Here is a 56,960-nt window from a genome sequence, read left to right as displayed (position 1 = left end):
TCGGCCAAGCGCGGCAGCGAGACCACCTTCGAGATCGCCAGCGGCGAGTGCTTCCCGCTGGCCGCCCTGCTCGGCGAACGCGCCACCCGCACCGAACACCTGGCCGGCGAGGACACCTTCTGCCTGCTGCTGGGCAAGGAGGCCTTCGTCCGCCTGTTCAGCCAGTGCGCGCCGTTTCGCGACTTCGCCCTGCGCGGGGTGAGCAGCCTGCTCGACCAGGTCAACCAGCAGGTGCAGCTGCGCGCCGCGGAAAGCCTCGGCGCGCAGTATTCGCTGGACACCTCGCTGCGCGAACTGGCCATGCAGCAGCCGGTCGGCTGCAGTGCTGAAACGCCGCTGCGCGAGGCGGTGCGGCGCATGCACGAGCAGCATGTCGGCAGCATCGTCATCACCGATGAAGGCAACCGCCCGCTGGGCATCTTCACCCTGCGCGACCTGCGCCGGGTGGTCGCCGACGGCAGCTCGCTGGAGCAGCCGATCAGCGCGCTGATGACGCAGAAGCCCTTCCATCTGCCGCCCCAGGCCAGCGCCTTCGACGCCGCCCTGGCGATGACCGAGCGGCATATCGCCCACGTCTGCCTGGTCGAGCACGGCCAGCTGGTCGGCGTGGTCTCCGAGCGCGACCTGTTCTCCCTGCAACGGGTCGACCTGGTGCACCTGGCCCGCACCATCCGCCATGCCGGCAAGGTCGAGACGCTGGCCGCCCTGCGCAGCGACATCCGCCTGCTGGTCGAGCGCATGCTGGCCCACGGCGCCAGCTCGACGCAGATCACCCAGCTGGTCACCCTGCTCAACGACCACACCGTGTGCCGGGTGATCGAGCTGTGCATCGAGGAACTCGGCGACCCCGGCGTGCCGTTCAGCTGGCTGTGCTTCGGCAGCGAAGGGCGCCGCGAGCAGACCCTGCACACCGACCAGGACAACGGCATCCTGTTCGACGCCGAAAGCAGCCAGGAGGCCGAGGCCATCCGCCAGCGCCTGCTGCCCCTGGCCCGGCGCATCAACCAGCAGCTGGCGCAGTGCGGCTTCAGCCTGTGCCCCGGCAACATCATGGCCGGCAACCCCGAGCTGTGCCTGTCGCGCAGCGAGTGGGCGCGGCGCTTCAGCAGCTTCGTGCGCGAGGCCAGCCCGGAGAACCTGCTCGGTTCCAGCATCTACTTCGACCTGCGCGTGGTCTGGGGCGACGAGGAAGGCGGCGAGCAACTGCGCGAGCAGCTGTTCGCCGAGATCCGCGATAACAGCCTGTTCCAGCGCATGCTGGCGGCCAACGCCCTGCAGCACCGGCCGCCGGTGGGGCGCTTCCGCGACTTCGTGGTGGCGCGCAAGGGCGCCGAGAAGGACACCCTCGACCTCAAGACCGAGGGCCTCACGCCCTTCGTCGACGGCGCCCGCCTGCTCGCCCTGGCCCATGGCGTGGCCGACTGCAACACCCTGCGGCGCTTCGCCGAGCTGGTCGAGCACGGGGTGATCGACGCCCTCGACGGCGCCGCCTATGAGGAGGCCTACCACTTCATCCAGCAGACCCGCCTGCAGCTGCACCAGCAGCAGGCGCTGCAGGGCCTGGCGTTTTCCAACCGCCTCGACCCGGACAGCCTCAACCAGCTGGACCGGCGCATCCTGCGCGAGTCCTTTCGCCAGGCCCAGCGCCTGCAAGCCAGCCTGACGCTACGCTACCAGCTATGAGCATCTTCAACTGGATCCGCCGCGACCTCCCGCAACTGAGCGATGCCCAGCGGCAGCGCCTGGCCGCGCTGCCGGCAGCGGCGGCCCTGGACAACAAGCCGCTGCAGCAGCAGCGCCTGGTGGTGCTCGACCTGGAGACCAGCGGCCTCAACCTGCAGCGCGACCAGCTGCTGGCGATCGGCGCGGTGGTGATCGAAGGCGGCGCCATCGACTTCAGCCAGCAGTTCGAATGCACCCTGCACCGCGCCGGGCACAAGGCCAGCGCCAGCACCCTGATCCACGGCATCGCGCCCAGCGCCATCGCCGCCGGGACCGATCCGGTCGAGGCGCTGCTGGCCTTCATGGAGTTCCTCGGCGACAGCCCGCTGCTGGCCTTCCACGCCGGCTTCGACCAGCACATGCTGGCCCGTGCCCTGCGCGAGAGCCTCGGCTACCGCCTGCGCCACACCTTCCTCGATGTCGCCGAGCTGGCACCGCTGCTGTGCCCGCAGCTGACCCTGCGCCGCGCCGGGCTGGACGACTGGCTGGCGCACTTCCACCTGCAGGCCGCCGAACGCCACAACGCCAGCGCCGACGCCCTGGCCACCGCCGAACTGGCGCTGATCCTGTTCAGCAAGGCGCGCCAGCAGCAGCTCGACAGCCTGGCCGCCCTCGACCAGCGCCTGCAGGGCTGGCGCCGCCGCCAGCGCATGCCGGCACTCTAGCGTCCCGCGCCGGGCGCGCCGGCTGGCGGCAAAGCGTTTGCATTGCCCGGCACGAGCTGAGAGGCTCATGACTACCGCCCGCCCAAGGAGCCGACCATGAGTACCATGACCCTGTTCCACTCACCCACCTCGCCCTTCGTGCGCAAGGTCCTGGTGCTGCTGCACGAGACCGGCCAGACCGACCGCGTGGCCCTGCAGCCGGCCCAGCTCAGCCCGCTCAGCCCGGATGCCGGGGTGCTCGAAAGCAACCCGGCCGGCAAGATTCCCGCCCTGCGCCTGGCCGACGGCACGGTGCTGCACGACAGCCGGGTGATCCTCGACTACCTCGACCAGCAGCATGTCGGCGACCCGCTGATTCCGCCCGCCGGCCACGCCCGCTGGCGGCGCCTGACCCTGGCCTCGCTGGCCGATGCGATACTCGATGCCGCCGTGCTGATCCGCTACGAGACCTTCCTGCGCCCGGCGGACAAGCGCTGGGATGCCTGGACTGCCGCGCAGCAGGAGAAGATCGAGCGGGCCCTGGCCAGCTTCGAGCGGGAGGCCATCGCCGAACTGAGCAGCCACTTCGACATCGCCGCCCTCAGCCTGGCCTGCGCCCTCGGCTACCTCGACCTGCGCCAGCCCGAGCTGGGCTGGCGCCAGCGCTACCCGGGGCTGGCCGCCTGGTACGCCGACGTCAGCCAGCGCCCGTCGATGCGGGCGACCGAGCCGGTGGCCTGAGAACCCGGTCACGATCTGCTGCGCGTCGGCTAAACGGCGTTGAAACGACCTCGGAGTGCTCATTTACAGCTCGTAAACTCCGCTTCCTCGGCCGCTTCCGCCACCGTTTATCTCTAGCTCGCGAGATCGTGAACAGGTTCTGAGCGCGGGGGCGCGCCCCGCAGCGAACAACCGGGCGATGCGCCGCGCCAGCAGGTGCCCCTGGCGCGCGTCCTCGCGCAGGCCGACATGGCCGCTCATCGCACGTACCACAGGCGGAAGAAGCCGGCGCCCAGCAGCAGGGCGACCTGGGCCAGGCCCGCGCACAGCTGCAGGAAGGACTGCACCTGGGCATTGGCGGCGGCATCCGGAACTCCGGTCAGTTCGTTCCAGAAGGTCTCCGGCACCAGCGCCAGGGCCAGGCTGGCCATGGGCTTGCCGCTCAGGTCGAGACCGTGGATCAGGTCGAACTGGCCGAAGAACATCAGGCCGATCAGGAGTACCCCGGCCACCACCAGGCCGAGGGCGAAACAGGCGGAAAACTGCAGCATCAGGCGAATCATCTAAGGCTCCTCGGGGCGCGGCCGGGGCCGCGCCCGCAGTGATCAGGCCGGGGTAACGGAAGGGGTCTTGCCGATGCCGTACCAGTCCAGCTTGCGGGTCAGCACCATCACGCTGGCGAGCAGGCCGAAGACCAGCAGCGAACCCATCAGCAGGGCGTAGTCCTCGGCGTTGAGCAGGGCGTAGAGCATCGCGTACAGCGCCGCCAGGCCGGCGGTGAAACCGGCGCCGCGCAGCCAGCTGTGCAGCACGTGGCTGACGTAGAAGCCGATCAGCAGCACGCAGGCCGCGGCGGCCAGGGCGTAGGCCCGGGCGAAGTCCATGTGCTCGGCCAGCGACAGCAGCAACAGGTAGAAGAACGCCAGCGACAGGCCGACCAGGCCGTACTGCACCGGGTGCACGGCCAGGCGCTTGAGCACCTCGAAGAGGAAGAAGCCGGCGAAGGTCAGGGCGATGAACAGCAGGGCGTACTTGATCGCCCGGTCGCTCTTCAGGTACTGGTCCACCGGGTCGACGAAGCTGACGCCGAAATGACGCGCCTGGAAGTCCCGGCATTCGCCTTGGCCGACGCAGTCGGCGAGGGCCTCTTCCAGGTTGGTGGCGAAGAAGCTGGTCTGCCAGCTCGCGCTGAAGCCGTCCTTACGGATCTCGCGCTCGCTCGGCAGGTATTCGCCGACGAAGCTCGGGTGCGGCCAGTCGGCCTTGAGCTCGACCCGGCTCTCGCGCCCGACCGGGGTCACGTCGAGCTGGCCGGTGCCCTGCAGCAGCAGGTCGAAGGCGTATTCCAGGCGCTGCGCCTTGGCCGGGTCGAGGGCCGGCAGCGGCGCATGCACCCCGGCGCCGAGCAGGCTGTCGGCGCTGCCCGGCTGGAAGGCCAGGGTCTGGCCGCCCGCCTGCAGCTTGAGGTCGTTCTTGATGCCGCGGATATCGCTGATGCCGACGGCGAGGAACGGCGCCTCGAAGCGGTAGTCGGCGAAGTCTTCGCTGATGCCGAACTGCGCCGGCAGCTCGAAGTGGCCACTGATGCGATTGTTGCTGTGGTACAGGCGGGCCTGGTAGATGCCGCGGGCACGCAGCTCGGTGGTGACCTCGCCGCCCATGACGAAGCGCTCGGGCAGGAAGTACAGGCGCCCGCGTTCCTCACGTTCCTCCAGGTAGCGCTGGCCGGTCTTGGCGTGGGTCTTCCACTCGCGCAGGGTCTTGCGGTACGGCTGCACCAGCAGCGGGCCGGTCAGTTGCTGGTTGTAGCTGGAACTGCGCGCGATGTCCTGCAGCACCTCGTCGCGCAGGCCCTGACGCTCCTCGATCATGCCGTCGATCATGACGATGGGGATCATCAGCAGGATGATCAGCAGGGCGATCAGCCCCAGCTTGATGGCAAGGCTTCGGTTCATGGCGGGACTCTCCGTGGGGTGAATGTGGAGGAGAGTCTGCGGCGGGTCAGTGGGGCGAAAATGCGGGTTATATGGAGAGCAGATGGAGTTTGTGTGGGGCCGCGGTTCTCCGTAGGGTGCGCCGCGCGCACCATCGGCAACATGCGGGCTTGCCGGTGCGCGCGGCGCACCCTACGGGAGAGGCTGAAGGTGGCGGTCACTCGCCGCGGATGTACTGCTCCAGCTGCTGGATCAGGCTGGCCTGCTCGGCGATGGTCTGCTTGACCAGGTCGCCGATCGACAGCAGGCCGATCAGCTCGCCCTCGGCCAGTACCGGCAGGTGGCGCAGGTGGCGGTCGGTCATCAGCTGCATGCACTGCTGGGTGGTGTGCCGCGGGCCGACGGTGATCACATCGGCGGTCATGATCTCGCGTACCTTGGCGCTGAAGGCCGAGCGCTCCAGCAGCGCCACCTTGCGCGCATAGTCGCGCTCGCTGACGATCCCGGCCAGGCGGCCGTTCTCCAGCACCACCAGGGCGCCGATGCCCTTCTCCGCCATCAGTTGCATGGCGGCGAGCACCGAGTCGTCGGGCGCGACGCTGTAGACGAGGGCATGCGGCTTGGATCTGAGGATTTCGGCAACGGATTTCATGCAGTTCGTGCTCCCTGGGTTTTAGCTAAATGTTGTAGCAGAGCCGGCGCCATTCCACGACCCCCGCCCGCCGCCGACTCGCCGACTCGCCGAACGACCCGGCCGGCTAGGCCGGCGGCAGCAGCAGGCTCACGACCACCCCGCCGTCGACATTGCCGACGTGCAATTGGCCGTCGTGCAGCTGGGCCACTTCCTGCACGAAATTCAGCCCCAGGCCGGTGCTCTTGCGCCCGCTGGCCGGGCGCGGCAACGAGTAGAAACGCTCGGTCAGGCGCGTCAGCGCGTACTCGGGAATGGCAGGACCCTGGTTGTACAGGCGCAGCGCCAGGCGGCCGTCCTGCAGCTCGGCGCTGAACTGCAGCAGGCCGCCGGGCGGGGTGAAGTCGAGGGCGTTCTCCAGCAGGTTGGCGATGGCCTGGCGCAGCAGGAAACGCTCGCCGCTGACCGCCAGCCCGGCGGCGATGCGGTTGTCCGTCTGCAGGCCGGCCGCCTCGATGCGCGCCGCCTGGCCGCGCAGCAGCTCCTCGACCAGCTCGCGCAGGGCCACCGGCACGCGCTCCTCCAGGCCCTGGCGCTGTTCGACCAGGGCCAGGTTGAGCAGGCGCTCGATCAGTTGCTGCAGGCGTGCGCCCTCGCTGGCGATATTGGCCACGAACCGCTGGCGCTGCTCGGCCGGCATCTCGCCTTCGAGCAGCTCGGCGGCGCCGCGGATGGCCGCCAGCGGGCTCTTCAGCTCGTGGGTCAGGGTGTGCACGTACTGTTCGACATAGGCCTTGCCCTCCAGCTCGGTGCGCATCTTCTGCACCGCGCTGGCCAGCTGGGTCAGTTCGCCGCCGCGCAGGGCCGGCAGCTCGGCGCGCTGGCCCTGGCTGACCGCCTGGGCGTAGCGGGTGAGCTTGCGCAGCGAGCCGCTGAGCCACCAGGACAGCAGCCCGCCGATCAGCAGGCCGAGGCCGATCAGGCCGGCGCCGAGCCAGCCGAGGCGGCGCTGGGAGCGCTCGATATAGGGCTGCAGCGACTTGTTCGGCTTGGCCACCGAGACCACGCCGATGATCCGCTGGCCATCCCTGATCGGCGCGGCCACGTACATCACCGAGCTGTCCTCGTCGGCCGGGTCCTCGCGGGTCGAGCGGGCGCCGTACTGGCCGCGCAGGGTCAGGTAGACATCGTTCCAGCGCGAGTAGTCCTGACCCAGGGCCACCCCGCTGGAGTCGAGCAGGACGATGCCGCGGGCGTCGGTGACATAGATGCGGTGGTTCACCGCGCTCTTCTCCACGCCCCAGATCTGCGCCTGCGGCTGGCGCTGGCCGTAGGCCTTGAGCAGCGCGGGCAGGCGGCTCTGCGCCAGGCTGCCGGCCTTGACCTCGTCGCGCAGGATCTCGGCCAGCAGGTTGGCGGTGTCGACCAGGGTTTCCTCGGTGCTCTGCCGTACCCCGGGGCGGATCTCGTCCATCACCGTGCTCAGCACGAACCAGCCGGCCAGGCCGACGAAGAGGAAATACACCAGGAAGATGCGGACGCCGAGCGGCATCAGACCAGCCTCAGGCTGTAGCCCAGGCCGCGATGGGTCTGGATCGGTTCGGCATCGGCGGCCACCTGGCGCAGCTTGGCGCGCAGGCTCTTGATGTGGCTGTCGATATTGCGCTCGTAGCCGGCATCCGCCGCCACGCCGACGCCATCGAGCAGCTGCTCGCGGGAGAACACCCGCTCCGGCTGGCCGAGCAGGGTCTGCAGCAGGCGGAACTCGTGACGGGTCAGGCCGAGCAACTGGCCGTGGTAGTGGATCTGCACCCGCGTCTCATCCAGCAGGAACGGCCCGCGCGGCGCACTGGCCGGCTCGACGGCGCGCGGTGCCATGCGCTTGAGGATGGCCTTGACCCGCGCCGCCACCTCGCGCGGGCTGAACGGCTTGACCACGTAGTCGTCGGCGCCGATCTCCAGGCCGACCACCCGGTCGATCTCGGCGTCGCGCGCGGTGAGGAAGATCACCGGCACCTCGGAGAAGCGCCGCAGGCGCTTGCAGGCCTCGAAGCCGCTGATGTCGGGCAGGCCGACATCGAGGATCAGCAGATCCGCCGGGCTGCGCTGCTGGAACGCCAGGGCTGCCTCGGCCAGTGGCAGCCAGGTGGTCGCATAGCCTTCGGCCTGCAGGGCATAGATGAGGGTATCGGCGATCGCCGCTTCGTCTTCGACTATCAGGATGTGCGACATGGCGTCCGTGCGGGCAAGGGCTGTTGCCGGCAACGGTGCCGCAGCGCCGCGCACAGGTCAATCCGCCACGCGCTTCAGTCGAAATGCGAACCCTTGCGCGCCGGGAGGCCCGACCAGAGTTCCTCGAGGTCCCCGAAGCCCCAGGCCTGAAGAGATATCCCGGCGCAGGCGCCGGGCGACGCACGGCAGGCCGCGGCGGATTTCCCGCGGGGCAGCGCCGGCCACGCCTGATACACTGCGCGGCATTCCTATTTGCAGGTCCCCGCCGTGAACACCGCCTTCGCTTCCTTGCCCCTTTCCGCCGCCACCCTGGCCAACCTCGACGCCCTCGGCTATGCCGAGATGACGCCGATCCAGGCCCAGAGCCTGCCGGTGATCCTCAAGGGCCAGGACCTGATCGCCCAGGCCAAGACCGGCAGCGGCAAGACCGCGGCCTTCGGCATCGGCCTGCTGGCGCCGCTCAACCCGCGCTTCTTCGGCTGCCAGGCGCTGGTGCTGTGCCCGACCCGCGAGCTGGCCGACCAGGTGGCCAAGGAGCTGCGCCGCCTGGCCCGCGCCGGGGGCAACATCAAGATCCTCACCCTCTGCGGCGGCGTGCCGTTCGGCCCGCAGATCGGCTCGCTGGAGCACGGCGCCCACGTCATAGTCGGCACCCCGGGGCGCATCCAGGAGCACCTGAAGAAGGGCACCCTCAAGCTCGATGGCCTCAACACCCTGGTCCTCGACGAAGCCGACCGCATGCTCGACATGGGCTTCTACGACAGCATCGCCGAGATCATCAACCAGACCCCGGCCAAGCGGCAGACCCTGCTGTTTTCCGCCACCTACCCGGCGGGCATCAAGCAGCTCAGCGCGAGCTTCATGCGCGACCCGCAGCAGGTCAAGGTCGAGGCCCTGCACGACGATGCGCAGATCGAACAGCGCTTCTACGAGATCGCCCCGGAGCAGCGCATGGACGCCGTGCTCAGGCTGCTCGCCAGCTACCGTCCGGAATCCTGCGTGGCCTTCTGCTTCACCAAGCAGCAGTGCCAGGAACTGGTCGAACACCTGACGGCCCACGGCATTTCCGCCGCCGCGCTGAATGGCGACCTGGAGCAGCGCGACCGCGACCAGGTGCTGGCGATGTTCGCCAACCGCAGCCTGTCGGTGCTGGTGGCCACCGACGTGGCGGCCCGCGGCCTGGATATCGACGCCCTGGACATGGTGATCAACGTCGAACTGGCGCGTGATGCGGAAATCCATGTCCACCGGGTTGGCCGTACCGGCCGCGCCGGCGCCAAGGGCCTGGCCATGAGCCTGGTGGCCCCGGCCGAAGGCCATCGTGCCCAGGCCATCGAGACCCTGCAGAAGAGCCCGCTGAACTGGCAGCCGCTGGGCAGCCTCAAGGCCAAGGGCGGCGAGCCGCTGCAGCCGCCGATGGTCACCCTGTGCATCGCCGGCGGACGCAAGGACAAGGTGCGTCCCGGCGACATCCTCGGCGCCCTCACCGGCGAGGCCGGCATCCCCGGCGCCCAGGTCGGCAAGATCGCCATCTTCGATTACCAGGCCTATGTCGCCGTGGAGCGCGGCATCGCCAAGCAGGCGCTCAAGCGCCTCGGCGAAGGCAAGATCAAGGGCCGCTCGCTGCGCGTACGCGTGCTTTAGACAGCCTTTACCCGTGCTGGCGCGATCCTAAACAGGCGCTAGGACAATGGGTCGCGTGCCTCGATGGGCGGCGTTGTGCCATCATCGCCAGCTGTCGTCATGGAGGTCGTCGTGCGCAATATCCTGGTAGTCGAAGACAGCCCGCTGGTGCTGAAGATCCTCGAACACCTGTTCCGCCAGGAACCCCAGCTGCAGCCGCTGTTCTGCGCCTCCCTGGCGGAGGCCCAGGTGCTGCTGGAAACCTCGGCGAGCCTGTTCTTCGCCGCCATCGTCGACCTCAACCTGCCGGATGCGCCGGATGGTGAGATCGTCGACCTGGTGCTGCACTACCACCTGCCCTGCATCGTGCTGTCCGGCTCGTACAACGAACAGCGCCGCGACGAGCTGCTGCTCAAGGGCGTGGTCGACTACGTGCTCAAGGAGAGCCAGCACTCCTACGAGTTCGCCTTCCGCCTGCTGCACCGCCTGGAGCGCAACAGCCAGGTGAAGATCCTGGTCGCCGAGGACTCGGAGGCCACCCGCCACTTCATCCGCCGCGTGCTCAGCCCGCACCAGTACCAGATCATCGATGCCGAGGACGGCAACGAGGCGCTGCGCATCCTCCACGAGCAGCCGGACATCGACCTGTTCCTGGTCGACCACAGCATGCCGGGCATCAGCGGCTTCGACCTGGTCAAGCTGCTGCGGCAGAAGATGCGGCGCCACGAGCTGATCATCCTCGGCCTGTCCGCCGACGCCAAAGGCTCGCTCAGCGCCAAGTTCATCAAGCACGGCGCCGACGACTTCCTGCGCAAGCCGTTCTGCCCGGAAGAGCTCAACTGCCGGGTGATGTCGACCCTGGAACGGCGCGACATGCTGCATGCGCTGAAGCAGGCGGCGCTGTTCGACTCGCTGACCGGCCTGTACAACCGCCGCGCCTTCTACGAACAGGGCGAGCAGCTGTTCCTGCAGGCCCAGCGTGGCGGCCAGCCGCTCAGCGTGGCGATGCTCGACCTGGACCTGTTCAAGGCGATCAACGACGAGTACGGCCACGCCAGCGGCGACACCGCCCTGGTCGGCTTCGCCCGCTGCCTGCGCGAGGCCTTGCCCGACACCCTGCTCGGCCGCCTCGGCGGCGAGGAGTTCGCCCTGGTCAGCCACCTCGACGGCCCCGGCCTGGCGGCCGGCCTCGACCAGCTGCGCGGCACCTGCGCCCAGCTCAGATACGCCGCGGGCGCGCCGCCGCTGTCGTTCAGCGCCGGGATCTACCACGGCGCCCCGGACGACCTGGAAAGCCTGCTGCACCAGGCCGACATCCGCCTCTACCAGGCCAAGCGCAGCGGCCGCGGGCGCACCCTGCACAACTGAGTTGCCGGGCCAGCCCCGGTTCCCGCAGCCGGGCAGCGCGCGGCTAAATCCGCGCCTGCGCCGGCGGCCGATCAGCGCCCACAAGCGGCTGCCATTTTTAGCCGAGCGGTCGCTAGAATGGTGCCTCGTCGCCGCCAGCCACCGTCTTTCCCCTGTGACCCCATCCACTGTTCGATCACCCGGCGGGTAGCCGTTCGCCCATGCCTTCATCGCTGAATCTGACCCTGCGCAGCCTGTGGGCGCGCGAAAAGTTCACCTACGGGATCCGCGTGTTCATCGCCCTGGCCGGCTCCATGGCGCTGTGCTGGTACCTGGACCGCATCGCCTTCGTCATCCCGCTGTTCCTCGGCTGCATCGCCAGCGCCCTGGCCGAGAGCGACGACCACTGGCGCGGCCGCCTGCAGGCGCTGCTGGTGACCCTGGCCTGCTTCACCGCCACCGCCACCGCGGTGCAGCTGCTGTTCCCCTACCCCTGGCTGTTCGGCGCCGGCCTGGCCCTGGCGGCCTTCGCCATGACCCTGCTCGGCGGCATCGGCGAGCGCTATGCGGCGGTGGCCTCGGCCACCCTGATCCTGGCGATCTACACGGCCATCGGCCTGGAACACCGCGGCGGCGCCCTGGGCAGCTTCTGGCAGGAGCCGCTGCTGCTGATCGCCGGCGCCGCCTGGTACGGCCTGCTCGGGGTGATCTGGAGCGTGCTGTTCAGCCAGCAGCCGGTGCAGCAGGCGCTGGCGCGGGTGTTCATCGAGCTGGGCGCCTACCTGCGCCTGAAGGCCTCGCTGTTCGAGCCGCTGCGTCAGCTCGACGTGGAGGGGCGGCGCCTGCAGCTGGCGCAGCAAAACGGCCGGGTGGTCAGCGCGCTGAACCAGGCCAAGGAGATCATCCTCAACCGCATGAGCCGCAAGCGCAGCGGGCAGAAGACCAACCGCTACCTCAAGCTGTACTTCATCGCCCAGGACATCCACGAGCGCGCCAGCTCCTCGCACTACCCGTACAACGCCCTGGCCGAGGCCTTCTTCCACAGCGACGTGATGTTCCGCTGCGGCCGCCTGATCAGCCAGCAGGGCAAGGCCTGCCAGGCCCTCGGCACGGCCATCCGCATGCGCCAGCCGTTCGACTACAACGACAACAGCCAGGCCATGGCCGACCTCGACACCTCGATGACCTACCTGCGCGAGCAGAACAACCCGGCCTGGCGCCGCCTGCTGCGCTCGTTGAACGCCCTGGCCGGCAACCTGGCCACCCTGGAGCGCAAGCTGGCCAGCGCCAGCAACCCGGACGCCCTGGCCGACGAGCAGGACAGCAGCCTGCTCGACCGTTCGCCGCAGAGCCTGAAGGACGCCTTCGAGCGCCTGCGCCTGCACTTCTCGCCGACCTCGCTGGTGTTCCGCCATGCCGTGCGCCTGTCGGTGGCCCTGGCCGCCGGCTACGGCCTGCTGCACTGGGTGCACCCGCAGCAGGGCTACTGGATCCTGCTGACCACCCTGTTCGTCTGCCGGCCCAGCTACGGCGCCACCCGCCTGCGCCTGGTGCAGCGGGTCGGCGGCACCGTGCTCGGCCTGGTCGCGGGCTGGGCGCTGATCAGCCTGTTCCCCGAGGCGCTGCTGCAGTCGCTGTTCGCCGTGGTCGCCGGGGTGGTGTTCTTCACCAACCGGGTCGACCGCTACACCCTGGCCACCAGCGCCATGACCCTGGTGGTGGTGCTGTGCTTCAACCAGGTCAGCGACGGTTACGCGCTGATCTGGCCGCGCCTGGTGGATACCCTGCTGGGCACGCTGATCGCCGGCCTGGCGGTGTTCTTCATCCTGCCGGACTGGCAGGGACGCAAGCTCAACCAGGTGCTGGCCAACACCCTGAGCAGCAACGGCCGCTACCTGCTGCAGATCATGCAGCAGTACGAGTCCGGCAAGCGCGACGACCTGAGCTATCGCCTGGCCCGGCGCAACGCGCACAACGCCGACGCGGCGCTGTCGACCACCCTGTCCAACATGCTGATGGAGCCCGGCCACTTCCGGAAGGACGCCGAGACCGGCTTCCGCTTCCTGGTCCTGTCGCACACCCTGCTCAGCTACCTGTCTGGCCTCGGCGCCCACCGCGAAAGCCTGGCCGACGATGCCAGCGACGCCCTGCACGACCGCGCCGTGGCGCATATCAGCGCGACCCTCGAAGACATCGCCGGCTGCCTGCGCGACAACCGCCCGGTGGCGGTGTACAGCGAGACCGACCAGGCCCTGGCCGAGGAACTGGAGCAGTTGCCCGAGGAAATGGACGAAGGCCACCGCCTGGTGCAGGTGCAGCTGGGCCTGATCTGCCGCCAGCTGGCCCCGCTGCGCACCCTGCTCGCCCACCTGCAGCAACGGCAGCCGGAGACGGCACAGGCCAAGACCGCCTGACTTGCAGGCCCTGTAGCCCGGACTTCAGTCCGGGCTACCAGCCGCGCCGACGACCGCCCACAAGCCCGCCGGCGCTTTCCGCTAGAATGCGCGCCTTCTTCGATCAACCGAGGTTCTGCCGTGTCCTTCTTCCCGGTCATCATCATCGGCGCCGGCGCCGCCGGCCTGATGTGCGCCGCCCAAGCGGGCGCGCGCGGGCGCCGGGTGCTGCTGCTCGACCACGCCAACAAGCCGGGCAAGAAGATCCTCATGTCCGGCGGCGGGCGCTGCAACTTCACCAACATGTACAGCGAGCCGGGCAACTTCCTCTCCGCCAACCCGCACTTCTGCAAGTCGGCCCTGGCCCGCTACAGCCAGTGGGACTTCGTCGAACTGGTGGTCAAGCACGACGTGCCCTACCACGAGAAGAAACTCGGCCAGCTGTTCTGCGACCGCAAGGCCAGCGACATCCTCACCCTGCTGCTGACCGAGTGCGACCAGGCCGGCGTCGACCTGCGCCTGGACACCAGCATCCAGCAGATCGACAAGCTTGAGGCCGGCTACCGCCTGCTCACCAGCGCCGGCAGCTTCGACTGCGAGTCGCTGGTGATCGCCACCGGCGGCCTGTCCATCCCCACCCTCGGCGCCACGGGCTTCGGCTACCAGGTGGCGCGCCAGTTCGGCCACCAGCTGCTGCCGACCCGCGCCGGCCTGGTGCCCTTCACCATCACCGAGCCGCAGCTGAAAGAGCTGTGTACGGAGCTGTCCGGCACCTCGGTGGAGGATTGCGTGGTGAGCTGCAACGGGCAGAGCTTCAAGGAGAACATCCTGTTCACCCACCGCGGCCTCAGCGGCCCGGCGATCCTGCAGATCTCCTCCTACTGGCAGCCGGGCGACAGCGTGCAGATCAACCTGCTGCCGCATATCGACCTGCCCGAGTGGCTGGCCGAGCAGCAGCGCGAACGGCCGAATACCGAACTGAAGACCCTGCTCGCCGAGCTGTTCACCAAGAAGATGGCCAACCTGCTGGCTGAACAGTGGTTCGTCTCCAAGCCGCTCAAGCAGTACACCCCGGCCGAGCTCAATGCGGTGGCCGCGCACCTGGCCGAGTGGACGCTGGTCCCGGCCGGCACCGAGGGCTACCGCACCGCCGAAGTCACCCTCGGCGGGGTGGACACCCGCGAGGTGTCGTCGAAGACCATGGAGTCGCTGAAATCGCCGGGGCTGTACTTCATCGGCGAGGTGCTGGACGTCACCGGCCACCTCGGCGGCTTCAACTTCCAGTGGGCCTGGGCCTCGGCCCATGCGGCGGCGCAGTTCGTCTGACAGAGCAAAGCGGACCTTGCGTAGGCTGCATCCTGCGCATCAGGGCCAACCTGCGGGCTTTCCGGAGCGCCCTACGCCAGAGGCGGAAACGCCCCCGCCGAACAAAAGTCCTGAAAAACGTGAGGCAAGGCTGGGCAGCCATATTGGCACTCTGCCACTATTGGCGGATGGCGCCGCGCGGCGCAGCAAACCGAGTCATCCGATGCCTGGCGCCCGTCACTGTCCTTCGCTGCCCCTGCTGATCCTGTTCGCCCTGCTGCTGGGCGTGCTGGCGGCGCCGGCCCGGGCCGCCCTGGTGTTGCACGACGACAGCCCGCCCGAGGACCTGCACGGCCGGGTCGACTACCTCGCCGACCCGGCAGGCCGGCTGCAACTGCCGGCCCTGCTCGCCCGCCCCGAGGTTTTTCGCAGCAGTGCGACGCGTCGCGACCTGGGCTTCGGCTATGTCCACGGCGCCATCTGGCTGCGCCTGCAGGTCGAGTCCGCCGCCAGCCAGGCGCGCGACTGGCGCCTGGAAATCGCCTACCCCTCGCTGGATCGGGTCGACCTCTACGATGTCGGCGCAGACGGCGTGCGCCACAGCCAGGCCGGCGACATGCTGCCCTTCGCCCAGCGCAGCGTCGGCAACCGCAACCCGGTGTTCGACCTGCACCTGCAGCCCGGCGAGCGCCGCACCCTGTACCTGCGCGCCAGCTCCGAGGGCAGCATGACCCTCGGCGCCACCCTCTATTCGCGCACCGCCCACGAGCAGCACAGCCTCCAGGGCTATGTGGTGCAGGCGCTCTACGGCGGCACCCTGCTGGCCCTCGGCTGCTACAACCTGCTGCTGTTCCTGGCCCTGCGCGAGCGCCCGTTCTTCTACTACGTGCTGTTCGTCGGCGTGTTCGCCATCGGCATCCTCGGCCTCAACGGCTTCGGCGCGCAGTTCCTCTGGCCGCAGGCCGGCTGGTGGACCAACCGCGCCCTGCCATTCGGCATCAGCGCCGCGGCCGCCATCGGCATCCTCTTCGCCCGCAGCTTCCTCGACACCCGGCAGTGGCTGCCGCGCGGCGACCGCTGGCTGCGCCTGGCCTTCGTCATCGTCGCCGGCTGCGCCCTGGCCACCCTGCTGCTGCCGGTGCAGCTGGCCCTGCAGACCATGTCGGTTTCCGGCATCGCCATGTGCCTGAGCCTGCTCGCCACCGCCTTCGTCTGCCTGAAGAACCGCGTGCCCGGCGCCGGCATCTTCGCCCTGGCCTGGAGCATGCTGCTCGGCGGCGCGCTGCTGCTGGCGCTGCGCAACTTCGCCCTGATCCCGTCGAACTTCTTCACCATCTACGCCATGCAGATCGGCTCGTCGCTGGAGATGATCCTGCTGTCCTTCGCCCTCGCCGCGCGCTTCAACGAGCTCAAGCGGCAGAAGGAACAGGCCCTGCAGCAGCACGAGAAACAGCTGGAGCAGCGCGTGGCCGAACGCACCGAGGCCCTGGAAGACGCCAACCAGCGCCTGCGCGGCCTGGCCATGAAGGACCCGCTCACCGGCCTGGCCAACCGCACCGCCCTGCAGGCCCAGCTGGAGCTGGCCATCCGCCGCTCGCACCGGCGCCAGGAGCTGCTGGCGGTGATGCTGATCGACCTCGACGGCTTCAAGCCGATCAACGACCAGCACGGCCATGCCCTCGGCGACCAGGTGCTCGCCGAGATCGCCCGCCGCCTGCAGAAATGCGCGCGCGAAACCGACCTGCCGGCGCGCCTGGGCGGCGACGAGTTCGTTCTGGTCTGCGAGACCGTCAGCTCGCCCGAGCAGGCCGAACAGGTGGCGCTGCGGATTCTCGAACAGCTGCGCCGGCCCATCGAGCTGGAGCAGCTGAGCGTGCAGGTCGGCGCCAGCATCGGCATCGTCCTCAGCTGCGGCGAGGACAGCGGCACCCTGCTGATCCGCCGCGCCGACGCCGCCATGTATGTGGCCAAGGCCGCCGGGCGCAACCGCGTGCAGCTGCACGAGAGCAGCCCGGCCTGACGGCTAGTCCGGCATTTCCTGCCCCGGCAGCCAGCGCTGGTAGATCGCCGCGAAAGTGCCATCGGCCTTCATCTGGTCGAGGGCGCCCTGCCACTCGGCGATCAGCGCATCATCGGTGCTCGGGGAGAAGGCGATGTAGGCGTAGGTACGCAGGAAGCTGTAGAGCAGCTCGACATCCTCCGGCTTGAGTTCGCCGAGGGCCAGCAGGCTTTCCAGGGTCACATTGTCGGCCACCACCAGCGGCACGCGGCGGTGGCGCAGCATGGTCATCATCTGCTTCGGCCCCATCACCCCGTACAGGTTGGGCAGCCCCCTGGCCTGCAGCGTCTGGTAGCTGTACCACTGGCGGGGCGCGGCGATGATGCCGGCCTGGCGCGCGTCCTCCAGGCTGGCGATGTGTAGGCCGGACCCCTTGAGCGCATAGAAACTGGTGACCCCGACGATGATCGGCCCGACCCACTTGAACAGGTGCTCGCGCTCGGCGGTGCGCATGGTCACGAACAGCCCGCTATTGGCCTCGACCTGCGCGACCTGGTAGCCCCGCGCCCAGGGCACGATGCTGATTCGCGCCTGCTGGCCGGTACGCCGCAGGATCTCCTCCACCACCTCGACGCCCAGGCCGGTCGGCTGGCCGTCGCGGCTGAAGTTCAGCGGCGGGTATTCCTCGGTGTACAGCTGCAGCGGGGCGGCCGCCACGGCACCGGCGAAGCACAGGGCCAGCCCGCACAGCAGGCGGCGCCAAGGAAAATGGGCCATCGGGACAACCTCGCGACAGGTCTTCGCAGTTTAGCCGAACTCGCAGGCGCAAGACCCCGACCCGCGCGGCCTGTTAACCTGCACGCCCGCTCACAGCCCTGCCGATCATGGACAAGACCCTGCTGCAACAACAGGTGTGCGCGCACCTGGAGGCCGACCTGGCCCTGGCCATCCGCGCCGCGCAGACCGCCCACGAGGCGGCCACGCACGAGGAGAACATCGCCGAGAACAAGTACGACACCCTCGGCCTGGAGGCCGCGTACCTGGCCGCCGGGCAGGCGCGCCGGGTCGAGGAGATCCGCCAGGCGCTGAAGGCCTGGCAGGCCCTGGCGATGCGCGATTACGACGAGGCGCAGGGCATCGGGCTCGGCGCCCTGGTATCCCTGCGCAGCGCCGAGGGCCGCCAGCAATGCCTGCTGCTCGGCCCGGACGGGGCCGGCCTGAAGCTGCCGGGGGCCGAGGGCGAGATCATGCTGATCACCCCGCGCGCGCCGCTCGGTCAGCAACTGCTCGGCCTGGGCGTGGGCGACGAGGTCGGCAGCGGCGCGCAGCGCTGGACCATCGTGCGCGTACGCTGAGGCCGCCAACTCAGGCCGCCAGCGGCTCGTCGAGCAGGTAGGCGTCGAAGCCCAGCTGGTTGAGCAGGTGCACCGCCAGCTCGCTGCGGATGCCGCCTTCCGGGGTCACCACGTAGCTGGTGTTGCGGTCCAGGCTGTCGGCGTGGGTGCGCAGGTTGGCCACCGGCAGGTTGAGGCTCTCCGGCTGGTGGCCAAGGCGGTATTCCAGGGCCAGGCGCACATCCAGCAGCAGGTACTTGCGGCTGCCCTGCTGGCTCAGGCGCGCCAGCTCGTCGCGGTTGATCTGCGGGATCAGCGTCGGCCGCACCAGTTCGACGAAATCCTCGCGGTGCAGGCGCGCCAGTTCGCCGGCCTCGAGCATGGTCACGCTGGCCGAGCGCACCGCGCCACTGATCAGCGCCTCCTCGCCGAAGAAGTCGCCTTCGCCCAGGGTCAGCGCCGGCTGCTCGCTGTAGGCAGAAGGCAGGGTGATGCTCGCCCGGCCGCGCTTGATCACATAGAAATGCTCGCCGGGCTCGCCGTAGCTGACCACGCGCTGGCCGGCCTCGACCTCGACATAGTCGAAGCGCGCCAGCAGCGCATGCAGGTGCGACGGTGCCAGGCGGCCGAACAGCGGCGTGCGCAGCAGGCGGGCCAGCCAGTCCTCGTCGGCCTGCTCCTCGACCATGCCGCCGAGGCTGCTGACCTGGTAGGCCGCCTCCTGGCTCCAGCCGAGCAGCCGTTCGAGCAGCTGGTGCTCCACGGCGAACAGGCTGACATCGGTCAGCGCCCTGACCGTGGCCGGGTTGGGCTGGCTGCCGTTGAGCGGCATGTGCGCCTGCGGCGAGCCACCCTCGAAGGTTTGCCGGGCCGGGCCGGCGTCCACCGCCACCTTGCCGCTCAGCAGGTAGTACTGCGCCAGCGAGCGCTCGCCCTTGTGCAGCAGCAGGGTGCCGGCCGGGCGCTGCAGGTATTGCAGGCTGGCATGCAGCTGCTGGCGGTAGTGGGGGGTGAGGAAATCCATCGGGCTGTAGCTGCCCAGTTGTTCGAAGCTGAGCGGGACGCTGCTCATGGTCTTGCCTCCGGGCAAAACGCGACCCTGCGTGACGGGATTTCCCTTGCAGCTGCATGTCTTCACCTTAGCCTGCGCCGGCCGCGGCGGCACGCGCGCTGGTCGGGCAGTTCCAGGCGCTCTTGTCGGCAAATAGAAAAGCCATCCGCTTCAACAAGTTGCGCACAATCGCCGGGGATGGATCTGTGGATAACAGGGGGATGACCTGCTGCAGGCCAGGGCGGTCGCGGCCTGCGCCGCACTGTTCAGTTTTTGTCCGATGTGCTCGGCAGATCGCGCCAGGTCAGGTACACCCGCAGGTCGAACTCCAGCTGGTGATAGCCCGGCAGCATGTACTCGCAGAGCTTGTAGAAGGCCTTGTTGTGCTCGTATTCCTTCAGGTGCGCCAGCTCGTGCACCACGATCATCTGCAGGAACTCCGGCGCCGCCTCCTTGAACAGCGCGGCCACGCGAATCTCCTTCTTCGCCTTGAGCTTGCCGCCCTGCACCCGGGAGACCGCCGTGTGCAGGCCGAGGGCGCGGTGGGTCAGGTCGAGACGATTGTCGTAGAGCACCTTGTCGATCGCCGGCGCGCTGCGCAGGTGCTGCTGCTTGAGGTCGAGGACGTATCCGTACAGCGCCTTGTCGCTCTGGATCTGGTGGTGCTGCGGGTAGCGCTGGCTCAGGTAATCGCCCAGGCGCCCGGCGGCGATCATCTGCTGCACCTGATCCTGCAGTTGCTGGGGATAAGCCTTGAGGTACTTGAGCGGAGTCATGGGGCGCACTGCGGGGGAACCAGGCGCCAGTTTAACTCGCGACGCCGCCGCCATGAGCCCAGGACTGCGCGCGAGACGCCAGAAAAACTGCGCAACTCGTTGCGCAGCCTGCACACCGGCAGTGAGCGACCGCATAAAAACCGCTGGCAACGCTGGCCGCACGAAGCGCAGTGCGGCACTGTCGGCAACCCTACACATGCCGATAAGGAGATTGGCCATGTCCGGCAAACCCGCCGCCCGCGTATCCGACACCGACGCCTGCCCCCTCCCCGGCCACGGGCCAAACCCGGTGGTGGTCGGTTCGCCCAATGTACTGATCAACAACCTGCCCGCGGCCAGGGTCGGCGATGCAACCGCCTGCGGCGACACCATCACCGTTGGCATCCCGACCATCCTGATCAACGGCATGCCGATCGCCCACCTGGGCAGCGCCACCGCACACGGTGGCGTGATCATCTCCGGCTCCGGCAATGTGCTGGTCGGTAGCTCCGGCGGCGGGGCGCCGATGAGCCCGGTGGGGGCGCTACAGATTGGTGGAGCGATAGCCGCCGTGGCGGTAACGGCAAGTGCGCTACTCGCCGACGACTCGGGGAACATTCAGTTCGATGAACAGCTGCGACTGCAGGCGCCAAATGGCCAGCCTTATTCGCTGCTGCCTTACACCCTGACTCTTGAAAACGGCAGCCAGATTAACGGCACCACCGATGCTGAAGGAAAGACCCAGCGCATTCAAACCACCAGCCCCCAGACCATTACGCAGATAGCCCTGAAACCACCGAGCGATGCTGCTCCCTGCTGTGCCAAGCACACTGGGCAGCAGAGCAGCACCGGACGGGTCGTCGAACTCCAGGGCGTGAAGACCAATCCACAACAACTCGGCAGTTCCGTGCATAGCGTGACCCTGGATGGCGAGTCACGCCCACTGACCAGCGGTGAAATCGCCATGGCTCGCTCGATTTTCAAAGACGCCATCGACTACACCAAGGTCAAGGTGCATCGCGATGAATACCTGCCGTTCGGACTGCAGCCGAACAACACCGCGATGACGCCCAACGGTGAGCTTTACTTCAACCCGGCCTATTTCCAGGAAGACTTCTCCAGCGCCAAGCAGGATGAGTACAAGCACTGGTTCATGCACGAGATGGTTCATGTCTGGCAGCACCAGCTGGGTTATTGGGTCAAGCTGCATGGCATGCTGCTGCACCCTGGCAGTCTCTGGGGGCTGCTGGGCGACCCGTACCATTACACCCTGGATGCCACGAAAAAGTTGCATGACTACAACATGGAACAGCAGGGCGACATCATCGCCGACCACTATGCCCTCTCCAACGGCCTCAGCGCGTTATCGAATAGCGGGCGCCAAGTGCGTGACCGTAGCCTGTACAACCTGGTACTAGCCGACTTTCTCAAGGATCCCAGCAATGCCAACGCCCTCCCCTAAATGGCTGATGCTGGTCAGCCTGAGCCTGTTCAGTCTCAACAGCCAGGCCATGTCGCGCCTTTTCGATGGCGACGCCAACGTCTGGATCGCCAATGATCGGCTGTGTTTCGGTGGGACCGAGTTCAAGTCAGTGGGGCTGTTCTTCAACCGCACGCTCAAGGTCGATGCAGGGCAGGTCGTGGTGCATGCCATCCAGGTGACCGGGGCTGGTCCCGGCTCGTACTGGGCAATTAGTGCGACAGACCCGGAGCACGCACTGCCGATCACCAGCAACACCTGCATTGCCTATGGCGAGCGCATTGCGCACTTCAACCCAAGCCAGGCAGCCAAGCCCCTGACGGATGGCCTGTACAGCGTGATGCTGGGCGGATCCGATCTGAAGAGCGGCAATCGCGCCACGTTCTACCAGAACTTCTGCCTGCAACACAGCGACAGCGGGCGCAGGGTGACGGCGGCCCATTACGACAAGAGTAGCCAGCAATGGGTCTGCTCGCCGTGATACCCGGGCCCCGTCACTTCCCCGCAGGTTTGGACAAGTCACCTGGCTGGCCGGCCAGATAGTCACGATAGACCTGCAGCAGCTGCGCAGCGCTGTAGCGACAGCGTGGCACCTGGCACTCGGCATTGAAGTCGAAGCGCCCGCTCATGGGTTCGGCCAGGCGGATGTAGATGGCCGGCCACTCGCCCCGTGGCGCATCTGCCGGGGTGAACAGCAGGCGCTCTTGGCGTTGCACCAGAGCACCGCCGGCGGCGGCATAGTCGAAGACGAATAGCAGGGTGCGCGAGGTCTTGGTGGTGCACTCGACCTGGCTCAGGCACTGCTGCGGGTCGCTCGCCAACGGCGTGGTGGCTGGCACGGGAGCGACAGCCGTGGGCTGCTGCGCACAACCGAGCAGCACGCTGCAGGCCATGGCCATAGCGGGCAAACGCATGAATTTCCTCCTGCTGGCTGCGTAGGGTGCGCCGTGCGCACCACGAGGCAGCGTGCAATCCCCAGGTGCGCACGGCGCACCCTTGCGGCATTTGTCCGGGCCGGATACGCAAGAGCCCCGCATGGCGGGGCTCCTGGTGACAGCGCGGTAACTTAGAACCTGGTTCTTAGTTCACTTTGGCAGTCAGTTCACCCTTGGCATAACGCTGGAACATGCCTTCCAGGGAGATCGGCTTGATCTTCGAGGCATTGCCGGCGGTGCCGAAGGCTTCGTAGCGGGCGATGCAGATGTCGCGCATGGCGGTGACGGTGGCGCCGAAGAACTTGCGCGGGTCGAACTCGCTCGGGTTGGTGGCCATCAGGCGACGCATGGCACCGGTGGAGGCCAGACGCAGGTCGGTGTCGATGTTGACCTTGCGCACGCCGTACTTGATGCCTTCGACGATTTCCTCGACCGGCACGCCGTAGGTTTCCTTGATGTCGCCGCCGTACTGGTTGATGATCGCCAGCCACTCCTGCGGTACCGAGCTCGAGCCGTGCATCACCAGGTGGGTGTTGGGGATGCGCTTGTGGATTTCCTTGATGCGGTCGATGGCGAGGATGTCCCCGGTCGGCGGCTTGGTGAACTTGTAGGCGCCGTGGCTGGTGCCGATGGCGATGGCCAGGGCATCGACCTGGGTGCGCTTGACGAAGTCAGCGGCTTCTTCCGGATCGGTCAGCATCTGGCTGTGATCCAGCACGCCTTCGGCGCCGACGCCGTCTTCTTCACCGGCCATGCCGGTTTCCAGGCTGCCCAGGCAACCCAGCTCACCTTCCACCGACACGCCGCAGGCGTGGGCGAAGGCCACGGTCTGCTGGGTGACGCGGACGTTGTAGTCGTAGTCGGCCGGGGTCTTGCCGTCTTCCTTCAGCGAGCCGTCCATCATCACCGAGCTGAAGCCCAGTTGGATCGAGCGCTGGCAGACATCCGGGCTGGTGCCGTGGTCCTGGTGCATGCACACCGGGATATGCGGGAATTCTTCGATGGCGGCCAGGATCAGGTGGCGCAGGAACGGCGCGCCGGCGTATTTGCGGGCGCCGGCGGAAGCCTGGACGATCACCGGGGAATCGGTCTTGTCGGCCGCTTCCATGATCGCGCGCATCTGCTCGAGGTTGTTGACGTTGAAGGCCGGCACGCCGTAGCCGAATTCGGCGGCGTGGTCGAGCATCTGGCGCATGCTGATGAGTGCCATGGTGTTCTTTCTCCCGGTGGGGTTAATCGTGCAAGCCTGCCGCAGGGGCAGGCGCTATTCAAGTATTCGGGGCCACTCAGGCCTTGGCGCGTTGTTCCAGCACTTCCACGGCCGGCAATACCTTGCCTTCGACGAACTCGAGGAAGGCGCCACCACCGGTGGAGATATATCTGATCTGCTCGCCCACGCCGTATTTGTCGATGGCGGCCAGGGTGTCGCCACCGCCGGCGATGGAGAATGCCGGGCTTTCGGCGATGGCCTGGGCCAGCACCTTGGTGCCGTTGCCGAACTGGTCGAATTCGAATACGCCGACCGGGCCGTTCCACAGGATGGTCTTCGACGACTTCAGCAGCTCGGCGAACTGCGCAGCAGTTTGCGGGCCAATGTCGAGGATCATGTCGTCCTCGGCCACGTCGGCCACCAGCTTGATGGTCGCTGCGGCGTCTTCGGCGAAGGCCTTGGCCACCACCACGTCGACCGGCAGCGGCACGCTGACCTTGGCCGCGATGGCCTTGGCGGTGTCGATCAGGTCGGCTTCGTACAGCGACTTGCCGACCGGGAAACCGGCGGCGGCGAGGAAGGTGTTGGCGATGCCGCCGCCGACGATCAGCTGGTCGCAAATCTGGCTCAGGCTGTTCAGTACGTCGAGTTTGGTCGACACCTTGGAGCCGGCGACGATGGCCGCCATCGGTTTGGCCGGGTTACCCAGGGCCTTGCCCAGAGCATCCAGCTCGGCCGCCAGCAGCGGGCCGGCGCAGGCGACCTTGGCGAACTTGGCCACGCCGTGGGTCGAACCCTCGGCGCGGTGGGCGGTACCGAAGGCGTCCATGACGAACACGTCGCACAGGGCGGCGTACTGCTGGGCCAGCTCGTCGCTGTTCTTCTTCTCGCCCTTGTTGAAGCGCACGTTCTCGAACAGCACGACCTGGCCCGGCTGCACGTCGACGCCGCCCAGGTAGTCGGCCACCAGCGGCACGTCACGGCCCAGGGCCTTGGACAGGTAGGCGGCGACCGGCGCCAGGCTGTTCTCCTCGGTGAACTCGCCCTCGGTCGGACGGCCCAGGTGCGAGCAGACCATGACCGCCGCGCCCTTCTCCAGGGCCAGCTTGATGGTCGGCAGGGAGGCGAGGATGCGCGCGTCGCTCTTCACCACGCCGTCCTTCACCGGGACGTTGAGGTCTTCGCGGATCAGCACGCGCTTACCGGCGAGGTCGAGGTCGGTCATCTTCAGAACGGTCATAGGATCAGTCCTTCTCGGGAGCAGGAGTAGTCAGGGAAAGAAAGTGTTCGGCCACATCGAGCATGCGGTTAGCAAAGCCCCACTCGTTGTCGAACCAGGCCAGCAGGTTGACCAGACGCGGGCCGGACACCCGGGTCTGGCTGCCGTCGACAATCGCCGAATGAGCGTCATGGTTGAAGTCGCAGCTGGCGTGGGGTAGCTCGGTGTAGGCCAGCAGCCCTTGCAGCGGGCCACTGCTGGCGGCTTCGCGCAGCACCCGGTTGATCTCTTCGGCACTGGTGTCGCGGGCGGTCTGCAGGGTGATGTCCAGGCAGGACACATTGACCGTCGGCACACGAATGGCCTTGGCCTGGATGCGCCCGGTCAGCTCCGGCAGCAGGCGTTCGATACCACGGGCCAGGCCGGTCGACACCGGAATCACCGACTGGAAGGCCGAGCGCGTGCGGCGCAGGTCTTCGTGGTGGTAGGCATCGATCACCGGCTGGTCGTTCATCGCCGAGTGGATGGTGGTGATGGAGACGTACTCGATCCCCACCGTCTCATTCAGCAGCTTGAGCAGCGGCACCCCGCAGTTGGTGGTGCAGGAGGCGTTCGACACCAGCTGCTCGGCGCCGGTCAGGCAGGCCTGGTTGACGCCGAACACCACGGTGGCGTCGATATCCGCCTCGCTGGCCATCGGCTGGGAGAACAGCACCCGCGGTGCGCCGGCTGCGAGGAAGCGCTCGCCGTCGGCGCGGCTGTGGTAGACGCCGGAGCACTCCAGCACCAGGTCGATATCCAGCGCGGCCCAATCGATGGCCTCGGGCTCGCTCTGGCGTAGCACCTTCACGCAGTCGCCATTGATGTGCAGGCAATCGCCGTCGACCTGCACCTGGCCGGGGAAGCGGCCGTGGGTGGAGTCGAAGCGGGTCAGGTATTCGATGCTGGCCTGGTCGGCCAGGTCGTTCAGCGCGACTATCTCGAAACCGGCCGCGGCGCCGCGCTCGTGCAAGGCGCGCAGCACGCAACGACCGATGCGGCCGTAGCCGTTGAGGGCAACTTTGTAGGGGCGTCTGGCCATGGCGATCTCGGGCAGGATGCGGTGGCTGGCGCCAGCCACCGCAGCACGGCCTCAGGCGTCCAGCAGTTCGGCGGCGGTTTCCAGGATATTGTCGACGGTGAAGCCGAACTCCTCGAACAGCGCCGGTGCCGGGGCGGACTCACCGAAGGTGGTCATGCCGATGATGCGGCCTTCCAGGCCCACGTACTTGTACCAGTAGTCCGCGTGCGAGGCCTCGATGGCAATGCGCGCGCCGACCTGCAGCGGCAGCACGGCCTGCTTGTAGGCGGCGTCCTGCTGGTCGAACACGCTGGTCGACGGCATGGACACCACGCGCACCTTCTTGCCCTGCTCGGTCAGCTTGTCGTAGGCCTGCACGGCCAGACCGACTTCCGAACCGGTGGCGATCAGGATCAGTTCCGGCTCGCCGGCGCAGTCCTTGAGCACGTAGGCACCACGGGCCACGTCGGCCAGTTGCTGGGCATCACGGGCCTGGTGCGGCAGGTTCTGCCGGCTGAAGATCAGCGCGGACGGGCCGTCGGCGCGCTCGATGGCGTACTTCCAGGCCACCGCGGATTCCACCGCGTCGGCCGGGCGCCAGGTGTCCAGGTTCGGCGTGCCGCGCAGGCTGGCCAGCTGCTCGATCGGCTGGTGGGTCGGGCCGTCTTCACCGAGACCGATGGAGTCGTGGGTGAACACGTACAGCACGCGCTGCTTCATCAGCGCGGACATGCGCACGGCGTTACGCGCGTATTCCATGAAGATCAGGAAGGTCGCGCCGTACGGGATGAAACCACCGTGCAGGGCCACGCCGTTCATGATCGCGCTCATGCCGAACTCACGCACACCGTAGAACATGTAGTTGCCGGAAGCGTCTTCGGCAGACACGCCCTGGCAGCCTTTCCACAGGGTCAGGTTGGAGCCGGCCAGGTCGGCCGAGCCACCGAGGAATTCCGGCAGCAGCGGGCCGAAGGCGTTCAGCGCGTTCTGGCTGGCCTTGCGGCTGGCGATGGTTTCGCCCTTCTCGGCGACGTCCTTGATGTAGGCGGCGGCCTTCTCGGCGAAGTCGGCCGGCAGCTCACCGGCAACCCGGCGCTTGAACTCGGCAGCCAGCTCGGGATGGGCGGCGGCGTAGGCGGCGAACTTGTCGTTCCACGCGGCTTCGCGGGCGGCACCGGCTTCCTTGGCGTCCCATTCGGCGTAGATGTCAGCCGGAATTTCGAACGGGCCGTGAGTCCAACCGAGCTGCGCGCGGGTGGCAGCGATCTCGTCGCTGCCCAGCGGTGCGCCGTGGCACTCTTCCTTGCCGCCCTTGTTCGGCGAACCGAAGCCGATCACGGTCTTGCAGCAGATCAGGGTCGGCCGGTCAGTGGACTTGCGCGCGGTCTCGATGGCGATCTTGATTTCTTCGGCGTCATGCCCGTCGACATTGCGGATCACCTGCCAGCCGTAGGCTTCGAAGCGCGCCGGGGTGTCATCGGTGAACCAGCCGTGCACTTCGCCATCGATGGAGATGCCGTTGTCGTCGTAGAAGGCGATCAGCTTGCCCAGGCCCAGGGTGCCGGCCAGCGAGCAGACTTCATGGCTGATGCCTTCCATCATGCAGCCGTCGCCGAGGAAGGCGTAGGTGAAGTGGTCGACGATGGCGTGGCCGTCGCGGTTGAACTGCGCGCCCAGGACTTTCTCGGCGAGGGCGAAACCGACGGCGTTGGCGATGCCCTGGCCGAGCGGGCCGGTGGTGGTCTCGACACCCGGGGTGTAGCCGTATTCCGGGTGGCCCGGGGTGCGGCTGTGCAGCTGGCGGAACTGCTTGAGGTCGTCGATACCCAGGTCGTAGCCGGTCAGGTGCAGCAGCGAGTAGATGAGCATCGAGCCGTGGCCGTTGGACAACACGAAGCGGTCACGGTCGGCCCAGTTCGGGTTGCTCGGGTTGTGCTGCAGATAGTCGCGCCACAGCACTTCGGCGATGTCCGCCATGCCCATGGGGGCACCCGGGTGGCCGCTGTTGGCTTTCTGCACAGCATCCATGCTGAGGGCACGAATGGCATTGGCACGCTCACGACGGCTGGACATCGCTGAATCTCCTGGGAAGGACTGTTGCTAAATGAATGAGGCGGAAAAAGGCGCGCATTTTCGCCCAGCCGGGCGCTGCGGGGCAATGAAAGATCGACGAAAGCTGCCGGCAGACCCGCACACACATCAATATCAAAAAGTTTTGATATTGATGTTGCTGGATGAAAAGTGACCGACTAGACTGCCGCCCCTATGAATATGCGCGTGCCCCAGCTCCGTTTCGAGCCAGCCGATGAGCTCGCCGCCCTGTGCAAGGCCGGCGGCGATCCGCTGCGCCTGAACGTGCTGCGCGCACTGACCAACGACTCGTTCGGCGTGCTGGAGCTGGCGCAGATCTTCGCCATCGGCCAGTCGGGCATGAGCCACCACCTCAAGGTGCTGGCCCAGGCCGGCCTGGTGGCCAGCCGTCGCGAAGGCAATGCGATCTTCTACCGCCGCGCCCTGCCCCACGGCGAACTGCTCGGCGGCACCCTGCACGCGGCACTGCTGGTGGAAGTCGACGAGTTGCAACTGCCCGCCGAGGTGCAGGCGCGCATCGCCGCCGTGCACGCCCAGCGTGCCGCCGCCAGCCGCGACTTCTTCGCCAAGACGGCGGACAAGTTCCAGGCCCAGCAGGACCTGATCGCCGGCCTGCCGCAGTACCGCGACAGCGTGCTGGCCCTGCTCGATGCCCTGGGCTTCAGCGCTGGCGCCACGGCGCTGGAAGTCGGCCCCGGCGACGGCGGCTTCCTGCCCGAACTGGCGCGGCGCTTCCATCACGTGACTGCGCTGGACAACAGTGCGGCGATGCTCGAGCTGGCGCGCCAGCGCTGCGCGCAAGAACAACTGGGCAATGTCGAGCTGCAGCTCGCCGATGCCCTCAACGACGACATCGGCGCCGCCGACTGCGTGGTGGTGAACATGGTCCTGCACCATTTCGCCGCCCCGGCCGAGGCACTGAAGCAGCTGGCGCGCCTGGTCAAACCGGCCGGCAGCCTGCTGATCACCGAGTTGTGCAGCCATGACCAGAGTTGGGCCAGGACGGCCTGCGGCGATCTCTGGCTCGGCTTCGACCAGGAAGATCTGGCCCGCTGGGCCGATGCCGCGGGGCTCACGCCCGGCGAGAGCCTCTATGTGGGCCTCAAGAACGGCTTTCAGATTCAGGTACGGCACTTCGCCAAGCCGGATGCGAAGCAAACCCGCCAAACCAGGTATGAATAGGATTTTGAAATGAGCGAATACGCCCTGTTTACCTCCGAGTCCGTGTCCGAAGGCCATCCGGACAAGATCGCCGACCAGATTTCCGATGCCGTCCTCGACGCCATCATCGCCCAGGACAAACACGCCCGCGTGGCCGTGGAAACCCTGGTCAAGACCGGCGTGGCCATCGTCGCCGGCGAAGTCACCACCAGCGCCTGGGTCGACCTGGAACAGATCGTCCGCGACGTGATCTGCGACATCGGCTACACCAACTCCGACGTCGGCTTCGACGGCGCCACCTGCGGCGTGCTGAACATCATCGGCAAGCAGTCCCCGGACATCAACCAGGGTGTCGACCGCGCCAAGCCGGAAGACCAGGGTGCCGGCGACCAGGGCCTGATGTTCGGCTACGCCAGCAACGAAACCGACGTGCTGATGCCGGCGCCGATCCGCCTGTCCCACGCCCTGGTCGAGCGCCAGGCCGAAGCGCGCAAGTCCGGCCTGCTGCCGTGGCTGCGCCCGGACGCCAAGAGCCAGGTCACCTGCCAGTACGAGAACGGCAAGGTAGTCGGTATCGACGCCGTGGTGCTGTCCACCCAGCACAACCCGGAGGTCAGCCTGAGCGACCTGCGCGAGGCGGTGATGGAGCTGATCATCAAGCACACCCTGCCGGCCGAGCTGCTGCACAAGGGCACCCAGTTCCACATCAACCCGACCGGCAACTTCGTGATCGGCGGCCCGGTGGGCGACTGCGGCCTGACCGGGCGCAAGATCATCGTCGACAGCTATGGCGGCATGGCCCGCCACGGTGGCGGCGCGTTCTCCGGCAAGGACCCATCCAAGGTTGACCGTTCGGCGGCCTACGCCGGTCGCTACGTGGCGAAGAACATAGTCGCTGCAGGTCTGGCCGACCGCTGCGAGATCCAGGTGTCCTATGCCATCGGCGTGGCCCAGCCGACCTCGATCTCGATCAACACCTTCGGCACCCACAAGATCGCCGAAGACAAGATCATCCAGCTGGTGCGCGAAGTGTTCGACCTGCGTCCGTACGCCATCACCAAGATGCTCGACCTGCTCCACCCGATGTACCGCGCCACCGCGGCCTACGGCCACTTCGGCCGCACCCCGGAGGAAGTGACCGTGGCTGGCGACAGCTTCACCACCTTCACCTGGGAAAAGACCGACAAGGTCGCCGACCTGCGCGCTGCCGCCGGCCTGTAAGCCCTGCCGCAATGCCAAAAGCCCCGCCTAGTGCGGGGCTTTTTGTTGGGCGACGCGGGACGATGCCTTGCCGTAGGGTGCGCCGTGCGCACCAGAGAGCAGCGCGAACTACCCGGTGCGCACGGCGCCCCCTACGAGGGCTCAGCGCTATACCGCATCGCGCGGCAGCAACAGCCCCAGCGGCAGACAGATGCGCGCCTCCAGGCCGCCGCCGGAGCGGTTGCGCAGCTCGACGCTGCCGCCGTGCAGGGCGGCGATGCGCTTGACGATGGCCAGGCCGAGGCCGCTGCCCTTGCCGCCACGGGCGCGGTCGCCACGGATAAACGGATTGAACAGTTCGCCGCGCTCGGCCGGGTCGATGCCCGGGCCGCGGTCCAGCACGCTGAGCACAACATAAGGCGCACTGTGGTCGCCGGAGACATAGGCGGCCACTTCGACGCCATGGCCGCCATAGCGCAGGGCGTTCTCCAGCAGGTTGGCCAGCAGGCGCTTGATCGAGATGCGCCGCAGCGGGAACGGCGGCACCGCCTCCAGGCACAGGCGCACCCGCTCCTGCTGCTGGTTGTAGGGCGCCACCACCTCACAGATCAGTTCGCCGAGGTCGGTCGTTTCCAGCTTTTCGTCACGGCCGTCGCGGATAAAGGCGAGGAACTGGTCGAGGATCGCGTCCATGTCCTCGATGTCGCGGACCATGTCCTCGGTCAGCTCCGAGTCGCTGTCGAGCAGCTCCAGCGACAGCCGCAGGCGGGTCAGCGGCGTGCGCAGGTCATGGGAGACCCCGGCCAGCATCAGCTCGCGCTCGCGGGCGGCCTGTTCGACGTCCTCGGCCATCTGGTTGAAGGCGCGGTAGACCTCGGTCATCTCGCTCGGCGTGTCACTGACCGGCAGGCGCACGCTGCGCCCCTGGCCGAGCTGGCGGGCGGCAAACACCAGGCGCTTGAGCGGCGCGCTGAGCTGGCGCACGAAAATCCACGCCGCCGCCGTGGACAGCAGGCCGATGCCGAGGAACCAGCCGAGCACGCTCCAGATTTTCTGCCCGCGCAGCGGGTGCGGGTACAGCGGCACCTTGGTCCAGCCGTCACCCAGACTCGGCGCGCGCACCCACAGCGCCGGTGGGCTCTTGACCCGTACCCGCACCTCGGTGTCCGGACCCAGCTCGGCCTGCATCTGGCGCAGGAAGATTTCCGAGTAGGGCCAGTGCTGCTCGGTCGGCGGCACCTGCTCGGCGGCCACCTGCTCCAGGGTCGCCGCCGCGGCGATATGCCCGCGGTCCGCCGGGTCGGCCGCCCAGTAGGCACGCAGGGTCAGCGCCGCGCCATGACTGTACTGGCGGTCGACCAGCACATCCTCGTTCATCATCAGGTAGACCAGGGTCAGCGCCTTGGAAAACAGCACGACCACCAGCACCAGCCAGAGGGTGCGGGCGAAGAAGCTTTGCGGGAACCAGAGCGGGGTTTTCATCAGGGCGACGCGATACCTGTGGGAGCCAGCTTGCTGGCGATGGGGTGAGCGGGATCGCCAGCAAGCTGACTCCTACAGCACCCCGAACGAGCGTGACACCGAGTTACTTGCTGCCATCCGGTACGAACACGTAGCCCACGCCCCACACCGTCTGGATATAGCGCGGCTTGGACGGGTCCGGCTCGATCAGCCGGCGCAGGCGCGAGATCTGCACGTCGATGGAGCGCTCCAGGGCGTCCCACTCGCGGCCGCGGGCCAGGTTCATCAGCTTGTCGCGGGTCAGCGGCTCGCGGGCGTGCTGGACCAGGGCCTTGAGCACGGCGAACTCGCCGGTGGTGAGCATGTGCACCTCCTCGCCCCTCTTCAGCTCGCGGGTGGCCAGGGACAGCTCGTACTCGCCGAAGCTGACGCTGGCGTCCTCGCTGCCCGGCGCGCCCGGAACCACGGGCGCCTGGCGGCGCAGCACGGCCTTGATCCGCGCCAGCAGCTCGCGCGGGTTGAACGGCTTGGCCAGATAGTCGTCGGCGCCCTGCTCCAGGCCCTGGATGCGGCTGGCTTCGTCGCCCTTGGCGGTGAGCATGATGATCGGCAGCTGGTTGTTCGCCTCGCGCAGGCGGCGGCAGGCGGACAGGCCGTCCTCGCCGGGCAGCATGAGGTCGAGTACCAGCAGCTGGAACAGCTCGCGGGCCAGCAGGCGATCCATCTGCTCGACGTTCTCCACCGCGCGCACGCGGTAGCCCTGCTCGCTGAGGAAGCGCTCCAGCAGGCGGCGCAGGCCGGGATCGTCGTCGACGATGAGGATCTTTTCGCCTTCCGGCGCAGCAGCAGTGCTCATGGCAACTCCCCAGTAAACAGTGGCGGCATTATGGCGCAAGCGCGGCGCGCGCCGCTCCAGCCATTGTTAGCAGATTTTTCCCGAGCGGCTGCCCATGCCGGCAAAACTCGGTGGTTATAATGCGCCGCTTTGCGGTCGGCTCGGCCGGCCGCCGTTACCGCGCAGTCTTGTCAGGTAGGTGTATGGACAGCATTAACAAGCGTATCGCCGCAGAGCTCGGCGTTCTCCCGCAACAGGTCGCCGCCGCCGTGGCGCTGCTCGACGAAGGCTCCACCGTGCCCTTCATCGCCCGCTACCGCAAAGAGGTGACCGGCAGCCTGGACGACACCCAGCTGCGCAACCTGGAAGAACGCCTGCGCTACCTGCGCGAACTGGACGAGCGGCGCACGGCGATCCTCGCCAGCATCGAGGAGCAGGGCAAGCTGACCCCCGAACTGGCCCGCGAGATCAACCTGGCCGACACCAAGACGCGCCTGGAAGACCTCTACCTGCCGTACAAGCAGAAGCGCCGCACCAAGGGCCAGATCGCCCTGGAAGCCGGCCTCGGCGAACTGGCTGACGGCCTGTTCAACGACCCGACGCTGAACCCCGAAGAACAGGCCGCGCGCTTCGTCGATGCCGAAAAAGGCTTCGCCGACGTCAAGGCCGTGCTCGAAGGCGCCAAGTACATCCTCATGGAGCGCTTCGCCGAGGACGCCACCCTGCTCGAGCGCCTGCGCGCCTTCCTCAAGGACAACGCCACCCTCAGCGCCCGCGTGGTCGCCGGCAAGGAGGCCGAAGGCGCCAAGTTCAGCGACTACTTCGAGCACGACGAGCCGCTCAAAAGCATGCCGTCGCACCGCGCCCTGGCGATCTTCCGCGGGCGTAACGAGGGCATCCTCGGCGCCAGCCTCAAGGTCGGCGACGAGGCACCGGGCAGCATGCACCCGTGCGAGGCGATGATCGGCGAGCGCTTCGGTATCGCTGCTTCTGGAAGCGAGGGGCGCGGCCGTGCCGCCGACAAATGGCTGGGCGAGGTGGTGCGCTGGACCTGGAAGGTCAAGCTCTACACCCACCTGGAAACCGATCTGTTCGGCGAGCTGCGCGAGAAGTCCGAAGACGACGCCATCGGCGTGTTCGCCCGCAACCTGCACGACCTGCTGCTGGCCGCCCCGGCCGGGCCGCGCGCCACCCTGGGCCTGGACCCGGGCCTGCGCACCGGCTGCAAGGTGGCCGTGGTCGACGCCACCGGCAAGCTGCTGGATACCGCCACCGTCTACCCGCACGTGCCGCACAACCGCTGGGACGAGACCCTGGCCATCCTCGGCAAGCTGTGCGCCAAGCACAGCGTCGATCTGATCGCCATCGGCAACGGCACCGCCAGCCGCGAGACCGACAAGCTGGCCATCGAGCTGATCAAGCTGCTGCCGACCCTGAAGATGACCAAGATCATGGTCAGCGAGGCCGGCGCCTCGGTGTACTCGGCCTCCGAGCTGGCGGCCAGGGAATTCCCCGAGCTCGACGTGTCGCTGCGCGGCGCCGTGAGCATCGCCCGCCGCCTGCAGGACCCGCTGGCCGAGCTGGTGAAGATCGACCCGAAGTCCATCGGCGTCGGCCAGTACCAGCACGACGTGTCCCAGCTCAAGCTGGCGCGCAGCCTGGACGCGGTGGTGGAAGACTGCGTGAACGCCGTCGGCGTCGATGTGAACACCGCCTCCGCCGCCCTGCTGGCGCGCATCTCCGGGCTCAACGCGACCCTGGCGCAGAATATCGTCGCCCACCGCGACGCCCACGGCGCGTTCAAGACCCGCGACGCGCTCAAGCAGGTGCCGCGCCTGGGCGAGAAGACCTACGTGCTGGCCGCCGGCTTCCTCCGCGTGATGAACGGCGACAACCCGCTGGACGCCTCCGCCGTGCACCCGGAAACCTACCCGCTGGTGCAGCGCATCGCCCAGGCGACCTCCCGCGATATCCGTTCGCTGATCGGCGACTCGGCCTTCCTGCGCCGCCTCGACCCGGCTAAATTCACCGACGAACAGTTCGGCCTGCCGACCGTCAGCGACATTCTCAAGGAACTCGACAAGCCCGGCCGCGACCCGCGCCCGGAATTCAAGACCGCCGAGTTCCAGGAAGGCGTCGAGACCCTCAAGGACCTCAAGCCGGGCATGGTGCTGGAAGGCGTGGTGACCAACGTCACCAACTTCGGCGCCTTCGTCGACATCGGCGTGCATCAGGACGGTCTGGTGCACATCAGCGCGCTGTCGGAGAAGTTCGTCAAGGACCCCTACGAAGTGGTCAAGGCCGGCGACATCGTCAAGGTCAAGGTCATGGAAGTGGACATCCCGCGCGCCCGCGTCGGCCTGTCCATGCGCATGAGCGACACCCCCGGCGAGAAGGTCGACGGCCCGCGCGGCGCGCGTCCCGGCAACAGCGGGCAGAACCGCGGCGGCAATCCGCCGCGCAGCGAGCGCCATTCCAGCCAGGACAAGCCGGCCCCGGCCAATGCCGGCATGGCCGCGCTGTTCGCCAACGCCAAGAACCTGAGGAAATAACCCATGAGCAGCCCCGTCGGCCAGGACAGCAACTTCAGCAAGTTGCTCGGCATGACCATCGACAAGGCCGAGAACGGCGAATCGCAAGTACGCATGAGCATGCAGGAGCACCTGCTCAACCTGCACGGACGCATGCACGGCGGCGCGCTGTTCTCGCTGATCGACACCGCCCTCGGCCAGGCCAGCCACAGCCTGTTCGGCGGCGAGGCCGGCAGCATGACCCTGGAGTGCAAGGTCAACTACATCCGCGCGGTCGAGCAGGGCGAGATCGTCTGCAACGCCCGCGTGCTGAATGCCGGGCGCAAGGTGCACGTGCTGGAAGCGCGGGTGCAGCAGGGCGACAAGCTGATCGCCACCGCCCAGGCCACCTTCATCTGCAAGTAAGCCGTCAGCCCCCGGCGGCCGCGTGCCCGCACGCGCCGCCGGCGCCCCGCCGCACGACTGCGCCCACTGCCCGGCCCATCCGCGCAGACAGTCGTCGCGCCTTCCCCCTTGTAGAGTGCGCAGTCCACCCCCATATTTGGGCGACTCACGCGTGAAGGAACCCCGAACTTGAGCGATCTCCTCTCCCGCCGCCTGGCCCTGCTTGGCGACGCTGCCGTCCTGCCCCTGCTGACCCAGTGTCTGCACGGCATCGAGCGCGAATGCCTGCGCGTCACGGCCAGCGGCGAACTGGCCCAGAGCGGCCACCCGCGCACTCTCGGTTCGGCCCTGACCCACCCGCAGATCACCACCGACTATTCCGAGGCCCTGCTGGAGTTCATCACCCCGGCCGAGCCCGACCCGGCGACCACCCTGGCCGACCTCGAACAGATCCACCGCTTCGCCTACAGCAAGCTGCAGGGCGAATACCTGTGGAGCCCGTCGATGCCCGGCCTGCTGCCGGACGAGGCGCACATCCCGATCGCCCGCTACGGCAGCTCCAACATCGGCCGCCTCAAGTACGTCTACCGCCAGGGCCTGGCCCTGCGCTACGGCAAGACCATGCAGTGCATCGCCGGCATCCACTACAACTTCAGCCTGCCGGAACGGCTCTGGCCGCTGCTGCAGCAACTGGACGGCGACAGCGGCGCGCTGCGCGACTACCAGTCGGCGCGCTACATCGCCCTGATCCGCAACTTCCGCCGCTACAGCTGGCTGCTGATGTACCTGTTCGGCGCCTCGCCGGCGCTCGACCGCAGCTTCCTGCGCGAACGCCCGCACCAGCTGCAGCAACTCGATGAGCAGACCCTCTACCTGCCCTACGCCACCAGCCTGCGCATGAGCGACCTGGGCTACCAGAGCAGCGCCCAGTCCGGCCTGACCCCCTGCTACAACGATCTGGCCAGCTACACCGAGAGCCTGCGCTCGGCGGTAGCCACGCCCTACCCGGCCTACGCCGAGCTGGGCACCAAGAATGCCGCCGGCGAGTGGCAGCAGCTCAACACCAACATCATCCAGATCGAGAACGAGTACTACTCGAGCATCCGCCCCAAGCGCGTGACCTACTCCGGCGAGCGGCCGATCCAGGCCCTGATCGCCCGCGGCGTGCAGTACGTGGAAGTGCGCTGCCTGGACATCAACCCCTATCTGCCGCTGGGCATCGACCTGGACGAGGCGCGCTTCCTCGACGCCTTCATCCTGTTCTGCGCCCTGCAGGACAGCCCGCTGCTGCAGGGCGGCGAATGCCGCAGCTGCACCGAGAACTTCCTCAAGACGGTCAAGGAAGGCCGCCGCCCCGGCCTGCACCTGCAACGCCAGGGGCAGCCGGTGGAACTCAAGGCCTGGGCCACGGAGCTGCTGCAAAGCTTCGCGCCGATCAGCCGGCTGCTCGACCAGGCCCATGGCGGCGAGCACTACCAGCAGGCCCTGCAGCTGCAACAGGCCAAGGTCGACGACTGCAGCCTGACACCTTCGGCGCGGGTGCTGGCCGAACTGCGCGAGCGCGGCGAAAGCTTCCGCGCCTTCGCCCTGCGCCACAGCCAGGAACATGCCCAGGCCTTGCGCGCCCAGCCACTGAGTGCGGCGCAGCAGGCCAACTTCGAGGCCATGGTCGCCCAGTCGCTGGCCGAGCAGGCCGAGCTGGAAGGCGCCGAGGCCGGCGATTTCGATACCTTCGTCGCCGCCTACCAGGCCAGCATTCTCGGCATCGGCGTCTGAAATCAACGACCTGGGTGACGGGCCGGGCCGATTAGGGGCAGCCCGTCACAAATCCGCCATTTGCTGCGCAAACCGGTGATCCAGTGCCTTCCGCCCGGGGCGGCAGACGACTAGCCTTGTGGGAAACCCGCATTGGCCACGCCCGATGACGTTCCCCGAAGACCGCAACAGCGCAGATCGCCACTGGAGCCTGGAAAGCCTGAACAAGGCTTATCAGCAAGGCTACATGGCCGGCCTCACCGGCCAGCCGCTGCACCAGCAGCCCTACCCAGCCGAGGTCCTGGCCGCGGCCTGGGAAGCCGGCTGGGACGACGGCAACGAGCAGTTCGAACAGCACAAGCGCCGCAGCGCCTGACTCGCCACACCCCGACACCCAGAAAAAGGGCCGCTATTGCGGCCCTTTTGCATGTCGCCCAAGCCGGCTTACAGGGTCTTCTCGAAGATCTTCGAATTGCGCTGATAGTTGTACAGCGAGGCCCGCGCCGCCGGCAGGCGCTCGACGCTGCTCGGCTTGAAGCCGCGCTCCTGGAACCAGTGCGCCGTGCGCGTGGTGAGCACGAACAGGGTCTTCAGGCCCTGGGCGCGGGCGCGCTCCTCGATGCGCTCGAGCAGCTCGTCACCGCGACCGCCATGGCGGTAGTCGGGATTCACCGCCAGGCAGGCCAGCTCGCCGGCGTCCGCGTCGGCGATCTGGTACAGCGCGGCGCAGGCGATGATCAGGCCGTCGCGCTCGACGATGCTGAACTGCTCGATCTCGCGCTCCAGCACCTCGCGCGAACGGCGCACCAGGATGCCCTGGTCCTCCAGCGGGGTGATCAGGTCGATCAGCCCGCCAACATCCTCGATGGTCGCCTCGCGCAGCGACTCGAACTGCTCCTGGTCGACCAGGGTGCCGCCGCCGTCGCGAGTGAACAGCTCGGTGAGCAACGCCCCGTTGTCCATGTAGCTGACGATGTGGCTGCGCTTGACCCCGCCGCGGCAGGCCTCGGCGGCGGCATCCAGCAGCTCGGCCTGGTAGCAGGCGCCGAGCCGCGCCAGGTGCGCCGGCACCTGCTGCGGACGCAGCTCGCGCACCAGCTTGCCGCTCTCGTCGAGCAGGCCGCGCTCGGCGCTGAACAGCAGCAGCTTGTCGGCCTGCAGGTCGATGGCGGCGCGGGTGGCGACGTCCTCGCAGGCCAGGTTGAAGATCTCCCCGGTGGGCGAATAGCCGAGCGACGAGAGCAGGACGATGCTGCGCTCGTCGAGCTGGCGGCCGATGCCCTTGCGGTCGACCCGGCGCACTTCGCCGGTGTGGTGGTAGTCGACGCCATCGAGCACGCCGATCGGCCGCGCGGTGACGAAGTTGCCGCCGGAAACGCGCAGGCGCGAGCCCTGCATCGGCGAGGCGGCCATATCCATCGACAACCTGGCCTCTATCGCGATGCGCAGCTGGCCGACGGCGTCGATCACGCATTCCAGGGTCGGCCCGTCGGTGATGCGCAGGTCGCGGTGAAAGCGCGGGGTCAGCCCGCGGTCGGCCAGGCGCGCCTCGATCTGCGGGCGCGAGCCGTGCACCAGCACCAGGCGCACGCCGAGGCTGTGCAGCAGCACCAGGTCGTGGACGATATTGCCGAAATTCGGGTGGGCAACGCCCTCGCCGGGCAGCATGACCACGAAGGTGCAGTCGCGGTGAGCGTTGATATAGGGCGAAGCGTGGCGCAGCCAGTTGACGTAGTCGTGCATGAAGGAGCCTGTGAGCGGTGACGAAACGAGCGATGGTTAGCCTTCCCCGGGCGGGGAAGAAAGAGTCGACTTAACGTCGTCGCAGCAGCATCAGGGCTCCCCTCTGGTTCAGGCCGGTTGCAGGCAGTAGTGGTCGATCAGCTGGCGCAAGATTTTCACGGTGGGTTCGATGCGCGCCAGTTCGAGGAACTCGCCGGGCTGGTGGGCGCAACTGATGTCGCCGGGGCCCAGCACGATGGTCTCGCAACCGAGCTGCTGAAGATAAGGCGCTTCGGTGCCGAATGCCACCGCCTGCGCCGCATGCCCGGTGAGGCGCTCGGCCAGGCGCACCAGTTCGCAGTCGGCGCTCTGCTCGAAGGGCGGCACATTGGCGAACAGCGGGGCGAAGTCGATCTTCACCTGGTGCCGCTCGGCCAGCGGCTGCAGTTTGCCGCGGATCGCCGCACGCAGCTGCTCCGGGTCCATCCCCGGCAGCGGGCGCAGGTCGAACTCCAGCGAGCACTGGCCGCAGATGCGGTTGGGGTTGTCGCCGCCGTGGATGCAGCCGAGGTTGAGGGTCGGCTGTGGCACGCCGAACTGCGGATTGCTGAATTCGCGCTGCCACTGGGCGCGCAGGGCACGCAGCTCGCCCATGGCGTCCTGCATGGCCTCCAGAGCGCTGTGGCCGAGACTGGGGTCGGAGGAGTGGCCGCTCTGGCCGAGGATGTCGATGCGCTCCATCATCACCCCCTTGTGCAGGCGGATCGGCTTCAGGCCGGTCGGCTCGCCGATCACCGCGGCGCGCCCCAGGGGCCTGCCGGCCGCGGCCAGGGCGCGGGCGCCGGACATCGAGCTTTCCTCGTCGCAGGTGGCCAGCACCAGCAGCGGCTGGCGGAACGGCTGGTCGAGCAGGCCGCGCACCGCCTCGATTACCAGCGGGAAGAAGCCCTTCATGTCGCACACGCCGAGGCCGATCCAACGGTCGCCCTGCTCGGTCAGCTTGAGCGGATCACTGCGCCATAACGCCGCATCGAAGGGCACCGTGTCGCTGTGCCCGGCCAGCACCAGGCCGCCAGGGCCGCTGCCGTAGCTGGCCAGCAGATTGGCCTTGCCCGGCGCCACATCCTGGATTTCGCAGGTGAAGCCGAGCTCGCCGAGCCAGCTGGCCAGCAGGTCGATCACGGCACGGTTGGACTGATCCCAGTGCGGCTGGGTGCAACTCACCGACGGCGCGGCAATCAGCGCGGCGAACTGGTCTTGCAGGGAGGGAAGCGACATCGGCATTCTCCGCAGGGGATGGCCCATGATAGGGCCATCGCCGCCACGGAAGGAACCTGCCGTTTAGAGGAAGATGCCGCGCAGGATAAAGAAGAACAGGATCGACAGGCCCGCACCGACCGGCAGGGTGATGATCCAGGACATGAAGATCGAGCCGATCACGCCCAGGTTCAGGGCGCCGATGCCACGGGCGATGCCGATGCCCAGCACCGCACCGACCAGGGTGTGGGTGGTGGACACCGGCAGGCCGATGGCCGAAGCGCCGACCACGGTGGACGCAGTGGCCAGCTCGGCGGCGAAACCGCGGCTCGGGGTCAGCTCGGTGATTTCCTTGCCGATGGTGGCGATCACCTTGTAGCCGTAGGTGGCCAGGCCGATGACGATGCCGATGGCGCCGAGCAACAGTACCCAGCCCGGTACGGCGGACTTGGCGGCGATCTCCGCGGTGCCGTTGGACTGGATCACACCGACGATGGCGGCCAGCGGGCCGACGGCGTTGGCCACGTCATTGGCGCCGTGGGCAAAGGCCATGGAGCAGGCGGTGAAGATCATCAGCACGGCGAACACGCGCTCGACGCTGGCGAAGTGGAAGGCCTTGTCGGCCACTTCGTCGACCTTGATCCGGCTGAGGATGGCGATACCGAGCAGCATCACCAGACCGCCGACGCCAATCGACAGCAACAGGCTCTCTGTCGAGGAGAGATTCAGGCCGATGTGCTTGAGACCCTTGGACAGGGTCATGATCGACACCATGAAGCCGGTGAGGAACATGTAGAACGGCACGTAGCGTTTGGCGTTCTGGAACGGGTTTTCGGTATTGATGATCAGCGCCTGCACGCTCATGAATAGGCCGAAAGCCACCAGACCGGAAAGGAAAGGGGTCACCACCCAGCTGGCGACGATCGGGCCGACCGAGGCCCAATGCACGGCATCGACCGATACGCCGACGGCGGCAAAGCCGATCACCGCGCCAATGATGGAGTGGGTGGTGGAGACCGGCCAGCCCTTCATCGAAGCGATCAGCAACCAGGAGCCCGCCGCGAGCAGCGCCGACATCATGCCCAGCACCATCAGATCCGGGCTGATCGCCTCGGCATCGACGATGCCGTTCTTGATCGTTTCGGTGACTTCACCACCGGCCAGGTAGGCACCGCAGAACTCGAAGACCATGGCGATGATGATCGCCTGCTTGATGGTCAGCGCCCGCGAGCCCACCGAAGTGCCCATGGCGTTGGCCACATCGTTGGCACCCACGCCCCAGGCCATGAAGAAACCGAAACAGCAGGCGAGTACCAGGAGTACGAAACCGTAATCCGCAATCAGAGACATAAATAATTACCTGTAATCCCAGAAAGGATACTGGCGCTTAACGCGCCAGCAGTTGTTCCAGTCGGTTGCCCACACGCTGGGCACGGTCGGCGACATCGCCGACCCAATCGATGATCTGGTAGAGGAACATCACATCCACGGCGGGCATGTCCTTCTCCAGCTTGAACAGGGCGCGGCGCACCTCGATCTGCAGGCGGTCGGTATCGTCTTCGATATCATCCAGCTCCTCGACCAGGGTCTCCACCAGCTTGGCTTCGCGGCCGCTGAAACCGGTCTCGAGCAGCTCGTCAAGCTCGTTCATCGCCTTCAGCGCCTGGGCGCTGGCATCGACGGTGCGCTGCACGAAGGTGCGGATCAGCGGCTGCAGGTCCGGGTGAATGGCCATCTCGCGGCCGAGCATCAGCCCGGCGATGTCCTTGGCGCGATTGGCGACTTTGTCCTGTACACTCAGCAGCTCAAGCAAGTCCGAACGCGGCACCGGCAGGAACAGGCTTTTCGGCAGGTTCAGCCGCACACTCTTCTTGAGTTTGTCGGCCTCCTTTTCCAGCTGCACCATGACCTGCTGGACCTCAGCCACTTTCGCCCAGTCCTGCGCCATCACTGCCTCGAAGAACGGCACCAGATTGGCCGCACACTCATGCGCCTTGGCGATGTGCTGCTGCATCGGACCAATCGGCGAACGGCCAAACAGGCTGACAAAGGGATTGGTAGGCATAGGGTTTACCCCGGTTGGGAAAAAAGGCCGCAAGTATAGGGAGCCCTCGGCCGGCAAGCCAGCACGAGTCATCGGACTGCAATACTTTTCATGATAGGCACCGGAAATCCGCACCATGCACAAAGAAACCGAAATCAAGCTGCGCGTCAGCCGCGAAACCCTGGCCGCCCTGCGTGATCATCCGCTGCTGAAGAAACGCAACAAGTCCGGCTGGCAGACCTGCGAGCTGTTCAACCAGTACTTCGACACCCCCGCGCGTGACCTGGCCCAGGCCAAGGTCGCCCTGCGCCTGCGCCGCGACGGCGAGCAGGTCATCCAGACCCTGAAGACCCGCGGGCAGAGCGTGGCCGGCCTGTCCGAGCGCAACGAGTGGGACTGGTACCTGGCCAAGGCCAAGCTGGACACCAAGAAGCTCGACGATCAGTGCTGGCCGGCCAGCCTGGCCGGGCTGGACAAGAAGCAGCTGCAGCCGATCTTCAGCACCGACTTCGTCCGCCAGAAGGCCGAGATCGCCTGGGGCCGCGGCAAGGCCAAGGTGGTCATCGAGGCGGCCCTGGACCTGGGCAAGGTGATCGCCGGCGAAGGCGAGGAGGAAATCTGCGAGCTGGAGCTGGAGCTGCGCGAAGGCGATCCGGCTGCCCTGCTGGAACTGGCCGCCGAGCTGGCTGCCGATCTGCCGCTGATGCCCTGCGACATCAGCAAGGCCGAGCGCGGCTACCGCCTGTTCGACTCGGCCAGCTACAGCCTGAGCCTGCCGGCTCCCGAGCTGAACCCCGAGCAGAGCCTGGACGACGCCTTCTGCGCCCTCGCCTGGTACCTGCTGGGCAGCAGCCAGCGTCTGGCCGAGCAGTACCGTTTCAACGGCCACTGGAAGCTGCTGGCGCAATGGCTGGAGAAACTGGTGGAGCTGCGCGCGCTGCTCGGCAGCCTCGGCCAGGCCGCCCCGCGTGCCTCCAGCAGCGCCCTGCGCGAGGCCCTGGATGACCTGCTCGACGACTGGCGCCCGCGCCTGCTGGCCGGCCTGGCCGACGACAGCCTGCGCAGGAATGCCCCGGCGCTGTTCGCCGCCGAACTGCAGGGCAACCGCTGGGGCCTGTTCTCGCTGAACCTGTCGCGCTGGCTGCTGGCGCGCAGCTGGACGGTGGAACGCAACAACCGCGGCAATCGCCAGGGCGCAGCGGTGCTGGGCAACTGGCTGCCGCATCTGCTCGCCGAGGAAGGCGCGGCGCTGCAGCTCAAGCGCTACCAGCAGCAACCGGAAGACCTCGCCGAGCAGTTGCCGCGCATCGAGCGCATCCAGGCCTGGCTGCACCTGGCCCGGCAGATCCTGGAAGTGGCGGAAGTCGACCGCCTGTACGGCGAGCTGAGCAAACTGCACGAACTGGCCCTGCAGCCACTGGATGCCGAGGTGTTGGCCGCGCGGGTGGCGCAGGCTCATACTGTGGCCACGCTCAAACCCTGGAAGCTGCTGGTGCAATAAGCTGGCAGGCTGGCAGATCACCACAAAGGCAATCGCATGTCCGTTTTAGCCCCGTCGACCCAGGATCGCTGGCTGGATCTCAACGACATCCTGCGCGAGCTGGTGGCCCAGGGCCGCATCGCCCAGGACAGCGCCGAGCAGTGCCTGATGCTGCGCCGCGGTGGCGACAACGCCAAGCTGCACCCCCTGGAGTTCCTCGCCGCCCAGCAGCTCGACGACCTGCAACGGCCCGGCAAGAAGCACGACCTGGAAGGGCTGACCATCTGGCTGGCGCAGCTGGCCGGCCAGCCCTACATGCGCATCGACCCGCTGAAGATCAACGTCGCCGCGGTCACCCCGCTGATGTCCTATGCCTTCGCCCAGCGCCACAAGATCCTCGCCGTGGCGGTGGACAGCGAAGCGGTGACCATCGCCAGCGCCCAGCCCTTCGTGCATGGCTGGGAAGCCAACCTGGTGCATGTGCTGAAGCGGCCGATCAAGCGCGTGGTGGTCAACCCCGCCGACCTGCAACGCTTCACCACCGAGTTCTATCGCCTGGCCCGCTCGGTCAGCGGCGCCACCGCGGTGGACCAGAAGATCAGCGGCATCGGCAACTTCGAACAGCTGCTCAGCCTCGGTGCCAGCGACCAGGAGCCGGACGCCAACGACGCGCATATCGTCAATATCGTCGACTGGCTGTTCCAGTACGCCTACCAGCAGCGCGCCAGCGACATCCACATCGAGCCGCGCCGCGAGGCCGGCACCGTGCGCTTTCGCATCGACGGCGTGCTGCACAACGTCTACCAGTTCCCGCCGCAGGTGACCATGGCCATCGTCAGCCGCCTGAAGAGCCTCGGGCGGATGAACGTGGCGGAGAAGCGCAAGCCCCAGGACGGCCGGATCAAGACCAAGACCCCGGACGGCGGCGAAGTGGAACTGCGCCTGTCGACCCTGCCCACCGCCTTCGGCGAGAAGATGGTGATGCGCATCTTCGACCCCGAGGTGCTGCTCAAGAGCCCGGACCAGCTGGGTTTCTCCCCGGACGACCTGCGCCGCTGGGAGAGCATGACCCGCCAGCCCAACGGCATCATCCTGGTCACCGGCCCCACCGGCTCGGGCAAGACCACCACGCTGTACACCACCCTCAAGCAGCTGGCCACCGAGGAAGTCAACGTCTGCACCATCGAGGACCCGATCGAGATGATCGAGGGCGCCTTCAACCAGATGCAGGTGCAGCACAACATCGACCTGACCTTCGCCAGCGGCGTGCGCGCGCTGATGCGCCAGGACCCGGACATCATCATGGTCGGCGAGATCCGCGACCTGGAAACCGCCGAGATGGCGATCCAGGCGGCGCTCACCGGCCACCTGGTGCTGTCCACCCTGCACACCAACGACGCCCCCAGCGCCATCAGCCGCCTGCTCGAACTGGGCGTGCCGCACTACCTGCTCAAGGCCACCATCCTCGGCGTCATGGCCCAGCGCCTGGTGCGCACCCTGTGCCCGCACTGCAAGGAGCCGGTGCAGCTCAACGAAGCCGACTGGCACAGCCTGACCACGCCCTGGAGCGCACCGTTGCCGACCCAGGCGCACCGCGCCGTGGGCTGTGCGGAATGCCGCGAGACCGGCTATCGCGGCCGCGCCGGGGTGTACGAGATCATGCTGCTCAACGATGCGCTCAAGCCGCTGATCAGCGCCGACACCGACCTGGTGGCCCTGCGCCGGCACGCCTTCAAGGACGGCATGCGCAGCCTGCGCCTGTCCGGCGCGCAGAAGGTCGCCGCCGGCCAGACCACCATCGAGGAAGTGCTGCGGGTCACCCCGCAGAGCGAACAGAAGTAACGAGCCCGGCGGCAGCGCCTGGCGCCGCCACACAGACGCGGTCACGCCCCTCGGCCTTGGCCCGGTAGAGCGCCTCGTCGGCGCGCTGCAGCAGGCTGTCGGCCCCTTCGCCGGGCGCCAGCTGGGCCACCCCGACACTCAGGGTGAGCGGCAGCGCCGGGCTGAGCGGCTGCTCGCGCAGCCCTTCACAGATGCGCTGAGCCAATTGCCCTGCCTGCTGCGCATCGGTCTGCGGACAGATCACCAGAAACTCCTCGCCACCCCAGCGCCCGAGGAAGTCGCTGCCACGCACCCCGGCACGCAGCCGCTCGGCCACGCCCTGCAGGACCCGGTCGCCCTGCAGATGCCCCAGCTGATCGTTGACCCGCTTGAAGTGGTCGAGATCGAAGATCAGCACCGCCAGCGGCTGGCTGTAACGACCGGCCTGCTCCAGGCAGGCCTGGAAGTACTGGTTGAGCGCCGAGCGGTTGGCCAGCCCGGTAAGCACATCGGTCCGCGCATCGTGCCGCAGTTGCCGGTTGAGACGGCGCAGGCGGCGGATCCAGAACAGGTTGCTGAGCAGAATCACGGCAAACACCGCAGCGACCTGGCCGAGCAGGCGATAGTCGGTCGGTGTCTCCACCCGGATCGACACATGGCGGTTGATGATCGTATTGATCTCTTCCGGCGTCAGGCTGGCAACCGCCTTGTCGAGAATCCCGCGCAGCAGTGGCTGATCCTTGCGCACCCCGATGCGGAACTGGTTGTCGAAACCGGCGACCTGCCCGGCGATCTTCAGGTTGAACCAGCCTTCCTTCTTGATCGTGTAGGCCGCCACCGTCAGCGAGCGCATGGTCAGCTCGGCCTGGCGCTGATTGACCAGGGCCAGGGCCTGCGCCTCGCTATCGGTCAGGACGATCTGGATATCCGGGAACTGCCGGCGCACGCGCTCCTCGATGGAGGTGCCGCGCGGCAACGCCAGGCGCTCCGCCCCCAGCGCCGCCAGATCGACCACGAAGGGATGCTCCTCGCGGCTGATCAGCACGTTGACATCGGTGAACATCGGCTCGGTGAAGATCAGCCAGGCATCGCGATCCGGGCTCTGGTTGAGGAAGCCGAGCAGCTGGCAGCGGCCTTCCTGGGAAGCCCGCAGCGACTCGTCCCAGTCGCGCGTCTCGACCCGGCGCAGGCGCAGGCCGGCGCGCTCGGCGACCAGCCGCAGCAGGTCGGCGGCGATGCCCTCGTATTCGCCACGGGCATTCACACTTTCGAACGGCACCCAGTCCGGGTCGACGCACAGACTGGCCTCGGGATGCTGCTCGCGATAGCGCTGCTCGGCCTCGCTCAGCGCCAAGTCGGCCCGGGCCGAACCCATCACAAGCAGCCAGATGGCCATTAGCACACAGGGGCGATACACCTTGTCCTCTCCCTACCACGAGCACCTTGCCGGCGACTCGTCGCAAGCCGCGGCCAGCCCTGCCGACCAGGGCGGCGTTCGAGGATATCAGGAAATCCCGGCCGCTCCGCGACTCAGCTTTTCGGCCGACTGGTTTGCCGTTGCAGGCTGGCAAGGCGTTGCGGCTTGCAATCGAGGTAGGCGGAGTTGCGCAGCCAGCGCCGATCGGAGTGCCAGGCAAAGAGGAATTGCCCGCCCTTGAGCTTGTCGACCACCATGCGCGCGACCTGCGGACGCACCGCCGGGCAGCCCAGGCTGCGGCCGATGCGCCCCTGACTGCGAGCCAGGCGCGGGTCGACGTAGCTGGCGCCGTGGATGACGATGGCCCGCTCGCGGGCCAGGTCGTTCAACCCCGGCTCCAGACCATCCATGCGCAGCGAGTAGCCGTGCTTGCCCCGGTAGCTCTCGGCGGTGCGGAACAGGCCGAGGCTGCTCTGGAAACTGCCCTCGCGGTTGGAAAAGCTCTGCGCGAAGTTCTCTCCGGAGCGGCGGCCGTGGGCCACGTAGTCACTCAGCAGCAGGCGCTTGCGCTGCAGGTCGAAGATCCACAGGCGGCGTGCCGTGGACGGCTGCGAGTAGTCGATCACCGCCAGCCGGCTGGCCGCCTCGGCGCCATGGTTGACCGCGCACTGCATGGCCGCCACGGCATGCCGCAGGGCCTGCTGATCGAGGCCGGGCGCCACCTGGGCGAGGTCCTCGACCAGCTTGTCGTTCGCCGCAGGTGCCGCCAGCAGCGGTGCACAAAACAGCCAGAGCCCTGCCAGGCCCCAGCGGCCAATTCGTCCGAACATGCGCGCAATACCTCAAAAACCTCTGCGCCCGTCGAGCCCTGTAACAAGGGCTGCGGCCAATCCATTTATACTGACAGGCAGTCGCCCGTCACTTGCGTCGGGTTATCCCGAGCCATGGACTGGAGCAGTATGTTGTTCAAAAAGTGTGCATCTTACCCGAGCATGCTCATGCTCACCCTGCCACTGGTCGCGAATGCCATGGCGGCTCTCGACGCCCAGCCGGCCGACCTGCGCCCACTGCTGGCGCAACCCGCCGGCCCCTGCACGGCCGTACTGGCAAGCCTAGACGACACCACGACGACCCTGCTCAACAACTTCTATGCCCAGCGCGACGGCCGCCCGGCCTGGCCCGCCGCGGCGCAGCGCCAGCAGCTCGGGGAACAGCTCGAACGGCTGGCCGACGATGGCCTTAACCCCGCCGACTATCCACTGGCGCCGGCCATGGACGCCTGCAGCGACCTGCAGGCCAGCAGCAGCTACCTGCGCGCCCTGCTCGACCTGCGCCGCGGCCGTCTGGACCAGCAGCAACTGGAACCGCTGTGGCGTGACCCGCAACAGCCGCGCCCGGATCCGCAGCTGGCGGTCCTGTCCATCGCCCTCTCGCAGCTCGACGAACCCGCCGCCGCATTCGCCGCCGCCCGCCCCGCGCTGCCGCAGTACCAGCGTCTGCGCGCGGTCTATGCGGCGCAGCGCCAGCAACCCCTGAGCCACTGGCCGGCGCTGCCGTCAGGCCCGCTGCTGCACCCGGGCAAGCAGGATGCGCGCGTGCCGCTGCTACGCGCCCGCCTCGAGCTGCCGGCGACCGCAGCCGCCCAGGGCGAACTCTACGACCCGGCCACCGTCAGCGCCCTGGAAAGCTTCCAGGCCCGCCACGGCCTGCAGGCGGACGGCATCCTCGGCCCGGCCAGCCTGAACGAGCTGAACCTCGATGCCCTGACCCGCCGCGAGCAACTGCGCATCAACCTGGAGCGCCTGCGCTGGCTGGCCGACGACCTCGGCCAGGTGCAGGTGGCGATCAATGTCGCCGCCGCCGAACTGCTGGTGTTGCGCCAGGGCGAGGAACTCTGGCGCACCCGCACCCAGGTCGGCCGCATCGAGCGACAGACGCCCCTGCTGGCCTCGCAGATCAACCGGCTGACCCTCAACCCGACCTGGACGGTGCCACCGACCATCCTGCGCGAAGACAAGCTGCCGGCCATTCGCGCCGACCTCGACTACCTGGCCGAGCACGAGATGAGCGTGTACGACCACGACGGCAACCCGCTCGATCCCGCTCAGATCGACTGGGACAACCCCGGCGTCATCCTCCTGCGCCAGGCCGCCGGGGCACGCAACCCGCTGGGGCAGATGGCCCTGCGTTTTCGCAACCCCTTCTCGGTCTACCTGCACGACACCCCCAGTCAGGCCCTGTTCGACAAGGCGCCACGCCTGTTCAGCTCCGGCTGTGTGCGGATCGAGGCGGTCGACAGCCTGCTGGCCTGGCTGCTGCCACAGGCGGAACTGGCCCGCGTGCAGGCCCACATCGCCAGCGGCGAGACCCAGCAGTACCGCCTGGCGCAACCGGCGCCGCTGCTGATCGCCTACTGGACGGTGGAAGTGACGGCCGACGGGCAAGTACGCTACGCCCCGGACACCTACCAGCACGACGCCCGGCTGATCCGGGCCCTGCTCGCCAGCGGCAGCTGAACCGGGCGCGGCCGCGCCGACTGTGCTTAGATGCGTTAATTCCATGTACATGACAGGAGAAAAAATATGGAAATTGGTGGCGTACTGCTGCTCTTCGTCGGCCTCGCCGTGGCCGTGGTGTTCATGGGTTTCAAAGTGGTGCCGCAGGGCTTCGAGTGGACGGTGGAGCGCTTCGGGCGCTACACCAACACGCTCAAGCCGGGCCTCAACATCATCGTGCCGGTGATGGACCGCATCGGCCGCAAGCTCAACGTGATGGAAAGCGTGCTGGACATCCCGCCGCAGGAAGTGATCACCGCCGACAACGCCACCGTGCAGATCGATGCCATCTGCTTCTTCCAGATCATCAACTCGGCCCAGGCGGCCTACGAGGTGAACAACCTCGAGCACGCCATCCGCAACCTGGTGATGACCAACATCCGCACCGTGCTCGGCTCCATGGAGCTGGACGCCATGCTCGGCCAGCGCGACGCGATCAACGAGCGCCTGCTCAAGACCGTGGATGAGGCCACCGCGCCCTGGGGCATCAAGATCACCCGCATCGAGATCAAGGACATCAGCCCGCCCGCCGACCTGATGGCGGCCATGTCCGGGCAGATGAAGGCCGAACGCATCAAGCGCGCCCAGATCCTCGAAGCCGAAGGCCTGCGCGCCGCCGCCATCCTCACCGCCGAAGGGCAGAAGCAGGGCGACATCCTCAAGGCCGAAGGCCAGCGCCAGGCCGCCTTCCTCGAAGCCGAGGCGCGCGAACGGGCGGCCCAGGCCGAAGCCGAGGCCACCCGCATGGTTTCCGAGGCCATCGCCAGCGGCAACGTGCAGGCGGTCAACTACTTCGTCGCGCAGAAGTACATCGAGGCCCTGGGCAACCTGGCCAGTGCCGACAACAGCAAGGTGATCCTCATGCCGCTGGAAGCCAGCCAGGTGATCGGCGCGGTCGGCGGCATCGGCGAGATAGTCCGGGCCACCTTCGGTGACAAGCGCGCATGATGAACTTCCTGCAGCACCTGACCTTCTGGGACTGGCTGGCCTTTGGCACCCTGCTGCTGATCCTCGAGATCTTCGGGGCCGGCGGCTACCTGCTGTGGATCGGCATCGCCGCGGCCTGCGTCGGCGCACTCAGCTACCTGTTCCCGGAACTGCCCTGGGCCTGGCAGTTCTTCCTGTTCGCCATCCTCTCGGTGCTCACCGCGGTGTTCTGGTGGCAGCGCCAGCGCAGCGCCAAAAAGCCCTCCGAGCAGCCGGGGCTGAACCAGCGCGGCAGCGAATTCATCGGGCGCAACTTCGTCCTGCATGAGGCCATAGTCGGCGGCCGCGGCAAGATCAAGGCCGGCGACAGCCTGTGGCTGGTCAGCGGGCCGGACCTGCCCGCCGGCACGCCGATCCGCGTGGTCGGCCAGGACGGCGTATTGCTGCGTGTCGAGGCCGAACAGTCGAACTAGCGGGAGCCCAGGATGGCCAAACTGCACAAGGCGCTGCTGGCGCTAGCCCTGCTCTGCGGCGGTTGCCAGCTGCTGGAACTGGACCGCCAGGTCCAGCAGGCGCACCAGGAGCTGGTGCTGGTCGCCGGCCAGCTGGAGGCGAGCAATCCCTCCACCGCACTGGTCGCCCTGCTTGATGGGCAGGGCAAGGCGGTCGCCTACCGCATCGTCGCCCCGGGCAACGCGTTCTATTTCACCGTGGCCACCGGGACCTACCAGCTGCTGGCCTTCGCCGATGACAACGGCAACTTCCGCCTGGACCCCGACGAGGCCCGGCACTGGCTGGCGCAGGCGCGCAGCGTGGCGCTCCGGCTGCAGCCCGATGACGCGACCCGCGCCGCCCTGCAGCGCAGCAACCGCCTGCAACTGGGCGCCACGGCGCCGGCCGAAGACGCGCCGGAGATCGACCTGAGCCTGGACAGGCTGTACGCGAACCAGCCGCGCCTGCGCAGCAACTACCTGCAGCAGGTCAGCCTGGACGACCCGCGCTTCGACCCGCAACGGATCAGCCAGGGCGCCTGGGAGCCGCTGAGCTACATCCGCGAGGTCGGCTACGGCCTGTACCTGCTGGAGCCCTGGGACGACGACAAGGAGCCGGTGTTCCTGGTGCACGGCATCAACGACTCGCCGCGCACCTGGCGGGCCTTGCTCGACGGCCTGGATCGGCAGCGCTTCCAGCCGGTGCTGTTCCACTACCCCGGCAGCCTGCCGCTGAACAACAGCGCCTACCTGCTCAGCGAGGCCATTCAGGATGTGCAGCTGCGCCAGGGCGTACAGCGCTTCCATATCGTCGCCCACAGCATGGGCGGCCTGGTCGCCCGGCGCGCGGTGCAACTGCTCGAGGCCAATGCGGGCAGCCAGAACCTGTGCCTGTTCCTCACCCTGGCCACGCCCTGGGACGGCCATCCGGCGGCAGCCAAGGGCCTCAAGCAGGCGCCGGTGATAGTGCCGACCTGGCGCGATCTGGCGCCGGGCAGCGCCTATCTGCAGGCGCTGTTTGCCAAGCCGTTGCCGGCGCATGTGCGCCAGTGGCTGCTGGTCAGCTACAGCGGCAACAGCCGCCTGCTGACGCAACCCAACGACGGCGTGGTGCCGCTGGCCAGCCAGCTGCGCGGCGCCGCCCAGGACGAGGCCGAACACCTCTTCCTGCTCGCAGAGGATCACACCAGCATCCTCCACAGCGAGCGCAGCCAGGCGCTGCTCGAACGGGCCCTGGACAGCCTGCCCGCCAGCGGCTGCGCCCCCTGAAACGCCGACGGCGCCTTGCGGCGCCGTCGTGCGGGTGACCTCTGCGGTCACGGCAGGGCATACACCTTGAACAGCGCCTGTTCGGCCTCACCCGGCTGGCCCAGGTGTTCGCCGTACAGCCGCTCAAGCTCTCCGGAGCGGTACAGCTCGCTCAACGCGGTATCGACCAGCAGGCGCAGGTCTTCGTCGCCACGCGGCACGCCCAGGGCCACCGGCACCGACTCGAAGATGCGCGGCAGGACCTGCAGCTGCTCGGTACCGTTGCGGGTCTTCAGGTAGTGCTCGAGGAACATGCGCTCGGAGAAGAAGGCATCGGCCTTGCCGCTGCGAATCAGCTCCACGCCCTGGTCATAATCCTCGACCGTCTGCAGCTTCACCACCACGCCCAGCCGACGCACCTTGTCCAGAATCCACGCCTGGGTGACGCCGCCTTTCATGGTCACGTAGGTATGCCGGGCCAGGCCGTGATTGACCGTGGCCCGCCAGGTCGGCCCGCTGTGCGCCGGCTGGCCAGCGAGTACCGCCAGCAGGGTCTGCGGCGCATCGGTGCGTACCAGCACGCCCAGCCCGGCGGTGTAGACCGGCACCGAGAAACTCATCGCCTGGCGTGCGGCCAGGCTTTCCGGGCTCGGCGTGCAGAGGATGTCGGCCTTGCCGGCGGCCATCAGGGCGCTCTTCTGCGCATCCTCGACCGCCAGGAAATTCAGCCTGAGCTCACTCAGCCCCAGCTCGGTCTTGATCCGCTGCGCGACCAGCCGGCACAGGTCGATGCCATAGCCGCTGACCTGCTCGCCCTGCTGGCTGCTGAAGGGCGCCACATCCGGCACGAAGGCCAGGGTGATGGCGTTGCTGTCGCGCACCCGCTCGAGGGTTCCGGCAGCGGCCAGCAGCGGCAGCGCCAGCAGCAGGCAGAACAGTGTGCGGGCGGTCGATTTGATCGGTTTTGCTGTCATGTCCTGTTCCCCGAATGCTGATGACTGTTCCATCCCTAAGGCTTCTCGCCCGTCGTCGACCTGACCGGCGACAACTCGACGAAGCGCTTGGTGATGAAGCCGTAGAGCAGGTAGCCGATGACCAGGACGATGGCCGCACCAAACACCGCATCCTTGCCCGAGGCGTACAGGGCGTAGTAGCAATAGAACATCGCCACTAGCAGCACCGCCACGTTGCGGACCCAGATCGACATGCCGACCCGGGCCTTGTACATGATCACCAGCAGCCCGGAGAGCGCCGTGACATAGGGGATCAGGTTGGTCACCGCGGCCAGGTTGACCAGCTTGCCGAACTGCTCGCTGGCGTTCGGCGAGATGGTCGACAGGGCCAGCAGAGTCTGCAGCACCGCGCAGGCGAGCATGCCGATGATCGGCGCCTCCAGCTTGCTGACGCGGGCGAACAGCTTGGGAAACATGCCCTCTTCGGCGGTGACCTTGGCGGTCTGGCCAAGGGTGAACTGCCAGCCCAGCAGCGAGCCGATGCAGGCCATCACCGCCAGGATCATGATGATGTTGCCGACCAGCGGGTTGAACATCTGCGCGTAGACGAAAGCGAACGGCGCACTGGAGTTGGCCAGTTCGGCGTTGGGGACGATGCCCTGGATCACCGTGGTCGACAGGATGTACACCACCGCCGCACCCAGGGTGCCGAACAGGCAGGCCAGCGGCACGTTGCGCTTGGGATTGTCTACCGCCTCGGAGTTCTGCGCCGCCGACTCCATGCCGAGGAAGGCCCACAGGGTCAGCGGAATGCTTTGCGCGATGGCATCGCTGGTGGCCAGGTTGTTCGGGTTCCAGGCGGCACTAAACACGCTGGCGTCGAACCAGAACCAGCCGATCACGCTGAGGCCCGCCACCGGGATGATCACCCCCCAGACGGTGATCGAGCCGATCTTGCCGGTGATGCTCGGCCCGCCGAAATTGGCCACAGTGGTCAGCCAGATCAGCCCGATGGTGCCCAGGCACAGCGGAATCGCGCCGCTGCCCAGCCAGGGGAAGAACGGCGTCAGGTAGCCCACCGCGGAGATGCCGATGGCCACGTTGCCGATGGCCAGCGAGAGGAAGTAGAGGAACGAGCAGAGGAAGAACGCCGACTTGCCGTGCGCCTCCTCGCTGTACGCCGACATGCCGCCGGAGCGCGGGCAGTAGATGCCGCACTGGGCGAAGCAGTAGGCGATGGCCATGGAACCGATGGCCGTGATGATCCATGACAGCAGCGAAACCGCCCCCAGCTGCGCCATGCTCGACGGCAGCATGATGATGCCGGAGCCCATCATGTTCACCGCCACCAGGGTGGTAAGCCCCACCAGGCTCATTTTCTTGCTTGTTTCGGCCATCGAATACTCCCTGATCGATTTTTCACACGCAGAGAACTCCGGCCTCTGGTGAGCCGGGAGCAGACAACGCGGATATGAATGAGCTGACAGACAGCGGCCTAACCCTACCGATGCCGGCCTCCCCCGCCGCATCGGCCATGAACGCTACCCTGCAACACTATCGCTGCAGGAAGATGAACCGCCCTGCCCCAGATCAAAAGCCTAGCAAAGCCCCGGGCGGACTCCGCTTTTTCTCCGCTGCCTGGCCCATCTGCGCCGGTGCCGGGCAATCCGCGCGGACGGAGGCTCGCGGCCGAAGCCGCGCCTGCGCGAAAAATCGCCGGCATGAAAAAGCCGCCCGCAGGCGGCTTGTTCAGCAGACGGGACGGCTTAGCCGCGGTAGTCGTCCATCGGCACGCAGGCACAGAACAGGTTGCGGTCGCCGAACACGTTGTCGACGCGGTTCACCGCCGGCCAGTACTTGTGCGCCCGGGTATGGGCGGACGGGGTCACCGCTTCCTCGATGCTGTACGGCCGCTCCCACACGCCAGTGACATCGGCCAGGGTGTGCGGGGCGTTCTTCAGCGGGTTGTTCTCGGCCGGCCAGTCGCCGTTGGCCACCTTGGCGATCTCGGCGCGAATGCTGAGCATGGCCTCGATGAAGCGATCCAGCTCTTCCTTGGACTCGCTCTCGGTCGGCTCGATCATCAGCGTGCCCGGCACCGGGAAGCTCATGGTCGGGGCGTGGAAGCCGTAGTCCATCAGGCGCTTGGCCACGTCTTCCTCGCTGATCCCGGTTTCCGCCTTGAGCGGGCGCAGGTCGAGGATGCATTCGTGCGCGACGCGGTCGTTGCGCCCGCTGTAGAGCACCGGGAAGGCACCGGTCAGCTGGCTGGCCAGGTAGTTGGCGTTGAGGATCGCCACCTCGGTGGCATCGGCCAGCTGCGGGCCCATCATGGCGATGTACATCCAGCTGATCGGCAGGATGCTCGCGCTGCCCCAGGGCGCGGCGCTGACCGCGGTGTTCTGCGGGTTCGGCCCCTGCAGCTCGACCACCGGGTGGTTGGCGACGAAGGGTGCAAGATGAGCCTTGACGCCGATCGGGCCCATGCCCGGGCCGCCACCGCCGTGGGGAATGCAGAAGGTCTTGTGCAGGTTCATGTGCGACACGTCGGCGCCGATGTCCGCCGGACGGGCCAGGCCGACCTGGGCGTTGAGGTTGGCGCCGTCCATGTACACCTGGCCGCCGTGGGCATGCACCACCTCGCAGATCTCGCGGATGCCCTCCTCGTACACGCCGTGGGTCGAGGGGTAGGTGATCATCAGGCAGGACAGCTTGTCGCCGGCATCCAGGGCCTTGGCCTTGAGATCCTCCATATCGACGTTGCCGGCGGCATCGCAGTCCACCACCACCACGCGCATGCTCAGCATCTGCGCCGAGGCCGGGTTGGTACCGTGGGCCGAGGCCGGAATCAGGCAGATGTCGCGGTGGCCGTCGCCACGGCTCTGGTGGTACTTGCGGATCGCCAGCAGGCCGGCGTATTCGCCTTGGGCGCCGGAGTTGGGCTGGGTGCAGATGGCGTCGAAACCGGTGATGGCGCGCAGCCACTCTTCCAGCTCGTCGATCATCAGCTTGTAGCCCTGGGCCTGCTCGGCCGGCACGAAGGGGTGCAGGCTGGCGAATTCCGGCCAGGTGATCGGGATCATCTCGCTGGTGGCGTTGAGCTTCATGGTGCAGGAGCCCAGCGGGATCATCGACTGGTTGAGCGCCAGATCCTTGTTCTCCAGGCGCTTGAGGTAGCGCAGCATGGCGGTTTCGCTGTGGTGCGTATTGAACACAGGGTGCGTCAGGTAGGCCGAGGTGCGCAGCAGCTCGGTCGGGATGCCCTGGGGCAGCTCACCGGCATCCAGTTCGTCGACGCTCAGGCCATGGTCGGCGCCGAGGAAGATGGCGAACAGCTGCTCGACGGTCTGTGCGCTGCAGGTCTCGTCCAGGCTGACGCCCAGCTTGCCGCGACCGAGGATGCGCAGGTTGATGCGTGCCGCCTTGGCCGACTCGAGGATGGCGGTCTGCATGCCGCCGACGTCCAGGGTCAGGGTGTCGAAGAAGTGCTGGTTGTCGCGCTGCACGCCCTTCTGCGCAAGGCCCCCGGCGAGGATGGCGGTCAGCCGGTGCACGCGCTGGGCGATCTGCTTGAGGCCTTGCGGGCCGTGGTAGACGGCGTAGCAGCTGGCGATGTTGGCCAGCAGCACCTGCGAGGTGCAGATGTTGGAGTTGGCCTTCTCGCGGCGGATATGCTGCTCGCGGGTCTGCAGGGCCATGCGCAGTGCGGTGTTGCCGCGGGCATCCTTGGACACGCCGATGATGCGGCCGGGCATGGCGCGCTTGTAGGCGTCGCTGGTGGCGAAGAACGCCGCGTGCGGGCCGCCGTAGCCCATCGGCACGCCGAAGCGCTGGGCCGAACCGAACACCACGTCGGCGCCCAGCTCGCCCGGCGGGGTCAGCAGCAGCAGCGACAGCAGGTCGGCGGAGACGCAGGCCAGGGCCTGCTGGGCATGCAACTGAGCAATGATCGGACGCAGGTCGCGGATCTCGCCGTGGGTGTCCGGGTACTGCAGCAGGGCGCCGAACACCTGGTGCTGGCTCAGTTCGTCGA

48 protein-coding genes (2 of these 48 cut by a window edge) are annotated in these 56,960 nt (G+C 67.6%); 24 read left to right on the top strand and 24 right to left on the bottom strand.

The genetic code is table 11. The features are described from left to right. The 3 genes from GV001_RS03310 to GV001_RS03300 form a co-directional block, all read left to right on the top strand. Positions 1–1,683, top strand: partial view of a DUF294 nucleotidyltransferase-like domain-containing protein gene (locus GV001_RS03310; protein WP_160078105.1) — the 3' portion only. 246 nt of this gene lie to the left of the window's left edge; 1,683 of the gene's 1,929 nt are visible here — the last part of the coding sequence; its start codon lies off the left edge, out of view; it ends in the stop codon at positions 1,681–1,683. Further along, positions 1,680–2,387: a PolC-type DNA polymerase III gene (locus GV001_RS03305; protein ID WP_160078103.1), complete on the top strand. Its 708-nt coding sequence runs from the start codon at positions 1,680–1,682 to the stop codon at positions 2,385–2,387. Before GV001_RS03310 ends, GV001_RS03305 begins: the two co-directional genes overlap by 4 nt. Before the next feature lie 96 nt (positions 2,388–2,483). Then, the gene (locus GV001_RS03300; protein WP_160078101.1) at positions 2,484–3,107 is read left to right on the top strand and encodes a glutathione S-transferase; all 624 of its coding nucleotides are present in this window, start codon (positions 2,484–2,486) and stop codon (positions 3,105–3,107) included. Positions 3,108–3,343: 236 nt separating this feature from the next. Here the strand turns inward: GV001_RS03300 and GV001_RS03295 are convergent, their stop codons facing one another. From GV001_RS03295 to creB, 5 genes are all read right to left on the bottom strand, one after another. Continuing rightward, positions 3,344–3,649: a hypothetical protein gene (locus GV001_RS03295; protein WP_372238503.1), complete on the bottom strand. Its 306-nt coding sequence runs from the start codon at positions 3,647–3,649 to the stop codon at positions 3,344–3,346. Between the two features lie 42 nt (positions 3,650–3,691). Next, positions 3,692–5,041, bottom strand: a complete 1,350-nt coding sequence (gene creD, locus GV001_RS03290) for a cell envelope integrity protein CreD (RefSeq protein WP_160078099.1) — start codon at positions 5,039–5,041, stop codon at positions 3,692–3,694. A gap of 196 nt (positions 5,042–5,237) precedes the next feature. Further along, positions 5,238–5,672 (bottom strand): CBS domain-containing protein, encoded by a 435-nt coding sequence (locus GV001_RS03285; protein ID WP_160078097.1) that lies wholly within the window; start codon positions 5,670–5,672, stop codon positions 5,238–5,240. 106 nt (positions 5,673–5,778) lie between these two features. Then, positions 5,779–7,203: a two-component system sensor histidine kinase CreC gene (gene creC / locus GV001_RS03280; RefSeq protein ID WP_160078095.1), complete on the bottom strand. Its 1,425-nt coding sequence runs from the start codon at positions 7,201–7,203 to the stop codon at positions 5,779–5,781. Further along, positions 7,203–7,883, bottom strand: coding sequence for a two-component system response regulator CreB (gene creB, locus GV001_RS03275; protein ID WP_160078093.1), 681 nt, complete (start codon positions 7,881–7,883; stop codon positions 7,203–7,205). Before creB ends, creC begins: the two co-directional genes overlap by 1 nt. Positions 7,884–8,150: 267 nt before the next feature. Here creB and dbpA point away from each other — a divergent pair, with 267 nt between their 5' ends. From dbpA to GV001_RS03250, 5 genes are all read left to right on the top strand, one after another. Then, positions 8,151–9,527 carry an ATP-dependent RNA helicase DbpA gene (gene dbpA, locus GV001_RS03270; RefSeq protein WP_160078091.1) on the top strand — a complete coding sequence of 459 codons (1,377 nt, stop codon included), beginning with the start codon at positions 8,151–8,153 and terminating at the stop codon, positions 9,525–9,527. Positions 9,528–9,638: 111 nt separating this feature from the next. Next, positions 9,639–10,874, top strand: a complete 1,236-nt coding sequence (locus GV001_RS03265; RefSeq protein WP_160078089.1) for a diguanylate cyclase domain-containing protein — start codon at positions 9,639–9,641, stop codon at positions 10,872–10,874. 200 nt (positions 10,875–11,074) lie between these two features. Beyond that, positions 11,075–13,267 carry a YccS family putative transporter gene (gene yccS / locus GV001_RS03260; protein ID WP_160078080.1) on the top strand — a complete coding sequence of 731 codons (2,193 nt, stop codon included), beginning with the start codon at positions 11,075–11,077 and terminating at the stop codon, positions 13,265–13,267. 120 nt (positions 13,268–13,387) lie between these two features. Continuing rightward, positions 13,388–14,572 carry an NAD(P)/FAD-dependent oxidoreductase gene (locus tag GV001_RS03255; RefSeq protein WP_178091796.1) on the top strand — a complete coding sequence of 395 codons (1,185 nt, stop codon included), beginning with the start codon at positions 13,388–13,390 and terminating at the stop codon, positions 14,570–14,572. A 202-nt stretch (positions 14,573–14,774) separates the two neighbouring features. Further along, a complete protein-coding gene (locus GV001_RS03250) occupies positions 14,775–16,571 on the top strand; it encodes a diguanylate cyclase (protein WP_160078078.1) in 1,797 nt (598 codons plus the stop codon). Between the two features lie 3 nt (positions 16,572–16,574). Here GV001_RS03250 and GV001_RS03245 read toward each other — a convergent pair whose 3' ends face one another. Next, on the bottom strand, positions 16,575–17,327 hold the full coding sequence (locus GV001_RS03245) for an ABC transporter substrate-binding protein (RefSeq protein ID WP_160078076.1): 753 nt from the start codon (positions 17,325–17,327) through the stop codon (positions 16,575–16,577). A 107-nt stretch (positions 17,328–17,434) separates the two neighbouring features. Between GV001_RS03245 and GV001_RS03240 the strand changes: the two genes are divergently transcribed. Continuing rightward, complete coding sequence (locus tag GV001_RS03240) at positions 17,435–17,905, top strand: transcription elongation factor GreAB (RefSeq protein WP_160078074.1); 471 nt, start codon at positions 17,435–17,437, stop codon at positions 17,903–17,905. Between the two features lie 10 nt (positions 17,906–17,915). Here GV001_RS03240 and GV001_RS03235 read toward each other — a convergent pair whose 3' ends face one another. Both GV001_RS03235 and GV001_RS03230 read right to left on the bottom strand, forming a co-directional pair. Then, positions 17,916–18,956 carry a cyclic nucleotide-binding domain-containing protein gene (locus tag GV001_RS03235; RefSeq protein ID WP_160078072.1) on the bottom strand — a complete coding sequence of 347 codons (1,041 nt, stop codon included), beginning with the start codon at positions 18,954–18,956 and terminating at the stop codon, positions 17,916–17,918. Positions 18,957–19,201: 245 nt separating this feature from the next. Further along, a complete protein-coding gene (locus tag GV001_RS03230) occupies positions 19,202–19,711 on the bottom strand; it encodes a YgjP-like metallopeptidase domain-containing protein (protein ID WP_160078070.1) in 510 nt (169 codons plus the stop codon). A gap of 217 nt (positions 19,712–19,928) precedes the next feature. Between GV001_RS03230 and GV001_RS03225 the strand changes: the two genes are divergently transcribed. Both GV001_RS03225 and GV001_RS03220 read left to right on the top strand, forming a co-directional pair. Continuing rightward, positions 19,929–21,152: a PAAR domain-containing protein gene (locus GV001_RS03225; protein WP_160078068.1), complete on the top strand. Its 1,224-nt coding sequence runs from the start codon at positions 19,929–19,931 to the stop codon at positions 21,150–21,152. Next, a complete protein-coding gene (locus GV001_RS03220; protein WP_160078066.1) occupies positions 21,133–21,651 on the top strand; it encodes a hypothetical protein in 519 nt (172 codons plus the stop codon). The genes GV001_RS03225 and GV001_RS03220 overlap by 20 nt, the downstream gene beginning before the upstream one ends. A 13-nt stretch (positions 21,652–21,664) precedes the next feature. On the opposite strand, the gene GV001_RS03215 is transcribed toward GV001_RS03220, so the two are convergent. The 5 genes from GV001_RS03215 to tkt form a co-directional block, all read right to left on the bottom strand. Further along, positions 21,665–22,084, bottom strand: a complete 420-nt coding sequence (locus GV001_RS03215) for a hypothetical protein (RefSeq protein WP_160078064.1) — start codon at positions 22,082–22,084, stop codon at positions 21,665–21,667. 166 nt (positions 22,085–22,250) lie between these two features. Then, positions 22,251–23,315, bottom strand: coding sequence for a class II fructose-bisphosphate aldolase (fba, locus tag GV001_RS03210; protein ID WP_160078062.1), 1,065 nt, complete (start codon positions 23,313–23,315; stop codon positions 22,251–22,253). A 76-nt stretch (positions 23,316–23,391) separates the two neighbouring features. Continuing rightward, positions 23,392–24,555: a phosphoglycerate kinase gene (locus tag GV001_RS03205; RefSeq protein ID WP_160078060.1), complete on the bottom strand. Its 1,164-nt coding sequence runs from the start codon at positions 24,553–24,555 to the stop codon at positions 23,392–23,394. A gap of 4 nt (positions 24,556–24,559) precedes the next feature. Further along, positions 24,560–25,615 carry an erythrose-4-phosphate dehydrogenase gene (gene epd, locus GV001_RS03200; RefSeq protein ID WP_160078058.1) on the bottom strand — a complete coding sequence of 352 codons (1,056 nt, stop codon included), beginning with the start codon at positions 25,613–25,615 and terminating at the stop codon, positions 24,560–24,562. Positions 25,616–25,666: 51 nt separating this feature from the next. Then, complete coding sequence (tkt, locus tag GV001_RS03195) at positions 25,667–27,667, bottom strand: transketolase (RefSeq protein WP_160078056.1); 2,001 nt, start codon at positions 27,665–27,667, stop codon at positions 25,667–25,669. A 31-nt stretch (positions 27,668–27,698) separates the two neighbouring features. Between tkt and GV001_RS03190 the strand changes: the two genes are divergently transcribed. The 3 genes from GV001_RS03190 to metK are packed head-to-tail and all read left to right on the top strand — an operon-like array spanning position 27,699 to position 30,067. Further along, positions 27,699–27,839 (top strand): hypothetical protein, encoded by a 141-nt coding sequence (locus GV001_RS03190; protein ID WP_160078054.1) that lies wholly within the window; start codon positions 27,699–27,701, stop codon positions 27,837–27,839. Between the two features lie 20 nt (positions 27,840–27,859). Further along, positions 27,860–28,867 carry a metalloregulator ArsR/SmtB family transcription factor gene (locus tag GV001_RS03185; protein WP_160078052.1) on the top strand — a complete coding sequence of 336 codons (1,008 nt, stop codon included), beginning with the start codon at positions 27,860–27,862 and terminating at the stop codon, positions 28,865–28,867. 9 nt (positions 28,868–28,876) lie between these two features. Continuing rightward, positions 28,877–30,067 (top strand): methionine adenosyltransferase, encoded by a 1,191-nt coding sequence (gene metK / locus GV001_RS03180; RefSeq protein ID WP_160078050.1) that lies wholly within the window; start codon positions 28,877–28,879, stop codon positions 30,065–30,067. Between the two features lie 147 nt (positions 30,068–30,214). On the opposite strand, the gene GV001_RS03175 is transcribed toward metK, so the two are convergent. Continuing rightward, a complete protein-coding gene (locus GV001_RS03175) occupies positions 30,215–31,528 on the bottom strand; it encodes an ATP-binding protein (RefSeq protein ID WP_160078048.1) in 1,314 nt (437 codons plus the stop codon). A gap of 103 nt (positions 31,529–31,631) precedes the next feature. Beyond that, entirely contained in the window at positions 31,632–32,363 is a 732-nt protein-coding gene (gene ompR / locus GV001_RS03170) for a two-component system response regulator OmpR (protein WP_160078046.1), read from the bottom strand. 182 nt (positions 32,364–32,545) lie between these two features. Between ompR and GV001_RS03165 the strand changes: the two genes are divergently transcribed. The 4 genes from GV001_RS03165 to rmf all read left to right on the top strand — a co-directional run bounded on the left by GV001_RS03165 (position 32,546) and on the right by rmf (position 37,388). Continuing rightward, positions 32,546–34,894 (top strand): Tex family protein, encoded by a 2,349-nt coding sequence (locus GV001_RS03165; RefSeq protein ID WP_160078044.1) that lies wholly within the window; start codon positions 32,546–32,548, stop codon positions 34,892–34,894. A 3-nt stretch (positions 34,895–34,897) separates the two neighbouring features. Beyond that, positions 34,898–35,278 (top strand): PaaI family thioesterase, encoded by a 381-nt coding sequence (locus GV001_RS03160; RefSeq protein ID WP_160078042.1) that lies wholly within the window; start codon positions 34,898–34,900, stop codon positions 35,276–35,278. Between the two features lie 168 nt (positions 35,279–35,446). Further along, on the top strand, positions 35,447–37,033 hold the full coding sequence (gshA, locus tag GV001_RS03155) for a glutamate--cysteine ligase (protein WP_160078040.1): 1,587 nt from the start codon (positions 35,447–35,449) through the stop codon (positions 37,031–37,033). Between the two features lie 145 nt (positions 37,034–37,178). Next, the gene (gene rmf, locus GV001_RS03150) at positions 37,179–37,388 is read left to right on the top strand and encodes a ribosome modulation factor (protein WP_160078038.1); all 210 of its coding nucleotides are present in this window, start codon (positions 37,179–37,181) and stop codon (positions 37,386–37,388) included. Between the two features lie 68 nt (positions 37,389–37,456). Here rmf and argA read toward each other — a convergent pair whose 3' ends face one another. The 4 genes from argA to GV001_RS03130 form a co-directional block, all read right to left on the bottom strand. Beyond that, positions 37,457–38,755 (bottom strand): amino-acid N-acetyltransferase, encoded by a 1,299-nt coding sequence (gene argA / locus GV001_RS03145; RefSeq protein WP_160078036.1) that lies wholly within the window; start codon positions 38,753–38,755, stop codon positions 37,457–37,459. Between the two features lie 108 nt (positions 38,756–38,863). Then, a complete protein-coding gene (argE, locus tag GV001_RS03140) occupies positions 38,864–40,012 on the bottom strand; it encodes an acetylornithine deacetylase (protein ID WP_160078034.1) in 1,149 nt (382 codons plus the stop codon). A gap of 63 nt (positions 40,013–40,075) precedes the next feature. Beyond that, the gene (locus GV001_RS03135; protein WP_160078032.1) at positions 40,076–41,341 is read right to left on the bottom strand and encodes an inorganic phosphate transporter; all 1,266 of its coding nucleotides are present in this window, start codon (positions 41,339–41,341) and stop codon (positions 40,076–40,078) included. Positions 41,342–41,378: 37 nt separating this feature from the next. Then, positions 41,379–42,056: a TIGR00153 family protein gene (locus GV001_RS03130; RefSeq protein WP_160078030.1), complete on the bottom strand. Its 678-nt coding sequence runs from the start codon at positions 42,054–42,056 to the stop codon at positions 41,379–41,381. Between the two features lie 115 nt (positions 42,057–42,171). Here GV001_RS03130 and GV001_RS03125 point away from each other — a divergent pair, with 115 nt between their 5' ends. Together GV001_RS03125 and GV001_RS03120 are read left to right on the top strand one after the other, a co-directional pair. Next, entirely contained in the window at positions 42,172–43,536 is a 1,365-nt protein-coding gene (locus GV001_RS03125) for an inorganic triphosphatase (protein WP_160078028.1), read from the top strand. Between the two features lie 36 nt (positions 43,537–43,572). Then, positions 43,573–45,357: a GspE/PulE family protein gene (locus GV001_RS03120; RefSeq protein WP_160078026.1), complete on the top strand. Its 1,785-nt coding sequence runs from the start codon at positions 43,573–43,575 to the stop codon at positions 45,355–45,357. On the opposite strand, the gene GV001_RS03115 is transcribed toward GV001_RS03120, so the two are convergent. Next, complete coding sequence (locus GV001_RS03115; protein ID WP_160083135.1) at positions 45,332–46,732, bottom strand: diguanylate cyclase; 1,401 nt, start codon at positions 46,730–46,732, stop codon at positions 45,332–45,334. The two genes, GV001_RS03120 and GV001_RS03115, sit on opposite strands and share 26 nt — an antisense overlap. 134 nt (positions 46,733–46,866) lie before the next feature. Then, positions 46,867–47,583: a murein L,D-transpeptidase catalytic domain family protein gene (locus GV001_RS03110; RefSeq protein WP_160078024.1), complete on the bottom strand. Its 717-nt coding sequence runs from the start codon at positions 47,581–47,583 to the stop codon at positions 46,867–46,869. A gap of 168 nt (positions 47,584–47,751) precedes the next feature. Here GV001_RS03110 and GV001_RS03105 point away from each other — a divergent pair, with 168 nt between their 5' ends. The 4 genes from GV001_RS03105 (at position 47,752) to GV001_RS03090 (ending at position 51,995) form a co-directional block, all read left to right on the top strand. Then, on the top strand, positions 47,752–49,269 hold the full coding sequence (locus GV001_RS03105; protein WP_256664853.1) for a murein L,D-transpeptidase: 1,518 nt from the start codon (positions 47,752–47,754) through the stop codon (positions 49,267–49,269). 66 nt (positions 49,270–49,335) lie between these two features. After that, on the top strand, positions 49,336–50,256 hold the full coding sequence (locus GV001_RS03100) for an SPFH domain-containing protein (RefSeq protein ID WP_160078022.1): 921 nt from the start codon (positions 49,336–49,338) through the stop codon (positions 50,254–50,256). Then, complete coding sequence (locus tag GV001_RS03095) at positions 50,253–50,708, top strand: NfeD family protein (RefSeq protein WP_160078020.1); 456 nt, start codon at positions 50,253–50,255, stop codon at positions 50,706–50,708. Before GV001_RS03100 ends, GV001_RS03095 begins: the two co-directional genes overlap by 4 nt. Positions 50,709–50,720: 12 nt before the next feature. Further along, positions 50,721–51,995 carry an alpha/beta fold hydrolase gene (locus GV001_RS03090; protein ID WP_160078018.1) on the top strand — a complete coding sequence of 425 codons (1,275 nt, stop codon included), beginning with the start codon at positions 50,721–50,723 and terminating at the stop codon, positions 51,993–51,995. A gap of 47 nt (positions 51,996–52,042) precedes the next feature. Here the strand turns inward: GV001_RS03090 and GV001_RS03085 are convergent, their stop codons facing one another. From GV001_RS03085 to gcvP, 3 genes are all read right to left on the bottom strand, one after another. Continuing rightward, complete coding sequence (locus tag GV001_RS03085) at positions 52,043–52,948, bottom strand: amino acid ABC transporter substrate-binding protein (RefSeq protein WP_160078016.1); 906 nt, start codon at positions 52,946–52,948, stop codon at positions 52,043–52,045. 35 nt (positions 52,949–52,983) lie between these two features. After that, the gene (gene potE, locus GV001_RS03080; protein ID WP_160078014.1) at positions 52,984–54,324 is read right to left on the bottom strand and encodes a putrescine-ornithine antiporter; all 1,341 of its coding nucleotides are present in this window, start codon (positions 54,322–54,324) and stop codon (positions 52,984–52,986) included. Positions 54,325–54,693: 369 nt separating this feature from the next. Further along, a protein-coding gene (gcvP, locus tag GV001_RS03075; RefSeq protein ID WP_160078012.1) for an aminomethyl-transferring glycine dehydrogenase crosses the window boundary here: on the bottom strand, positions 54,694–56,960 show its 3' portion. It continues 610 nt past the right edge of the window; only the last 2,267 of its 2,877 coding nucleotides appear in the window; its start codon lies beyond the right edge, outside the window; its stop codon occupies positions 54,694–54,696.

Source organism: Pseudomonas sp. 8AS (assembly GCF_902506505.1).
GTDB lineage: Bacteria > Pseudomonadota > Gammaproteobacteria > Pseudomonadales > Pseudomonadaceae > Aquipseudomonas.
Note: the sequence above shows the minus strand (reverse complement) of the source record. Positions and strands in the feature narration are given on the sequence as shown.

What these genes read in the sequence shown, in the direction of transcription:
- GV001_RS03120 (WP_160078026.1), top strand. Translation starts at nt 43,573, where the DNA reads ATGTCCGTTTTAGCCCCGTCGACCCAGGATCGCTGGCTGGATCTCAAC.
- argA (WP_160078036.1), bottom strand. Translation starts at nt 38,755, where the DNA reads ATGCACGACTACGTCAACTGGCTGCGCCACGCTTCGCCCTATATCAAC.
- GV001_RS03235 (WP_160078072.1), bottom strand. Translation starts at nt 18,956, where the DNA reads ATGAGCAGCGTCCCGCTCAGCTTCGAACAACTGGGCAGCTACAGCCCG.
- argE (WP_160078034.1), bottom strand. Translation starts at nt 40,012, where the DNA reads ATGTCGCTTCCCTCCCTGCAAGACCAGTTCGCCGCGCTGATTGCCGCG.
- GV001_RS03165 (WP_160078044.1), top strand. Translation starts at nt 32,546, where the DNA reads ATGGACAGCATTAACAAGCGTATCGCCGCAGAGCTCGGCGTTCTCCCG.
- GV001_RS03085 (WP_160078016.1), bottom strand. Translation starts at nt 52,948, where the DNA reads ATGACAGCAAAACCGATCAAATCGACCGCCCGCACACTGTTCTGCCTG.
- GV001_RS03230 (WP_160078070.1), bottom strand. Translation starts at nt 19,711, where the DNA reads ATGACTCCGCTCAAGTACCTCAAGGCTTATCCCCAGCAACTGCAGGAT.
- GV001_RS03115 (WP_160083135.1), bottom strand. Translation starts at nt 46,732, where the DNA reads ATGGCCATCTGGCTGCTTGTGATGGGTTCGGCCCGGGCCGACTTGGCG.
- GV001_RS03220 (WP_160078066.1), top strand. Translation starts at nt 21,133, where the DNA reads ATGCCAACGCCCTCCCCTAAATGGCTGATGCTGGTCAGCCTGAGCCTG.
- fba (WP_160078062.1), bottom strand. Translation starts at nt 23,315, where the DNA reads ATGGCACTCATCAGCATGCGCCAGATGCTCGACCACGCCGCCGAATTC.
- rmf (WP_160078038.1), top strand. Translation starts at nt 37,179, where the DNA reads ATGACGTTCCCCGAAGACCGCAACAGCGCAGATCGCCACTGGAGCCTG.
- GV001_RS03215 (WP_160078064.1), bottom strand. Translation starts at nt 22,084, where the DNA reads ATGCGTTTGCCCGCTATGGCCATGGCCTGCAGCGTGCTGCTCGGTTGT.
- tkt (WP_160078056.1), bottom strand. Translation starts at nt 27,667, where the DNA reads ATGTCCAGCCGTCGTGAGCGTGCCAATGCCATTCGTGCCCTCAGCATG.
- GV001_RS03100 (WP_160078022.1), top strand. Translation starts at nt 49,336, where the DNA reads ATGGAAATTGGTGGCGTACTGCTGCTCTTCGTCGGCCTCGCCGTGGCC.
- ompR (WP_160078046.1), bottom strand. Translation starts at nt 32,363, where the DNA reads ATGAGCACTGCTGCTGCGCCGGAAGGCGAAAAGATCCTCATCGTCGAC.
- GV001_RS03205 (WP_160078060.1), bottom strand. Translation starts at nt 24,555, where the DNA reads ATGACCGTTCTGAAGATGACCGACCTCGACCTCGCCGGTAAGCGCGTG.
- GV001_RS03225 (WP_160078068.1), top strand. Translation starts at nt 19,929, where the DNA reads ATGTCCGGCAAACCCGCCGCCCGCGTATCCGACACCGACGCCTGCCCC.
- creD (WP_160078099.1), bottom strand. Translation starts at nt 5,041, where the DNA reads ATGAACCGAAGCCTTGCCATCAAGCTGGGGCTGATCGCCCTGCTGATC.
- potE (WP_160078014.1), bottom strand. Translation starts at nt 54,324, where the DNA reads ATGGCCGAAACAAGCAAGAAAATGAGCCTGGTGGGGCTTACCACCCTG.
- creC (WP_160078095.1), bottom strand. Translation starts at nt 7,203, where the DNA reads ATGCCGCTCGGCGTCCGCATCTTCCTGGTGTATTTCCTCTTCGTCGGC.
- GV001_RS03160 (WP_160078042.1), top strand. Translation starts at nt 34,898, where the DNA reads ATGAGCAGCCCCGTCGGCCAGGACAGCAACTTCAGCAAGTTGCTCGGC.
- GV001_RS03095 (WP_160078020.1), top strand. Translation starts at nt 50,253, where the DNA reads ATGATGAACTTCCTGCAGCACCTGACCTTCTGGGACTGGCTGGCCTTT.
- GV001_RS03295 (WP_372238503.1), bottom strand. Translation starts at nt 3,649, where the DNA reads ATGATTCGCCTGATGCTGCAGTTTTCCGCCTGTTTCGCCCTCGGCCTG.
- yccS (WP_160078080.1), top strand. Translation starts at nt 11,075, where the DNA reads ATGCCTTCATCGCTGAATCTGACCCTGCGCAGCCTGTGGGCGCGCGAA.
- epd (WP_160078058.1), bottom strand. Translation starts at nt 25,615, where the DNA reads ATGGCCAGACGCCCCTACAAAGTTGCCCTCAACGGCTACGGCCGCATC.
- GV001_RS03135 (WP_160078032.1), bottom strand. Translation starts at nt 41,341, where the DNA reads ATGTCTCTGATTGCGGATTACGGTTTCGTACTCCTGGTACTCGCCTGC.
- GV001_RS03240 (WP_160078074.1), top strand. Translation starts at nt 17,435, where the DNA reads ATGGACAAGACCCTGCTGCAACAACAGGTGTGCGCGCACCTGGAGGCC.
- GV001_RS03175 (WP_160078048.1), bottom strand. Translation starts at nt 31,528, where the DNA reads ATGAAAACCCCGCTCTGGTTCCCGCAAAGCTTCTTCGCCCGCACCCTC.
- GV001_RS03090 (WP_160078018.1), top strand. Translation starts at nt 50,721, where the DNA reads ATGGCCAAACTGCACAAGGCGCTGCTGGCGCTAGCCCTGCTCTGCGGC.
- GV001_RS03190 (WP_160078054.1), top strand. Translation starts at nt 27,699, where the DNA reads ATGAATGAGGCGGAAAAAGGCGCGCATTTTCGCCCAGCCGGGCGCTGC.
- GV001_RS03130 (WP_160078030.1), bottom strand. Translation starts at nt 42,056, where the DNA reads ATGCCTACCAATCCCTTTGTCAGCCTGTTTGGCCGTTCGCCGATTGGT.
- GV001_RS03250 (WP_160078078.1), top strand. Translation starts at nt 14,775, where the DNA reads ATGCCTGGCGCCCGTCACTGTCCTTCGCTGCCCCTGCTGATCCTGTTC.
- metK (WP_160078050.1), top strand. Translation starts at nt 28,877, where the DNA reads ATGAGCGAATACGCCCTGTTTACCTCCGAGTCCGTGTCCGAAGGCCAT.
- GV001_RS03185 (WP_160078052.1), top strand. Translation starts at nt 27,860, where the DNA reads ATGAATATGCGCGTGCCCCAGCTCCGTTTCGAGCCAGCCGATGAGCTC.
- GV001_RS03125 (WP_160078028.1), top strand. Translation starts at nt 42,172, where the DNA reads ATGCACAAAGAAACCGAAATCAAGCTGCGCGTCAGCCGCGAAACCCTG.
- GV001_RS03110 (WP_160078024.1), bottom strand. Translation starts at nt 47,583, where the DNA reads ATGTTCGGACGAATTGGCCGCTGGGGCCTGGCAGGGCTCTGGCTGTTT.
- GV001_RS03105 (WP_256664853.1), top strand. Translation starts at nt 47,752, where the DNA reads ATGCTCACCCTGCCACTGGTCGCGAATGCCATGGCGGCTCTCGACGCC.
- GV001_RS03305 (WP_160078103.1), top strand. Translation starts at nt 1,680, where the DNA reads ATGAGCATCTTCAACTGGATCCGCCGCGACCTCCCGCAACTGAGCGAT.
- GV001_RS03245 (WP_160078076.1), bottom strand. Translation starts at nt 17,327, where the DNA reads ATGGCCCATTTTCCTTGGCGCCGCCTGCTGTGCGGGCTGGCCCTGTGC.
- GV001_RS03300 (WP_160078101.1), top strand. Translation starts at nt 2,484, where the DNA reads ATGAGTACCATGACCCTGTTCCACTCACCCACCTCGCCCTTCGTGCGC.
- GV001_RS03285 (WP_160078097.1), bottom strand. Translation starts at nt 5,672, where the DNA reads ATGAAATCCGTTGCCGAAATCCTCAGATCCAAGCCGCATGCCCTCGTC.
- creB (WP_160078093.1), bottom strand. Translation starts at nt 7,883, where the DNA reads ATGTCGCACATCCTGATAGTCGAAGACGAAGCGGCGATCGCCGATACC.